This window comes from Shewanella sp. (genome assembly GCF_047975355.1).
GTDB lineage: Bacteria > Pseudomonadota > Gammaproteobacteria > Enterobacterales > Shewanellaceae > Shewanella.
Genome location: NZ_JBKEDJ010000004.1, coordinates 57,672 through 115,342, shown reverse-complemented (window position 1 = coordinate 115,342; position 57,671 = coordinate 57,672). Strand labels below are relative to the sequence as shown.

Annotated in this window: 54 protein-coding genes and 3 tRNA genes (2 of these 57 cut by a window edge); 30 read left to right on the top strand and 27 right to left on the bottom strand. The window is 46.9% G+C overall.

Annotation, left to right across the window (positions count from 1 at the left end; translation table 11 throughout):
• Positions 1-253, top strand: the 3' portion of a protein-coding gene (locus ACK5NH_RS01765; RefSeq protein ID WP_416917540.1) for a DUF3369 domain-containing protein. The gene continues 1,325 nt to the left of window position 1, outside the view; only the last 253 of its 1,578 coding nucleotides appear in the window; the start codon falls outside the window, past its left edge; it ends in the stop codon at positions 251-253.
• A gap of 108 nt (positions 254-361) precedes the next feature.
• On the opposite strand, the gene ACK5NH_RS01760 is transcribed toward ACK5NH_RS01765, so the two are convergent.
• On the bottom strand, positions 362-847 hold the full coding sequence (locus tag ACK5NH_RS01760) for a hypothetical protein (RefSeq protein ID WP_416917539.1): 486 nt from the start codon (positions 845-847) through the stop codon (positions 362-364).
• A 223-nt stretch (positions 848-1,070) separates the two neighbouring features.
• On the opposite strand from ACK5NH_RS01760, the gene ccoN reads away from it, so the two are divergent.
• The 11 genes from ccoN to ttcA all read left to right on the top strand — a co-directional run bounded on the left by ccoN (position 1,071) and on the right by ttcA (position 11,164).
• Positions 1,071-2,507 (top strand): cytochrome-c oxidase, cbb3-type subunit I, encoded by a 1,437-nt coding sequence (ccoN, locus tag ACK5NH_RS01755; protein WP_416917538.1) that lies wholly within the window; start codon positions 1,071-1,073, stop codon positions 2,505-2,507.
• Positions 2,508-2,519: 12 nt separating this feature from the next.
• Positions 2,520-3,146: a cytochrome-c oxidase, cbb3-type subunit II gene (gene ccoO, locus ACK5NH_RS01750; RefSeq protein ID WP_037430478.1), complete on the top strand. Its 627-nt coding sequence runs from the start codon at positions 2,520-2,522 to the stop codon at positions 3,144-3,146.
• 11 nt (positions 3,147-3,157) lie between these two features.
• Entirely contained in the window at positions 3,158-3,334 is a 177-nt protein-coding gene (locus ACK5NH_RS01745; RefSeq protein ID WP_416917537.1) for a cbb3-type cytochrome oxidase subunit 3, read from the top strand.
• Complete coding sequence (gene ccoP, locus ACK5NH_RS01740; RefSeq protein WP_416917536.1) at positions 3,334-4,302, top strand: cytochrome-c oxidase, cbb3-type subunit III; 969 nt, start codon at positions 3,334-3,336, stop codon at positions 4,300-4,302. The genes ACK5NH_RS01745 and ccoP overlap by 1 nt, the downstream gene beginning before the upstream one ends.
• Before the next feature lie 110 nt (positions 4,303-4,412).
• The gene (locus ACK5NH_RS01735) at positions 4,413-4,892 is read left to right on the top strand and encodes a FixH family protein (protein WP_416917535.1); all 480 of its coding nucleotides are present in this window, start codon (positions 4,413-4,415) and stop codon (positions 4,890-4,892) included.
• A gap of 22 nt (positions 4,893-4,914) precedes the next feature.
• Positions 4,915-7,314 carry a heavy metal translocating P-type ATPase gene (locus ACK5NH_RS01730; protein ID WP_416917534.1) on the top strand — a complete coding sequence of 800 codons (2,400 nt, stop codon included), beginning with the start codon at positions 4,915-4,917 and terminating at the stop codon, positions 7,312-7,314.
• Between the two features lie 20 nt (positions 7,315-7,334).
• The gene (gene ccoS, locus ACK5NH_RS01725) at positions 7,335-7,535 is read left to right on the top strand and encodes a cbb3-type cytochrome oxidase assembly protein CcoS (RefSeq protein WP_416917533.1); all 201 of its coding nucleotides are present in this window, start codon (positions 7,335-7,337) and stop codon (positions 7,533-7,535) included.
• Positions 7,536-7,543: 8 nt separating this feature from the next.
• Positions 7,544-8,236, top strand: coding sequence for a sulfite exporter TauE/SafE family protein (locus ACK5NH_RS01720; protein WP_416917647.1), 693 nt, complete (start codon positions 7,544-7,546; stop codon positions 8,234-8,236).
• 55 nt (positions 8,237-8,291) lie between these two features.
• Positions 8,292-9,044 carry an electron transport transcriptional regulator EtrA gene (gene etrA / locus ACK5NH_RS01715; protein ID WP_416917532.1) on the top strand — a complete coding sequence of 251 codons (753 nt, stop codon included), beginning with the start codon at positions 8,292-8,294 and terminating at the stop codon, positions 9,042-9,044.
• Between the two features lie 142 nt (positions 9,045-9,186).
• Positions 9,187-10,119 carry a universal stress protein UspE gene (uspE, locus tag ACK5NH_RS01710; RefSeq protein ID WP_416917531.1) on the top strand — a complete coding sequence of 311 codons (933 nt, stop codon included), beginning with the start codon at positions 9,187-9,189 and terminating at the stop codon, positions 10,117-10,119.
• A gap of 76 nt (positions 10,120-10,195) precedes the next feature.
• Positions 10,196-11,164 carry a tRNA 2-thiocytidine(32) synthetase TtcA gene (gene ttcA / locus ACK5NH_RS01705; RefSeq protein WP_416917530.1) on the top strand — a complete coding sequence of 323 codons (969 nt, stop codon included), beginning with the start codon at positions 10,196-10,198 and terminating at the stop codon, positions 11,162-11,164.
• 58 nt (positions 11,165-11,222) lie between these two features.
• On the opposite strand, the gene ACK5NH_RS01700 is transcribed toward ttcA, so the two are convergent.
• Entirely contained in the window at positions 11,223-11,846 is a 624-nt protein-coding gene (locus ACK5NH_RS01700; protein WP_416917529.1) for a DUF2987 domain-containing protein, read from the bottom strand.
• A complete protein-coding gene (locus ACK5NH_RS01695) occupies positions 11,839-12,651 on the bottom strand; it encodes a glucosaminidase domain-containing protein (protein ID WP_416917528.1) in 813 nt (270 codons plus the stop codon). The genes ACK5NH_RS01700 and ACK5NH_RS01695 overlap by 8 nt, the downstream gene beginning before the upstream one ends.
• A 309-nt stretch (positions 12,652-12,960) precedes the next feature.
• On the opposite strand from ACK5NH_RS01695, the gene ACK5NH_RS01690 reads away from it, so the two are divergent.
• Positions 12,961-13,884, top strand: coding sequence for a YvcK family protein (locus ACK5NH_RS01690; protein WP_416917527.1), 924 nt, complete (start codon positions 12,961-12,963; stop codon positions 13,882-13,884).
• Between the two features lie 120 nt (positions 13,885-14,004).
• On the opposite strand, the gene ACK5NH_RS01685 is transcribed toward ACK5NH_RS01690, so the two are convergent.
• From ACK5NH_RS01685 to ACK5NH_RS01665, 5 genes are all read right to left on the bottom strand, one after another.
• On the bottom strand, positions 14,005-15,198 hold the full coding sequence (locus ACK5NH_RS01685) for an amino acid aminotransferase (protein WP_416917526.1): 1,194 nt from the start codon (positions 15,196-15,198) through the stop codon (positions 14,005-14,007).
• A gap of 293 nt (positions 15,199-15,491) precedes the next feature.
• Positions 15,492-15,578, bottom strand: a tRNA-Leu gene (locus tag ACK5NH_RS01680).
• A gap of 49 nt (positions 15,579-15,627) precedes the next feature.
• A tRNA-Cys gene (locus tag ACK5NH_RS01675) sits at positions 15,628-15,701 on the bottom strand.
• 23 nt (positions 15,702-15,724) lie between these two features.
• A tRNA-Gly gene (locus ACK5NH_RS01670) sits at positions 15,725-15,800 on the bottom strand.
• 314 nt (positions 15,801-16,114) lie between these two features.
• A complete protein-coding gene (locus ACK5NH_RS01665; protein WP_416917525.1) occupies positions 16,115-17,548 on the bottom strand; it encodes a glyceraldehyde-3-phosphate dehydrogenase in 1,434 nt (477 codons plus the stop codon).
• A 205-nt stretch (positions 17,549-17,753) separates the two neighbouring features.
• Between ACK5NH_RS01665 and ACK5NH_RS01660 the strand changes: the two genes are divergently transcribed.
• Both ACK5NH_RS01660 and gap read left to right on the top strand, forming a co-directional pair.
• Positions 17,754-18,641 (top strand): DUF2989 domain-containing protein, encoded by an 888-nt coding sequence (locus ACK5NH_RS01660; protein ID WP_416917524.1) that lies wholly within the window; start codon positions 17,754-17,756, stop codon positions 18,639-18,641.
• 214 nt (positions 18,642-18,855) lie between these two features.
• A complete protein-coding gene (gene gap, locus ACK5NH_RS01655) occupies positions 18,856-19,866 on the top strand; it encodes a type I glyceraldehyde-3-phosphate dehydrogenase (RefSeq protein WP_416917523.1) in 1,011 nt (336 codons plus the stop codon).
• A 124-nt stretch (positions 19,867-19,990) separates the two neighbouring features.
• On the opposite strand, the gene sodC is transcribed toward gap, so the two are convergent.
• The 6 genes from sodC to astE form a co-directional block, all read right to left on the bottom strand.
• Complete coding sequence (gene sodC / locus ACK5NH_RS01650; protein ID WP_416917522.1) at positions 19,991-20,503, bottom strand: superoxide dismutase [Cu-Zn] SodC; 513 nt, start codon at positions 20,501-20,503, stop codon at positions 19,991-19,993.
• Between the two features lie 290 nt (positions 20,504-20,793).
• On the bottom strand, positions 20,794-21,867 hold the full coding sequence (gene nadA / locus ACK5NH_RS01645) for a quinolinate synthase NadA (protein WP_416917521.1): 1,074 nt from the start codon (positions 21,865-21,867) through the stop codon (positions 20,794-20,796).
• Positions 21,868-22,011: 144 nt separating this feature from the next.
• Positions 22,012-23,607, bottom strand: a complete 1,596-nt coding sequence (locus ACK5NH_RS01640; protein WP_416917520.1) for a dihydrolipoyllysine-residue acetyltransferase — start codon at positions 23,605-23,607, stop codon at positions 22,012-22,014.
• A gap of 9 nt (positions 23,608-23,616) precedes the next feature.
• The gene (locus ACK5NH_RS01635; RefSeq protein WP_011622791.1) at positions 23,617-24,594 is read right to left on the bottom strand and encodes an alpha-ketoacid dehydrogenase subunit beta; all 978 of its coding nucleotides are present in this window, start codon (positions 24,592-24,594) and stop codon (positions 23,617-23,619) included.
• A gap of 3 nt (positions 24,595-24,597) precedes the next feature.
• A complete protein-coding gene (locus tag ACK5NH_RS01630; RefSeq protein ID WP_023265282.1) occupies positions 24,598-25,776 on the bottom strand; it encodes a thiamine pyrophosphate-dependent dehydrogenase E1 component subunit alpha in 1,179 nt (392 codons plus the stop codon).
• A gap of 162 nt (positions 25,777-25,938) precedes the next feature.
• Positions 25,939-26,973 (bottom strand): succinylglutamate desuccinylase, encoded by a 1,035-nt coding sequence (gene astE, locus ACK5NH_RS01625; RefSeq protein ID WP_416917519.1) that lies wholly within the window; start codon positions 26,971-26,973, stop codon positions 25,939-25,941.
• A 278-nt stretch (positions 26,974-27,251) separates the two neighbouring features.
• Between astE and msrA the strand changes: the two genes are divergently transcribed.
• Entirely contained in the window at positions 27,252-27,731 is a 480-nt protein-coding gene (msrA, locus tag ACK5NH_RS01620) for a peptide-methionine (S)-S-oxide reductase MsrA (protein WP_416917518.1), read from the top strand.
• A gap of 119 nt (positions 27,732-27,850) precedes the next feature.
• Here msrA and pgm read toward each other — a convergent pair whose 3' ends face one another.
• Positions 27,851-29,503: a phosphoglucomutase (alpha-D-glucose-1,6-bisphosphate-dependent) gene (pgm, locus tag ACK5NH_RS01615; protein WP_416917517.1), complete on the bottom strand. Its 1,653-nt coding sequence runs from the start codon at positions 29,501-29,503 to the stop codon at positions 27,851-27,853.
• Between the two features lie 60 nt (positions 29,504-29,563).
• Complete coding sequence (seqA, locus tag ACK5NH_RS01610) at positions 29,564-30,115, bottom strand: replication initiation negative regulator SeqA (protein WP_416917516.1); 552 nt, start codon at positions 30,113-30,115, stop codon at positions 29,564-29,566.
• 295 nt (positions 30,116-30,410) lie between these two features.
• Between seqA and ACK5NH_RS01605 the strand changes: the two genes are divergently transcribed.
• The 6 genes from ACK5NH_RS01605 to efp all read left to right on the top strand — a co-directional run bounded on the left by ACK5NH_RS01605 (position 30,411) and on the right by efp (position 34,262).
• The gene (locus ACK5NH_RS01605; RefSeq protein WP_416917515.1) at positions 30,411-31,187 is read left to right on the top strand and encodes an alpha/beta fold hydrolase; all 777 of its coding nucleotides are present in this window, start codon (positions 30,411-30,413) and stop codon (positions 31,185-31,187) included.
• Between the two features lie 101 nt (positions 31,188-31,288).
• A complete protein-coding gene (locus ACK5NH_RS01600; RefSeq protein ID WP_007648263.1) occupies positions 31,289-31,510 on the top strand; it encodes a DUF2788 domain-containing protein in 222 nt (73 codons plus the stop codon).
• A gap of 11 nt (positions 31,511-31,521) precedes the next feature.
• Positions 31,522-31,794: a LexA regulated protein gene (ybfE, locus tag ACK5NH_RS01595; protein ID WP_011622798.1), complete on the top strand. Its 273-nt coding sequence runs from the start codon at positions 31,522-31,524 to the stop codon at positions 31,792-31,794.
• 58 nt (positions 31,795-31,852) lie between these two features.
• Positions 31,853-32,380, top strand: coding sequence for a flavodoxin FldA (gene fldA, locus ACK5NH_RS01590; RefSeq protein ID WP_023265275.1), 528 nt, complete (start codon positions 31,853-31,855; stop codon positions 32,378-32,380).
• Between the two features lie 92 nt (positions 32,381-32,472).
• Positions 32,473-33,657 (top strand): elongation factor P maturation arginine rhamnosyltransferase EarP, encoded by a 1,185-nt coding sequence (gene earP, locus ACK5NH_RS01585; RefSeq protein WP_416917514.1) that lies wholly within the window; start codon positions 32,473-32,475, stop codon positions 33,655-33,657.
• A gap of 44 nt (positions 33,658-33,701) precedes the next feature.
• Positions 33,702-34,262, top strand: a complete 561-nt coding sequence (gene efp, locus ACK5NH_RS01580) for an elongation factor P (protein ID WP_011622801.1) — start codon at positions 33,702-33,704, stop codon at positions 34,260-34,262.
• A gap of 265 nt (positions 34,263-34,527) precedes the next feature.
• Here efp and ACK5NH_RS01575 read toward each other — a convergent pair whose 3' ends face one another.
• Positions 34,528-35,910 carry a Na+/H+ antiporter NhaC family protein gene (locus ACK5NH_RS01575; protein WP_416917513.1) on the bottom strand — a complete coding sequence of 461 codons (1,383 nt, stop codon included), beginning with the start codon at positions 35,908-35,910 and terminating at the stop codon, positions 34,528-34,530.
• A 738-nt stretch (positions 35,911-36,648) separates the two neighbouring features.
• On the opposite strand from ACK5NH_RS01575, the gene ACK5NH_RS01570 reads away from it, so the two are divergent.
• The 3 genes from ACK5NH_RS01570 (at position 36,649) to ACK5NH_RS01560 (ending at position 40,042) form a co-directional block, all read left to right on the top strand.
• On the top strand, positions 36,649-37,863 hold the full coding sequence (locus tag ACK5NH_RS01570; protein WP_416917512.1) for a pyridoxal phosphate-dependent aminotransferase: 1,215 nt from the start codon (positions 36,649-36,651) through the stop codon (positions 37,861-37,863).
• A gap of 225 nt (positions 37,864-38,088) precedes the next feature.
• Positions 38,089-38,676, top strand: a complete 588-nt coding sequence (gene yfbR / locus ACK5NH_RS01565) for a 5'-deoxynucleotidase (protein WP_208662477.1) — start codon at positions 38,089-38,091, stop codon at positions 38,674-38,676.
• Between the two features lie 25 nt (positions 38,677-38,701).
• Positions 38,702-40,042 (top strand): anti-phage deoxyguanosine triphosphatase, encoded by a 1,341-nt coding sequence (locus tag ACK5NH_RS01560; RefSeq protein ID WP_416917511.1) that lies wholly within the window; start codon positions 38,702-38,704, stop codon positions 40,040-40,042.
• Positions 40,043-40,112: 70 nt separating this feature from the next.
• On the opposite strand, the gene ACK5NH_RS01555 is transcribed toward ACK5NH_RS01560, so the two are convergent.
• Genes ACK5NH_RS01555 through zwf form a run of 4 tightly spaced genes read right to left on the bottom strand, consistent with a single transcriptional unit; the run spans position 40,113 to position 44,794 of the window.
• Positions 40,113-40,754, bottom strand: a complete 642-nt coding sequence (locus tag ACK5NH_RS01555) for a bifunctional 4-hydroxy-2-oxoglutarate aldolase/2-dehydro-3-deoxy-phosphogluconate aldolase (protein WP_011622806.1) — start codon at positions 40,752-40,754, stop codon at positions 40,113-40,115.
• A gap of 20 nt (positions 40,755-40,774) precedes the next feature.
• Entirely contained in the window at positions 40,775-42,601 is a 1,827-nt protein-coding gene (gene edd, locus ACK5NH_RS01550; protein WP_416917510.1) for a phosphogluconate dehydratase, read from the bottom strand.
• Positions 42,602-42,613: 12 nt separating this feature from the next.
• Entirely contained in the window at positions 42,614-43,312 is a 699-nt protein-coding gene (gene pgl, locus ACK5NH_RS01545) for a 6-phosphogluconolactonase (RefSeq protein ID WP_011622808.1), read from the bottom strand.
• A 9-nt stretch (positions 43,313-43,321) separates the two neighbouring features.
• A complete protein-coding gene (zwf, locus tag ACK5NH_RS01540; RefSeq protein WP_416917509.1) occupies positions 43,322-44,794 on the bottom strand; it encodes a glucose-6-phosphate dehydrogenase in 1,473 nt (490 codons plus the stop codon).
• Between the two features lie 312 nt (positions 44,795-45,106).
• On the opposite strand from zwf, the gene ACK5NH_RS01535 reads away from it, so the two are divergent.
• Both ACK5NH_RS01535 and pyk read left to right on the top strand, forming a co-directional pair.
• Positions 45,107-45,961 (top strand): MurR/RpiR family transcriptional regulator, encoded by an 855-nt coding sequence (locus ACK5NH_RS01535; RefSeq protein ID WP_011622810.1) that lies wholly within the window; start codon positions 45,107-45,109, stop codon positions 45,959-45,961.
• Between the two features lie 184 nt (positions 45,962-46,145).
• A complete protein-coding gene (pyk, locus tag ACK5NH_RS01530; protein WP_416917508.1) occupies positions 46,146-47,585 on the top strand; it encodes a pyruvate kinase in 1,440 nt (479 codons plus the stop codon).
• Between the two features lie 142 nt (positions 47,586-47,727).
• Here the strand turns inward: pyk and ACK5NH_RS01525 are convergent, their stop codons facing one another.
• Complete coding sequence (locus ACK5NH_RS01525; protein ID WP_416917507.1) at positions 47,728-50,007, bottom strand: acyl-CoA dehydrogenase; 2,280 nt, start codon at positions 50,005-50,007, stop codon at positions 47,728-47,730.
• Between the two features lie 15 nt (positions 50,008-50,022).
• Positions 50,023-50,661, bottom strand: a complete 639-nt coding sequence (locus ACK5NH_RS01520) for a TetR/AcrR family transcriptional regulator (protein WP_011622813.1) — start codon at positions 50,659-50,661, stop codon at positions 50,023-50,025.
• Between the two features lie 218 nt (positions 50,662-50,879).
• Here ACK5NH_RS01520 and ACK5NH_RS01515 point away from each other — a divergent pair, with 218 nt between their 5' ends.
• Positions 50,880-52,742, top strand: coding sequence for a M2 family metallopeptidase (locus ACK5NH_RS01515; RefSeq protein WP_416917506.1), 1,863 nt, complete (start codon positions 50,880-50,882; stop codon positions 52,740-52,742).
• A gap of 167 nt (positions 52,743-52,909) precedes the next feature.
• On the opposite strand, the gene smrA is transcribed toward ACK5NH_RS01515, so the two are convergent.
• Entirely contained in the window at positions 52,910-53,500 is a 591-nt protein-coding gene (gene smrA, locus ACK5NH_RS01510; protein WP_416917505.1) for a DNA endonuclease SmrA, read from the bottom strand.
• 132 nt (positions 53,501-53,632) lie between these two features.
• Here smrA and ACK5NH_RS01505 point away from each other — a divergent pair, with 132 nt between their 5' ends.
• Together ACK5NH_RS01505 and ACK5NH_RS01500 are read left to right on the top strand one after the other, a co-directional pair.
• Complete coding sequence (locus ACK5NH_RS01505; protein ID WP_416917504.1) at positions 53,633-54,214, top strand: YybH family protein; 582 nt, start codon at positions 53,633-53,635, stop codon at positions 54,212-54,214.
• 23 nt (positions 54,215-54,237) lie between these two features.
• A complete protein-coding gene (locus ACK5NH_RS01500; protein ID WP_416917503.1) occupies positions 54,238-54,732 on the top strand; it encodes a YchJ family protein in 495 nt (164 codons plus the stop codon).
• Positions 54,733-54,814: 82 nt separating this feature from the next.
• On the opposite strand, the gene ACK5NH_RS01495 is transcribed toward ACK5NH_RS01500, so the two are convergent.
• The 3 genes from ACK5NH_RS01495 to ACK5NH_RS01485 all read right to left on the bottom strand — a co-directional run.
• Complete coding sequence (locus tag ACK5NH_RS01495; RefSeq protein ID WP_416917502.1) at positions 54,815-56,998, bottom strand: putative bifunctional diguanylate cyclase/phosphodiesterase; 2,184 nt, start codon at positions 56,996-56,998, stop codon at positions 54,815-54,817.
• A gap of 194 nt (positions 56,999-57,192) precedes the next feature.
• Positions 57,193-57,480, bottom strand: coding sequence for a DUF406 family protein (locus ACK5NH_RS01490; protein ID WP_416917501.1), 288 nt, complete (start codon positions 57,478-57,480; stop codon positions 57,193-57,195).
• Between the two features lie 184 nt (positions 57,481-57,664).
• Positions 57,665-57,671: the 3' portion of a VC2046/SO_2500 family protein gene (locus tag ACK5NH_RS01485; RefSeq protein ID WP_416917500.1), read on the bottom strand. 482 nt of this gene lie beyond the right edge of the window; 7 of the gene's 489 nt are visible here — the last part of the coding sequence; the start codon falls outside the window, past its right edge; it ends in the stop codon at positions 57,665-57,667.

The window sequence follows — 57,671 nt, the reverse complement described above, 5'->3', positions numbered from 1 at the left end:
CGGCTCTGGCTATCCAGGAAATTTAAAACAAGATCAAATTCACATTTTTGCCCGCATCGTAGCCATTGCGGATGTGTTCGATGCCCTCTCCCATGCTCGATGTTACAAAGCCGCATGGCCATTGGATGACGTTATCGATGAAATGCGTAAAGGTGCGGGTAAACATTTTGACCCTGATTTGCTCGCACTCTTTATTAATAACATCGATATCTTTGTTCAAGTCAAAGATAACTGGAAGGATCATGACGAATAGTTTAAATAATCTTAAAAATCAGAGCTAAGTGAATGATTAATGACCGTACACGCCGATTCTGCAACAATAATCAGCGAACCTCAGTTTTATTTAACTCAAGCGTATCTTTCAACTAGGATTATCGGCGAGAAAATCAAAAACAACGACTTGTTCAACTCCGTTTCGACTAAAACGGACAAATCCTCGCCATACCATGTATCCACTACTACAAGATCCGTAAATCATTTGGCCTTCATAGGTAGTTTTGTTTATTTCGCGAAGATTAACAGGAATAACCCCCATAAACATATCTCTACCTTCTAAACGAACCTGAAGGTTATCGATAGCCTCAGAAGATAATATCTTCAATGTTAATGGTTTTTCGCTCGGCGCATGTGCTGGTGTTAGACTAATATGAAGCTCTATATCGCCAATGCGTTTAATACAATCCCCCTGTGTAAAGGCACAAAGAGTAGGATCTGTTGCCGTTGTTTTTATCTGTTGCGTGCTCTTTTCATTGCAAGCAATGAGATTCAACATAACTAGCATGAGGGAGAACGGGATAAATTTGCGAATAAGCACAAAAATTAACCTTGTGATGCAAGATGTTAACATTCTATGGCGTAGGTTGATCTAGATCAACTTTCCACCCCCCTTCTTTGGTATCTTTTTTGACATGGCTCAAGTATCATTGCGAAACCTCATATTTGAGCACAAATGTGTAGGTTAACGCATTGACATGGCTTCACAACCCTAATAGGGAAGCGAGCTTTGTGTCATATATAACAGGTAAAGCTTGTCTTTACTAAAAGTAAAAGTAATAAGCAGTGGAAGCATTATGATGAACCATTCCCAGCCAACAGGCGCTGATTACAATTACACCATTGTCCGCCAATTTGCCTTAACCACAGTTTTGTGGGGTATTGTTGGTATGTCAGTCGGTGTATTAATTGCGGCTCAGTTAATCTGGCCACATCTGAACTTTGATACTGCTTGGTTTACGTATAGTCGCTTGCGACCATTACATACCAATGCGGTAATCTTCGCGTTCGGAACATCAGCCCTCTTTGCAACATCCTATTATGTCGTACAACGCACCTGTCAAACCCGACTATTTGCACCTAAATTAGCTGCATTTACGTTTTGGGGATGGCAAGCCATCATTCTGTCAGCAGCAATCACTTTGCCAATGGGTTACACCAGCGGTAAAGAATATGCTGAATTAGAATGGCCAATCGATATCGCTATCACCATCGTTTGGGTCTCCTATGCAATAGTGTTCTTCGGCACTATTATCAAACGAACAACATCGCATATTTACGTAGCGAACTGGTTCTTTGGTGCATTTATCATTACGGTTGCAGTGCTTCACATCGTGAACTCATTGGCCGTTCCTGTTAGCTTGTTCAAGTCATACTCTATGTACAGTGGCGCGGTCGATGCCATGGTGCAATGGTGGTATGGTCACAACGCGGTAGGCTTCCTGTTAACCGCAGGCTTCTTAGGTATGATGTACTACTTCGTTCCTAAGCAAGCGGGTCGTCCTGTTTACTCATACCGTCTGTCGATTGTGCACTTCTGGGCACTAATTGCACTGTACATTTGGGCAGGTCCTCACCACTTACACTACACTGCCCTGCCTGACTGGACTCAGTCTTTGGGTATGGTGATGTCACTGATCCTGTTCGCACCATCTTGGGGTGGTATGATCAACGGTATCATGACCTTATCTGGCGCATGGCACAAACTGCGTACTGACCCAGTACTGCGTTTCTTAGTGGTTTCTCTGTCTTTCTACGGTATGTCGACCTTCGAAGGTCCGATGATGGCCATCAAGACAGTTAACGCTTTATCTCACTACACAGACTGGACTGTAGGTCACGTTCACTCAGGCGCGCTAGGCTGGGTTGCAATGGTGTCTATCGGTTCTCTGTATCACTTGATCCCAGTACTGTTCGGCCATGGCCGTATGTACAGCATCAAGTTAGTTAACGTGCATTTCTGGTTAGCGACTATTGGTACTGTTCTTTACATCGTGTCTATGTGGATTTCGGGTGTAATGCAGGGGCTGATGTGGCGTGCAGTTAACGCTGACGGTACTTTGACTTATAGCTTTGTTGAAAGTCTGGAAGCTTCTTATCCTTTCTACTTCGTGCGTTTCCTCGGCGGTTGTTTCTTCTTAACCGGTATGCTGATCATGGCATACAACGTGATCCGTACTGTGAAAGCCTCTAAAGATTCATTGCCAGCACTGGCTGAAGCAAAAGCGGCTTAAGGAGCAAACTCGATGAAATTTAATCATGAGATAGTTGAAAAAAACATCGGTTTGTTAGCGATCTTCACTGTTATCGCTATCAGCTTCGGTAGCTTGGTAGAAATCACGCCGCTGATTTTCCAAAAAGATACCACTGAGCCTGTTGAAGGTTTGAAACCCTACACTGCCCTGCAACTGGAAGGTCGTGATATCTATGTGCGTGAAGGTTGCTACAACTGTCACAGCCAGATGATCCGTCCTTTACGTGCAGAGACTGAACGTTACGGTCACTACTCTGTTGCCGGTGAGTCTGTTTGGGATCACCCATTCCAATGGGGTTCTAAGCGTACTGGTCCTGATTTGGCTCGTGTTGGCGGTCGCTACAGCGATAAATGGCATGAAGTTCACTTAATCGATCCTCGTGCTGTGGTCCCTCAATCGAATATGCCAGCCTTCCCATGGCTTGCCGAAAACAAGTTAGACGGCAAGTTAACCGGCGACAAGATGACTATTCTGCGTAACATGCATAAAGGCGGTTACAAAGGTAACGATCTTTACACCGATGAAGAAATCGCAGGCGCGCAGAAAGCTGTTGAAGGTAAGACAGAGCTGGAAGCCTTGATTGCATATCTTCAGTCTTTGGGTCACGCACTCAAATAAGGAGGCAATATATGGATTACGGCACATTACAAGGTATTTTAACCATCATTGTGATGCTGACCTTCGTCGGTATATTTGCTTGGGCATATAGCTCGCGTCGTCAAAAATCCTTTGATGAAGCAGCGAATCTTGTGTTTTCCGATGAGGAAATCAGCAAGAAATCGAAGGACTCAGGAGAGAATAAGTGATGAGTAGCTTCTGGAGTATTTGGATTAGCGTACTCTCGTTAATTGTGATCGCAGGATGTTTTCTATTGCTGCGTGTGTGTTCTAAGAACACCACGGATGTGAAAGAAGGCGAATCTATGGGTCACAGTTTCGATGGTATCGAAGAACTCAATAACCCACTGCCAAAATGGTGGAGTTATATGTTCTATATCACTATCGTGTTTGGCCTGGTTTACTTAGCCCTATTCCCTGGTTTAGGTAACTACAAAGGTCTACTGAACTGGACCAGCTCTAACCAAAGCATTGGTACAGAGAAAGGTATTAAAGCCGATTCTGCAGCCGCGATTGAGCTGGCAGCAAAAGAAGGCATGTATGTTCAGTACGACCAAGAAGTTAAACACGCTAACGAAAAATATGGCCCAATCTTCGCGGCTTACTTGGCTACACCACTCGAAGAGTTAGTGAAAAACCAAGAAGCGTTGAAAGTGGGCGGCCGTTTGTTCCTACAAAACTGCGCACAGTGCCATGGCTCTGACGCACGTGGTAGCAAAGGCTTCCCTAACCTGACTGATAGTGATTGGTTATACGGTGGCGACTTAGCCACTATCAAGACCACTATCATGAACGGTCGTCATGGTATGATGCCACCAAAAGGTGGTTTGCCAATCGACGATAGCGAAATTGCAGGTCTAGCCGAGTACGTGATTAAGTTATCTGGCCGTGAGCACGACGAGAAACTCGCCGCTCAAGGTCAAGGTTCATTCATGAAAGGTTGTTTTGCGTGTCACGGTATGGACGCAAAAGGCAACAAACTCATGGGCGCGCCTAACTTAACTGACGATGTTTGGTTATATGGCGGTAGCCGCGGCATGGTCGAAGAAACGATCAAGCACGGCCGTGCAGGCGTAATGCCAGCATGGAAAGACGTTCTCGGTGAAGAGAAAGTCCACGTGATCGCAGCTTATGTTTATAGCTTGTCAAACAAGTAATTAGATGTGAGTAACGCTAAGGCCTCGATAACGTCGAGGCCTTTTTTTTAAAGTGCTAAAGCCACCTTTTAACGGTAAAATGGCGCAAATTTTTATTATGGGTATTTAACATGAGCGAACAACAACCCTGGTATAAGCAGTTTTGGCCTTGGTTTTTAATTATTCTTCCTTTGTGTGCCGTCGTCGCAAGTTTTACCACGCTAAAAATTGCCCTCTCAAATTCTGACTCTCTCGTTGCCGAGGATTATTACAAAGAAGGCAAAGCCATCAACATGGACCTAAGCAAGGTCAAGTATGCCAAGCAGCTTGGTATGCAATGGCAACTCGAACAAAATCACCACGAAGTGCTATTCACCCAACACGGCGGCCCAGCCTATCAAGCCGCATTAAAAGTCGAATTTTATCACCCAACGATTGCCGAAAAAGATATCAAGATGACGGTAACGGCCGATGCCAACCATGTGTATCGCATTACTCTGCCCGATGTGTTAACGGGTGCATGGGAAGTACGTCTAGAAGGATTTGATGCTAAATGGCGTATCCATCAACGTGTTGAATTAAAAGACAACGTCCAATTGTGGTTAAATTGATTGCGGTTGAATGAATATTGCTATGACACATCCAAGTTGTTTTCACTGTAATGAGCCCGTGCTCACTGGGACTCAGTTTGTCACACGTATTAATGATCGCGATGAACTCATGTGTTGCCCAGGCTGCCAAGCGGTATCCCAAGCCATTGTGGATGCTGGCTTATTAAGCTATTACAAGTTTCGAACCGAGCCCGGCAGTAAACAGACGGCACTTGTACCTGATGAATTAAATCAGTTTAGTGCCTACGATTTACCCGAAGTACAGCAGGACTTTGTTCACTCTGAGGAAAATAGTGACTCAGTGTCGCTGTCCATTGACGGCATCACCTGCGCCGCCTGTGCTTGGTTAATCGAACATAAAGTGAAACAACTGCCTGGCGTAAGCCAAGTGATGGTCAACTCCACTACCCAAAGGGCGCTGATCAGCTGGGATAAACAGCAAGTTAAACTCAGTGATATTCTTGGGCAAATTAGCCGTATCGGTTATCAAGCCGCGCCCTATCAAGTGGATGAACAAGAACTAACCGCCAAGCAAAATAGCCGCAAATTCTTACTGCGCTTAGGTTTGGCTGGCTTTGCTACCATGCAAGTGATGATGTTCGCCCTCGCCCTCTATACCGGTTACTTTACCGATTTAGATGAGCAATACCGGGATTACTTCCGCTGGGTGAGCATGATTTTTGCCACGCCTGTAGTGCTTTACTCGGCGCAGCCCTTCTATTTCAGCGCCATTCGCACCTTGCTCAGTGGCAAACTCAATATGGATGTGTCGGTCTCCATCGCCATTGGCGGCGCCTATATCGCCAGTTGTTTTGCGACCGTTAACGGTACAGGCGAGGTCTATTTTGAATCGGTTTCCATGTTTACCTTCTTCCTGCTGTTGGGGCGTTATTTCGAGCAGAAGGCTCGACAAAAAGCGTCCGTCAACTCCAGCAATCTACACAAGTTAGTGCCATTGACGGCGCATTTGGTCACGGCGCAAGGCCAAGAAGAGATCCCCGCTAAAAAATTGCGCCTCGGGGATATCATTCTTATTAAACCCGGCGAAATGGTCGCCGCCGACGGGATAGTGGTTGAAGGCCACACCAGCATCAATGAAGCCATGCTTACCGGTGAGCAAATGCCGATAGAAAAGCCTGTCGATAGCCAAGTGTTTGCTGGCACCATTAACCTTGACCAGCCTATCAAGGTTAAAGTCACTGCCCTTGGGCAAGACCAATTAGTTGCCGAAATTATCCGCCTGCAGGAATTAGCCTCAAACACTAAACCTGCCGTGGCTATGTTGGCCGATAAACTGTCGCGTTATTTCTCAGGCACCATCTTAACCATTGCGACCATCACCTATCTGGTCTGGCTGCAAATCTCCCCAGAAGATGCCTTTTGGGTGACCTTGTCGGTATTAGTGGCCACCTGTCCTTGTGCCCTTGCGCTGGCAACCCCAACCGCAGTGACCTGCGCGACCGCTATTTTTACCCGCCTTGGGATAATTACCCGCAAGGCTGGCGTCTTTGAAAAACTGCCACAGATCAAACAAGTGGTATTTGATAAAACGGGCACCCTCACCTGTGGCACTTTATCGATTGCCAAGGTTGAATACCATAAAGATTTCACCAAAGAACGAGTTCTGGCGATTGCAGCGGCACTAGAATCTGGCTCTCGCCACCCCATCGCCGCCGCCTTTGCCAGCTTTGTCCAAGTCGACATGGCTGCCGAACAGGTGCATCATGAAGTGGGCTTTGGGGTAAAGGGCCTAATTAATGGCGTTGAATATCGCATTGGAAATGCTCACTTTACTGGCGCGACAGTCAATCTTGAATTTATCAATCAACAGATTTGGCTTACCCGCAACAATAATGGACAGCTTGAAGTTATTGCCAGTATTGAGATCCAAGATAATATTCGCGTCGATAGCAAAGAAACCGTCGATATTTTGAAGCAGCAAGGTTGCCAAGTCAGTATCGCCAGTGGCGATAGCTCAGGGCATGTGCATCAATTGGCGAAAGAACTCGGCATTAACGATGTCCACAGTGGACTGACTCCAGCAGATAAACTGACACTAGTGACAAAACTACAACAGACAACACCTGTTGCCATGTTCGGCGATGGCATCAATGATGCGCCAGTCCTGGCAGGCGCCGATTTATCAGTAGCCATGGGCAGTGGCAGTGCGATTGCCAAAAACAGTGCCGATCTTATTCTGCTTGGCGATCACTTATCCCGCTTCACCCAAGCGGTCAAGGTTGCTAAACTGACCACACAAATTATTCGTCAAAATCTTGCCTGGGCCTTAGGTTATAACGCACTGATTTTACCTCTGGCGGTAACTGGCCATGTTGCGCCTTATATTGCCGCCATTGGCATGTCGGCAAGCTCGTTGATTGTTGTCGGTAATAGTTTGAGATTATTACGAATTAAATTATAAAAATGAAATAGGCTTGGCTAATGAGCATCATTTATGTACTAATCCCTATCGCGATGATCTTTGTGTTGATCGCCGTTGCCGTGTTCTTTTGGGCGGTAAAATCCGAACAGTTCGATGATTTAGACCGCCAAAGCGTGTCCATCCTCTTTGATGAAGAAGCCGATAAACCAAGTCAACCCAAAACACTGCCGCAGGCGCAAGATAAAGGCATGCCTCAGTGATTGGCTCCGTGGTTGAATATAACGTCACGGGAGCATTTCTCGTGGGGTTAATGGGCGCAGCCCACTGCTTTGGCATGTGTGGCGGCCTCGTCGGCGCCTTTTCCTCCCAACTCCCAAATCCCAAACAGGGCAATCATCTAGCCCATCAACTTACCTACTTATTGAGTTATAACCTTGGCCGGATTGTCAGCTATACCCTTGCTGGCGCCTTAGTCGGCGGCTCATCGGCCATGCTTGGGCACTTATTTGAGCTCGACACTTACCTGTTAATCTTGAGGATAATTGCCGGTGTTATGATGATTGCAACAGGGCTTTACATTGCCAAAATCTGGGTGGGGATAGTGCAGATTGAGCGCCTAGGCCAAGTATTGTGGCGTTACTTAAAACCCTTAGCCCAACGTCTCGTGCCAATTACCACGCCAATGCAGGCCATCAGCGCCGGGCTCATTTGGGGCTGGCTGCCCTGCGGCTTAGTGTATAGCACCTTAACCTGGTCAGTGGCGGCAGGCTCTGCCAGCCAAGGCGCCTTCATTATGTTCGCCTTTGGATTAGGGACGCTCCCCGCGCTACTAAGCGCCGGTGTCGCGGCCAAACGCTTAGCCAATTGGGTGCAACAAAAAACCGTTAGATTATTGAGCGGCTTACTATTAATGGCCTTTGGCGTACAAACTTTATATATCGCCCTGTCGCAGCTAAACTAGCCCAAGTGAGTGAATTGGTTTAACATGGCTGCAGTGGATTAACTTGAGAACCGACATGACAATAGAGCAGAATAAAAACCGTCGTCCCGCCGCGAGTGGGTGCACAATTCATTGTCACGATTGCAGTATGGGTACCCTTTGTATTCCGTTTACCCTCAATGCCAATGAGCTCGATCAACTCGACGATATTATTGAGCGTAAAAAGCCGATTCAAAAAGGTGAGCAGATTTTTAAATCAGGCGATCCGTTAAAATCTTTGTTTGCCATCCGCTCTGGCACGGTCAAAAGTTACACTATTACCGAACAAGGCGATGAGCAGATCACAGGCTTTCACTTAGCTGGCGATGTGATTGGTTTTGATGGCATTCACGCTCAATCCCATCAAAGTTTTGCCCAAGCCTTAGAAACCTCTATGGTGTGTGAAATCCCCTTTAATATTCTCGATGAACTCTCAGGCACAATGCCCAAGTTACGTCAGCAAATCATGCGCTTAATGAGTAATGAAATCATGAGCGACCAAGAGATGATTTTGCTACTCAGTAAGAAAAACGCCGAAGAGCGCCTAGCCGCCTTTATCAGTAATCTTGCCAATCGTTTTGGCAGCCGGGGGTTCTCACCTAAGGAATTCCGTTTAACCATGACCCGCGGCGATATTGGTAACTATCTTGGTTTGACCGTTGAAACCATCAGTCGCTTGTTAGGCCGTTTCCAAAAGTCTGGATTGATTGAAGTAAAAGGCAAATACATCACCATCCTTGACCACCACGAACTGAATCTCTTGGCGGGAAATGCCAGGATCGCCAGATAAGACACGCCCTCCCACATTTGTGCTTTAGTAATTGTAATTAATGCGCTAGGCACTGGTTTTGAAAAGAGTTTTGATCTAGAACAATACAGATAATTGCCAAAGGCTCATGATGAACATGAGCCTATGACTAAAGGAACATGTTATGAAGGATTATCAAAAAATACTGGTAGTAGTCGATCCTACGACAGAACATCAAGTTGCACTCGCCCGAGCTGTTACCTTGGCCAGTAAAAGTAACGCCCATGTGACTGTGTTTCTGTCTATTTTTGACTTCTCCTATGAAATGACATCGATTCTATCGAGCCAGGAGCGCGAAGCCATGCGCCAAGGTGTGATTGACCAGCGTCTAGCGTGGATCCAAGATCTGCTGACCGCCTACAATCACCTGCAACTCGATATTGATACTCAAGTTATTTGGCACAACCGCCCATTTGAAAGCATCATCAACCATGCGATTGCAGGTAAGTACGATCTTATCGTGAAAGGCACCCATGCCCACGACAAGCTAAAAGCCGTGATTTTTACGCCAACCGATTGGCATTTGATGCGTAAGGCCCCAGTGCCAGTGCTAATGGTTAAAGATCATGATTGGCCTGAAGCGGGCAAAATCCTCTGCGCCGTCAACGTGGCAACCGAAGATACTGATCATCAAATGCTCAACGGCAAAATTATCGAACACGCCAAGGATTTAGCCGCAAAATTTGCCGCCGAAGTCCACTTAGTCAATGGTTATCCCGGCACGCCGGTAAACCTTGCCATTGAACTACCCGATTTCGATGCGCAAACCTATAACGACACCATTCGCATGCAACACGAGCAACGGGTGCATTATCTCGCTAATGCTTATGGTATCGATACCCTGCACTGCCATGTGAAGGAAGGTCTGCCAGAGGATGTGATCCCTGAGCTTGCCGAGCAGCTCGATGCTGAGCTGGTGATCTTAGGCACTGTTGGCCGGACCGGATTCTCGGCTGCGCTTATCGGCAACACCGCTGAGCATGTGATTGATAGCATTAACTGTGATCTGTTAGCCATCAAACCCGATGGCTATAAATCGCCGCTTGAAGAAGCATAACGCACGCCGCTCTTTACCCCGCCGTCGATAGCTGGAATAATACGCGCCCTGAAACTGAGTTACTGGGCGCTTTTTTATGTTGGAAGCTATGTCTGAAGTTACGGCGAGTCAAATGCCTGAAGAATTATCAAAAAAACAAATTACCCGTCTGAATAAATTACAGAAGCGTCTGCGCCGTGAAGTGGGTAGTGCCATTGCCGATTACAACATGATTGAAGATGGCGATCGAGTCATGTGCTGTCTAAGTGGCGGTAAAGACAGTTACGCCATGCTGGATATTCTGCTTAATCTACAGCAGCGCGCGCCCGTACAGTTCGAAATTATTGCCGTTAACTTAGATCAAAAGCAACCTGGCTTCCCTGAGGACGTGCTGCCCGCCTATTTAGACAGCTTGAATATTCCCTATCACATCCTCGAGAAAGACACTTACTCGATTGTGAAAGAGAAAATTCCTGAAGGCAAAACCACTTGCTCTCTGTGCTCTCGCCTGCGTCGTGGAACCCTCTATGGCTTTGCCCAGCGCATTGGCGCAACCAAAATCGCCCTAGGCCACCACAGAGACGATATTATTGAGACGCTGTTCCTCAACATGTTCTACGGCGGCAAGATGAAGGCCATGCCACCCAAGTTGCTTTCAGACGATGGCGCAAACGTGGTTATTCGTCCGCTCGCCTACTGCCGTGAAAAGGATTTAGAAGAATATGCGGAATTGAAAAAGTTCCCCATCATTCCATGCAACCTCTGCGGCTCGCAGGAAAACCTCAAGCGTCAAGCCGTGAAAGACATGCTCAATCAGTGGGATCGACTCTATCCGGGCCGTATTGAAACTATCTTCACCGCCATGCAAAACACCGCGCCTTCACAGGGTGTTGACCGTGAGCAGTTTGATTTTGTGTCCTTGAAACGCGATCCCAACGCGCCGATGAAAGGTGATGTAGCTGAGGCTGATTTACCCGCTTTTGATTTTTTAGATATCGCCAACAGTGGTCATATCGATTTAGATGCAGCAAAACGCATCAATATCGTCAACGTTTACGAAGCGTAAACACGGCGCGCATAAAAAAGCCCACAGATGTGGGCTTTTTTATGGATTGAATTTTTCGTTACTTAACCCAAGGGCTCAATATGGTAGGCGCTTGGCTAAATTGTAGCGATGTCAAACTCTTAAGCTGTTCGGCACTCAGCTTAAAGCTGGTGTTCACCTGCTGCTCGCGTCCATCGAGCGTAACAGTAACGGTTTGATCTTCAACAAATTCAAAGTTTAGCCCTGCAATTGGCTCCTTAAAGTAACGCATCGGGAAGCCCTGCATTGCTCCGAGTAAGGTATCCATTTCGCTGGCGATTTGCTGTAATCGTGCTTTATCGTACTCCGCTAATGTTTGTTTAGCGCGCACTTGCATCGAAATGCCACAGCCCTCAGCCTTACCCTCAAACTCCAGATTCACTAAAGCGCGTTGGTCTTTTAGGGCATCATCGAAGGGAATAAATAGACGCTGAGCAGATGTATAAGTCAGTGGCGTTGAATTTAATTCACTCGAAATAGTGCCACTTTTAATATGGCAGTTAGGCAACATAGGCACACTAAATGCCACTTCGACTAACTGATAACTCCCCTTATTGACTTGCTTTAATCTGTCGTAGAAGCCTTTATATTCAAGGGAAATCGTTTCTGCTTGCAGGCTCGATGCACACAAGCAAAGTCCCGCTAACCACCATTTTTTATACATCCGCCTTCACCAAATATTTTTCATTATGACGTAACATATCGAGTAATTCGTCGATATAAGCTTCTTGTCTTTCAGAATAATTCACTAATCCATAAATCAGTTGATCGGCACTTAACTCCGCTTCCTGAGAGCGTAAATCGGCACGTATTGAACGAAATAGCGTATATGCCGTATTCGAGTTCAAATTGCGCATGTAGGAAGACACAGAAGCGTCCACCGATGGAAACACTTTCACCTCATGGATTTTGCCCGAACCTCGAGAGGATGGCACTATGCCGCAGCCGTTACTGAAACACCATTCGCCGAAAAAGTTAAAGCCTTCACGGGCAAAACGCGAACTTCCCCAACCTGATTCATTGGCCGCCTGAATAAGCACCATAGATTCAGGAATGATATCGACTCGTTTGAGTAAACTGTTAAGTGATTTTGCATCCACATTACGGGCAGCATATTGATATTTATCAAATAACTGGTTGAGCTGCGCTAACTGTTTATCCGACAGAGTGCTGTCGTTTTCCACTAAGGCTAACATTTCTGTGATAAAGTCACGTTCGGTTGCAATAATGGCATTCTGTTGTTGAATGATCGGCCTTAGAAAATCAAAAAAGACACGTTTTTTTTCCGCGACATCATTGATGGCAGAAAAGTCAGGAACTTGAGTAACGGGCTCAACGGAGTTTTCCAGTTGGTTAACGATAGATTCAGGCTCATCGATAGTGGGAATGAGCCAAACTCTCAGCGAAAAAATCGCTAAGATCACTAGGGCTAACGCGAGTGTAAACGAACCAATTCTACCTGTTTTCAATAAGTCACCTTTGATATTGAGTCACGAGTGGCAAAATAAGCGCCAGATTATATGTCATATCTTGAAATTCACGAAATATGGATGCAAAACCGCATCTCAAGCGGTGGCATGCTGTGATTACGCTGAAAAATGCGATCCCGCGCTTAACTCATACACTTTGGAACATTTGGGGCGTGAATATTTAGTGCATGCTTTTGACTGAGCTTTTATACTAAGGTTCCGTTAACTGTGCTATGGCAAACGAAGCAAAGCTTAGCAACACAAGTTAACAACAGGACAGGATTTTTGGGTATTCAGGAAGGAACCCTCATGCAGCATCAAATCTTAAATCAATACAGACATGTGGTCGCCATTGGTGGTGGTCACGGATTAGGCCGCGTACTTTCATCGCTGGATTTTCTCGGGAATCGTCTTACTGGCATTGTTGCTACCACGGATAATGGCGGCTCTACAGGCCGATTACGGGCCGAGCAGGATTGTATTGCTTGGGGCGATTTACGTAATTGTCTTTCACAACTCGCCCATCGTCCTTCAGTTAGCTCTCAACTATTTGAGTATCGCTTTCAAGGCGAAACTGAATTAAGCGGCCATAATCTGGGCAATTTGATGTTGCTTGCCCTCGACAAGCTTTGTGTCAGACCCCTCGAAGCCGTCAATCTCATTCGGCATATGCTTAAGATTGAGACCAATATTATCCCTATGTCAGAACAACCAACCCATTTAGTGGCGTTACAAGCCTCTGGTTGCAAGGTTTTTGGTGAGGTTAATGTTGATAAGATGAATGAGGCGCCCATTGCCTTATGTCTTGAGCCACAGGTCGATGCTACCGCCGAAGCCTGTGAAGCCATCAGTCGAGCAGATCTGATTATCTTAGGTCCAGGGAGCTTCCTGACCAGTATTATGCCACCGCTATTACTGCCCTGCTTTGCTAAGGCATTAGCGATGACAAAGGCGCCCGTGGTATTTATCGATAATCTAAATGAAGAAACCTCGCCTGCAGGTCAGTTTAGTATTGAGCAACGTATCTCTTGGTGTCATCAGGTGATTGGTAAGCCTGTTATCACTAAAGTGCTGCGCCACTCTGAGCAAGTACGCATAGGCACTTTGATGAATTACTTCCCGTTAAGGAATCGCCATAATCCACAATTACACGATCAATCTGGCCTGCGTGATGCCTTAAGTGCCGTGCTGAGGATAAAGTCAGATTTACCGCTAGAGACCTTGGCCTCATAAAGCTAATACAAAGCCATTAATCTCAAATGCGCCAAATTTCATAAAGTCAAAAGGACAGCCTAAGCTGTCCTTTTTAGTAAGCCCTCTTCTTATATTAGAGAACTAAATTAGAGTCCTAAATTAAAGAACCTTAGCAATCGCTTTACAGATCAGAGGCATATTGTTTTTGGTCATACCCGCCACACTAATGCGGCCAGAGCCGACGATATAAATACCAAACTCGTCTTTCAAGCGTGCAACCTGTGCCTTATTTAAGCCTGAGAAGCTAAACATACCGTTTTGACGGGAAATAAAGCTAAAGTCCTGAGTGACGCCTTCATCCTTTAAGCTTTGAACGAACAGCGTACGCATCTCGGCGATACGTTCACGCATCTCGGTCAACTCTTGCACCCAAAGCGCTTTTAACGCTGCATCACTTAAAATGGTGCTAACTATTAATGCACCGTGTGCTGGTGGATTTGAGTAATTGGCACGAATAGTACGCTTCACTTGGCTAAAGGCACGCACCGCTTCATCGGCATTTTGTGCAACCACAGTTACAGCGCCGATACGCTCGTTATATAAACCAAAGTTTTTAGAGAAAGAGTTTGCCACTAACAATTCTGGCACTTTTGAAGCGACTAAACGTAAACCCGCGGCATCTTCTTCAATCCCAGCACCAAAACCTTGGTAAGCAAAGTCAAATAATGGCACTAACTGTTTTTCTGCACACAGATTGGCGACTAGCTCCCATTGGGCTAAGGTCAAATCAATACCCGTTGGGTTATGACAGCATCCGTGAAGCAGAACAATATCACCCGCCTGAGCATTGGCGAGATCTGTCATCATGCCGTCGAAATCGATATCGTGGGCAGCGGCGTTGTAATAGCCGTATTCTTTAACCGTTAAACCCGCAGTTTCAAAAATATTCTGATGGTTCGCCCAAGTTGGGTTACTTACCCATACAGTGCGCGATGGCGTGTTACGCAGTAAAAACTCGGCAGCAATACGCAGTGCGCCTGTACCACCCGGTGCCTGGGCCGTTGCAGCGCGGCCTGAAGTCACTAGCTCACTGCCCTCGCCAAATAATAGCTCCTGTACCACGCGGTTATAGGTTTGCACCCCTTCAATACCTAAATAGTTTTTGGTCTTCTCTTGCTCAAGCAATAGGGCTTCTGCTTTCTTCACTGACTGTAATACTGGAGTCTGCCCTGCTTCATCCTTATAAATGCCAACACCGAGGTTCACTTTATCTTGGCGTGGATCGGCCTTGAAGGTATCGGTTAAACCAAGGATGGGATCAGCGGGTGCGAGTACTACCTGAGAGAAAATCATGACTACTTATCCTAAATGTTCACGTGTAGGGGAAATTCGGCTTATTTATACCACTGTCTTAAGAGGGGGAATAGCGCCTATTACCGCATCTTAAGGAAATAGTTTGCATATTATGGATTGATTAAAATAAATAACAACTAAATGAGAGATCAATTGTCTTGAAGCTGAGATTTTTGATAATTGTAATTTTTAAGAGGCTGATCACTCTTTGTTTAAGGATTAATTTGTAGGAGTTAGAACGGGATTTGCGGCAATAAAAAAGGCCTAACATCTGTTAGGCCTTCTCTATGTTATGGTACCCGAGGCCAGACTTGAACTGGCACGCTGTTACCAGCGAGGGATTTTAAATCCCTTGTGTCTACCGATTCCACCACTCGGGCAAACTCTTTATATTAACGACGGGAATCTATTCATTAATACCTTAATCTATGGAGGCGCGACCCGGAGTCGAACCGAGATCGACGGATTTGCAATCCGCAGCATAGCCATTCTGCCATCGCGCCAGATTTCCTAACTCGTAAAGAGTTGGAGCGACATATCGGGTTCGAACCGATGACCTATACCTTGGCAAGGTATCGCTCTACCAACTGAGCTAATGTCGCATCGATGTCACAGCTTAATCATTTATTAAGCTTAGGAGTTACGTTACTACGCTTTCCCCTGACTGCGGATTGGCATTCTACCGATTTAACCTTCAGAGTCAATCAACAAATTTGAAATATTGCGCTTAGCCGCACTGTTTGCCCAATATTCAGCCACAGAGATAAAAACTTGCCGATGGAATAAACAATTTGATGATTTTCTTTGCAACGCCAAGGGCTGAAGTGGTTTTATCCAGTCGTCACAAACTGCCTCATAGCATAAAAAAAGCGCCCTCGTTGGGCGCTTTTTATTAGAAGTTATTTATCGATGACGCTTATGCAGGCAGAGACAGTGTGGTCAAACCTAACATTGTCTGCATTACACCAACCACTTGGCAGCTGTAACCAAATTCGTTGTCATACCACACGTAAAGAATAGCGCGTTTACCTTCGGCAATGGTCGCTTGAGAATCAACCACACCCGCATAACGAGAGCCGACTAAATCGCTAGATACGATTTCAGTTGAGTCTGTGTAGTCGATTTGGTTTTGCAATGGTGATTGCAGCGCCGTGTCTTTCAGGTACTCGTTCAATTCGTCTTTATTAGTCTCAGCATTTAAGTTCATGCTGATGATCGCCATAGACACGTTTGGTGTTGGCACGCGAATCGCGTTGCCGGTCAGTTTACCCGCTAATACTGGCAGTGCCTTAGCAACCGCTTTAGCTGCACCCGTTTCAGTGATCACCATGTTTAATGGTGCACTGCGACCGCGACGGTCGGCACTGTGGTAGTTGTCGATCAGGTTTTGATCGTTGGTGTATGAGTGTATAGTCTCAACGTGACCATTCTCAATACCGTACTTATCATTAACCGCTTTCAGCACTGGCGTAATCGCGTTAGTGGTACAACTTGCCGCAGACACAATAATGTCTTCTGGGGTGATGTCGCCTTCGTTCACGCCGTAAACGATGTTCTTGATGGCGCCTTTTGCAGGTGCTGTCAGTAATACTTTGCTCGCACCAGGGCTCTTTAAGTGTAAGCCTAAGCCAGCTTCGTCTTTCCAAATACCTGTATTATCTACAACTAAGGCATCTGTGATGCCGTATTTGGTGTAATCCACTTCATCTGGTGAGTTTGCGTAAATAACTTGGATATAAGTGCCGTTAGCGATGATAGCGTTGTTCTCTTCATCCACTTCAACAGAACCGTTGAATGGACCATGGACAGAGTCACGACGCAGTAAGCTAGCACGTTTTTCTAAATCGCCCTTCTTACCACCACGTAATACGATAGCACGCAGTCTTAACTTGTTGCTGCGCCCCGTACGCTCGATGAGTAAGCGCGCTAATAAGCGGCCAATACGACCAAAACCATATAACACCACATCACGCGGAGCGATATCATCAGCATGATCAATCGCTTCAGCTAATTCGCGTGCCATATAGCTTTCAATTTCGTTGGTATCGGTATGTTCAGCCCAGTATTTAACAGCAAGCTTACCAATATCCACTTTGCATTGTTTAACCGCGAGTTTGCTTAAGGCTTGAACAAACGGGAGACTCTCGCGTAAACGTAATTTCTCGCCGACATGACGACGAACTAAACGGTGCGCTTTAATAATCTCAATAGTAGAAGCATTGAGTAATGGCTTACCATAAACCACAACTTCGACGCCTTGGTTACGGTACAACTTGCCCAGCAAAGGTTGCATTGCCTCTGCCATTTCAAAACGTTCTTGCCAACTTTGTAGGTGTTTATCAGCGCTCATTTACAGATCCTTTATCTCACTTTTCAATAAAATATATCGAAAGGTTTGAGTAACATGACGAAAAGACCAATAATCTTATGTAGGTTTTGAGGAAACCCCGTGTTTTGGTCGGCGCCATTGTAATGAAAACTGTCCCAGCTTGCCAGTAAGATATTTTCTGTAAATCTGTAATTTTATTAGAGAAAATTGCATTTTGGAGCGTATTTTGAGACGAAATCTAGTAATAATTACATCATTTGCCCTCACAACAAGCCTTTTAGGTTGTGATAATGGCCGAAACATCGAGACGATTTGTAAAAATAATCCTGAAATTTGTGCCGATTTGAATAAGGATGGTTGGTGTCTGACCGAGAAAACACTGCTGATCCAGAGCCGATTCGACCTATTAGACAACAAAAAACCAACGGGTAAGCAACTTTACCAACAGTTATCTTATCTTGAGGATTACAGTCGCTGTATTGAATTGGCCTCAGGGGTACAACATATCATCCACACCAATCGTACAGCTGACAGAGCCAGAGCCTTTCGCTTAAGCACACAAAACCTCAGTCGCTTACAGGATGAAACCCGCGAACATCAAGACCCTTTTATGTCCTACTATCAATGGACACGTTTTGGCGACACCAATGCGTTAAACCGATTATTGGCACAAGAAAATGTGGGTGAAGTCACTGAACCTTTTCTCTTGGCACAGATAGCCACCTACTACAGCAATCGTAATGCTATCAAAGCGCAACGACTCTACCTTAAAGTGTTTGCAGAGATTCAATACGCAGATTTTGATCCTAACTGGCTGCTTGGGCTCGCTTCTTCCTATCGTCAAACCCAAGAGCTTGAAAAAACTTACATGCTGACAAAGGCCAATTTACTACTTACGCAGCAGAAGTATTCCGAAGATAAGATGCTAGCCTTAATCAGTGGCAACAAAACGCTGGCGACGAAATTAGATGGATACGCCCAGAACTTGATCGATGCGTTAGAAGATGGATTCTATTCGACTAGCCCTGTCGCACTCTGGCTCGCGCCTCAACCCACTGAAGCGCTACCATCTGCGGCAGCAACAAACGACGCAGAGAAGCCAAAGTCGCCATAACGATTGCGCATGAGCGAACGTCGGCAAAATGTTTGCCATCTTGTAATTTTTTACCCAAATGCCGAGCTAAAAATGGAGTTTTCGCGACCGATGTAAAAAAAACACCTAATTTGTTAACCGAATACCGGCAAAATTGCCGAATTCACTTGACGATAGCTGTCAGTTTGGTAATTTTACTACCAGTTGAATTTTATAATCACCAGAGGGATATGAGATGACTATCCGTGTAGCAATAAATGGTTATGGCCGTATCGGTAGAAACGTATTACGCGCCCTGTATGAAAGCGAAAAAGCTTACCCAATCAAAATTGTTGCCATCAACGATTTAGGCGACGCTTCAATCAACGCTCACCTGACTAAATACGATTCTGTACATGGTCGCTTCAATGCCAAAGTTGAGCATGATGCGGAAGCCATTTATGTCAACGGCGACAAGATCCTCACCTTCCAAGAGCGCGATCCAGGTAAATTACCTTGGGGCGACTTACAAGTTGACGTCGTGTTCGAATGTACTGGTATCTTCACTTCTAAAGAATCTGTACAGCCACTTTTAGCTGCTGGCGCGAAGAAAGTCATTATCTCTGCACCAGGCAAAAACGTTGATGCAACCGTCGTTTACGGTGTGAACAACAATGTGTTGACCGCGGATATGACAGTTATCTCTAACGCATCATGTACCACTAACTGTTTAGCGCCTTTCGCTAAGCCATTAAACGATGAGATTGGTATCGAATCAGGTCTGATGACCACTATCCACGCGTACACCAACGATCAACGTTTATCTGACGTATACCACACAGATTTACGCCGTGCGCGCGCTGCTGCACTGTCTATGATCCCAACTAAAACGGGCGCGGCCGCGGCAGTAGGTTTAGTGGTGCCTGAATTACAAGGTAAATTCGATGGTTTAGCGGTACGTGTACCGACTGTTAACGTGTCTTTAGTGGATTTATCTTTCATTGCAGCACGTGATACCACTGTAGAAGAAGTTAACGCCATCATCGAGCGTGCAGCAGCTGTTGCACCACTGAGCGAAGTGTTAGCTGTCAATAAAGAGCCATTGGTTTCTATCGACTTTAACCACAATGCGTTTTCATCAAACTTCGATGCGACGCAAACCCGCGTTAACGGCCGTTTAGTTAAAGTAATGGCTTGGTACGACAACGAATGGGGCTTTAGTAACCGTATGTTAGATAACGCGGTTGCCTTGATGAACGCGAAGTAATCATCCTCCTTATGTAAAAAGCCCCGCTCTTGCGGGGCTTTTTTATGCCGATTTAACGGCTTATCAATTCACTGTCATTTGCAATTCTTGCATTTCACCACTAACAGCTTACTTTGACGATATATTAATTGATAATTCCGCAGGCCACACGCGCACCACCGCCACCTAAAGGCGCAGGATGATCGGAATGGTTATCGCCACCTGCATGGATCATGATCGCATGGCCTTTAAGGTCACTCATTTTTAAACGCGGTGCAAGCACTGCCTGGCTAGCAGCACCGTCAGCATCGACAAACAATGGCGGCAGATCGCCTAAGTGCCCTTCTCCCCATGGTGTGCTGTGGGTTTTCGAGGCTGCAGGATCATAGTGACCACCTGCTGCACCAGCAGGTACAATTTTTCCGTCCTTTTCCTTTGGATCACAGGTTCCGTTCTCGTGTATATGGAAACCATGTAATCCCGGCATTAAGCCTTTGAGCAATGGCGTAAATACCACTCCATATTGAGATTCTGAAACAGTCACTTGACCAACACTTTCACCAACGCCCTTTTCGTTGACAAGATTCATTGGCACACTAACGTCTGCAAATGCGCTGACAGCAGACATTGATGCAAGAAATAACACAATGTTTTTCATACCCTTCTCCATGGTTATCTTATACAAAATTGCATGAACACAGCGCAAAGAATGAACTCTCCTACGCTTTGCTATATCAAATTTAGGTCAACAACACGGATTCGGTAAATAACAGAGTGTGTATTTCTTTAAATTGAAGCATCTATGTATCGATAAATAACGGTTTCTAAGGCTGGAACACCTGATTAAGCACAAACTTAGCAGCTTAGTGCTTATCATTTTGAGCAGATAGCTAAAAAATCCCCGCCAAGTGGCAGGGATTCATTTTCGTGAGGTTTATGGACGCTTGATTAAGCGTTGCCTTTCACTTTCATATTCAGTGTCTTAGCGAAATCGAGCATACGCGTCAGCGGGATTAATGCTTTTACGCGTAAATCTTCATCGACAAAGATCTCATGGGTGGTTTTGTCGCTGTCACTTAATGACGCTTCAATCGCCTTTAAGCCGTTCATCGCCATCCAAGGACAGTGGGCACAGCTCTTACAGGTGGCACCGTTACCACCGGTAGGCGCTTCAATCAGTGTTTTACCCGGCGCCGCTTGTTGCATTTTGTAGAAAATACCGCGATCGGTCGCCACAATAAAACGCTCATTAGCCATGGTTTGCGCAGCTTTAATCAACTGGCTGGTGGAGCCGACAGCATCCGCCATCGCCACCACACTCGCGGGTGACTCTGGGTGCACTAAAATCGCCGCATCGGGGTAAACACACTTTAAATCACGTAGCGCATTAGCCTTAAATTCATCGTGAACAATACAGTCGCCCTGCCACATCAACATCTCGGCGCCCGTTTGTTTGGCAATATAACTGCCTAAATGACGGTCTGGGCCCCAAATGATTTTTTTACCTTCGCTGTCTAAGTGTTCAACGATTTCAAGGGCAATACTCGAGGTCACTACCCAATCGGCGCGGGCTTTTACCGCCGCTGAGGTATTAGCATAAACCACCACGGTATGATCTGGGTGCGCATCGCAAAAAGCACTGAATTTGTCGATGGGGCAACCTAAGTCCAATGAACAAGTCGCCTCTAGAGTCGGCATCAGAATGGTTTTTTCTGGGCTTAAAATCTTGGCGGTTTCGCCCATAAACTTCACCCCGGCGACGATTAACGTCTTGGCCGGATGATCGCGGCCAAAACGCGCCATTTCGAGTGAGTCAGAAACACAACCACCGGTTTCTTCGGCCAGAGATTGAATTTCAGGGTCGGTATAATAATGGGCAACCAATACCGCATCTTTTTCAATCAGCAGCTGCTTGATACGTGCCTTGTAGTCCGCCTTTTCGGCATCGGACAGAGGAATTGGCTTAGGCGGAAACGGATAATCAATAGTTTCGATTGTTGGGGCAAATGGGCTGGGGCTCATAACAAATCCATCAGGATAACAACGTTCGCGAATTATACGTAATTGGGATCAAAAGATTAACCCATTTATGGCCTGCGAATAAAAAAGGACGCTAAATTGCGTCCTTTTTTGCTGGATTGACTGTAAGTATTGGCTGACAGCCGATTAGCGCATGGCTAACAGCATATCCTGCGGTTGCTCAAGGTATTGTTTCCACAGGTTACAGAAACGTGCAATAGTGCCACCATCGATAACGCGGTGATCCCCAGACCAACTCACTTGCATGATCTGACGCGCTTCCACTTCACCTTTCGCATTAAAGCGAGGCAAGGTTTGTAACTTACCTAATGCGACAATCGCGACTTCCGGTTTATTGATAATAGGCGTTGCGACTGTGCCACCTAAAGCGCCGATATTTGAAATCGAAATCGTGCCTTCTTTAAGATCCGCCGGCGCCACACGGCCGCTGCGCGCAGCATTGGTTAAGCGAGTGATTTCGGCCGCGACCTCAAGGATGCTCTTATCTTGCACATCCTTGACGTTTGGTACCAGTAATCCCACCTTAGAGTCGACCGCCATACCTATGTTATGACGCGCCTTGTAGGTGATTTCCGTACAATCGGCATTCACTTGGCTGTTGAGCACAGGGAACTGCGTTAAGGCTAACGACATTGCCTTCATAAAGAATGGCATCATGGTCAGCTTAACCTCGTCGGAGGAGTATTTGGCCTTCATGCTTTCACGCAGAGCGACTAAGTCTGTCAAATCAAACTCTTCGCAATAAGTGAAGTGAGGAATGGTCGATACCGATTCCACCATCATTTTCGCCATCACGGCTTTAACACCACGGATAGGCTCAACAATGTCACCCCGTGCAGCGCTTGTCACTGCGGTAGAGACGGTTGATTGAGCAACAGTTGGCACTACAGCCACTGGCGCAACGGCAGGCACAGCGCCACCCTGTGCTTGGAAGCGAGTAATGTCTTCCTTATACACTCGGCCATGTTTACCACTGCCAGGAACGCGGCTTAAATCGATGTCTAAGGCTCGAGCCATACGGCGAACGGCCGGGCTAGCTAGGGCTTTACCTTGGCGAGCAGGCTCTTGAGACACGCTCGCACAAGCTGCAGGCGTGGCTGTATGAGCAACGGCGGCGCTGGTGTCATGTCCATGGGAAACAGATGCACTGACGGCACCTTCGACCTCAATCGCAAATAATGGCGCATGTACCTTAGCTAACTGGCCCTTACGGTAGTGCAATTTGACGATTTTACCCGCTTTGATAGCAGGGATTTGCACTAGGGCTTTATCAGTCATCACATCGGCGATGGGTTGGTCTTCAACCACAGTATCGCCTTCTTGGACTAACCATTCGACCAGTTCGCACTCAACAATCCCTTCGCCAATATCGGGCAGCAGGAATTCTTCCACGCTAGTACCAGCCACGTTGGCTTGGCTTGCGGGTGTTTGAGTCGCTGTGTGTGCTTCAGGTTGAGAAGCAGCAACGGGCGCGGCTTCGTCAGCCTCAATCTGCACAGCATAAAGCGGCGCATGCACCTTAGCGATATCGCCTTTGGCGTAATACAGCTTGGTCACGACTCCCGCAAAAGGCGCTGGAATTTGCACTAAGGCTTTGTCAGTCATCACATCGGCGATGGGCTGATCTTCAGCAATCGTATCGCCCTCTTGCACCAACCACTCGACGAGTTCACACTCGACAACGCCTTCACCAATGTCCGGCAAAATAAAATCTTTAATCATACCGGACTCCTAGAAGTTCACCGATGCCTTAATGGCTTCAAAGGTTTTGAGCGCATCGGGCATATATTCTTTTTCGTGGACCAGTGGATATGGGGTATCTAGACCACATACACGGCTGATAGGTGATTCTAAATACAAGAAACATTCCTGCTGAATCGTCGCGGCGATTTCACCGGCAAAACCACCCGTCAATGGCGCTTCGTGGTTGATCAGTAAACGGCCTGTCTTCTTCACAGAATCAGCAACTGTATCTACATCCCAAGGTGCGAGTGTGCGTAGGTCGATAATTTCGCAGGAAATCCCCTCTTTTGCCGCCATGTCGGCCGCTTTTTCGATGATTTCCATCTGTGCGCCCCAGGCCACTAAGGTGATGTCTTTCCCTTCACGCACCACTTCGGCTTTACCCAGCTCGATTTCATAATCGCCTGCGGGCACTTCACCCACAGAGGCACGGTATAAACGTTTCGGCTCGAAGAACACCACAGGGTTTTTATCGCGAATAGAGGCTAATAATAAGCCCTTGGCCTGCTCTGGATTACGTGGCACAACCACTTTTAAGCCTGGCGTTTGGGTAAAATAAGCTTCTGGCGATTGTGAATGGTAATGGCCGCCCGCAATACCGCCACCATAGGGCGTGCGGAACACTAAGCTTCCCACATTAAATTCATTACCACTGCGGTAACGGAATTTGGCAGACTCATTCACTATCTGATCGAAAGCCGGAAAGATATAATCGGCAAACTGGATTTCCGCCACGGCTGTCATGCCGTTAGAGGCTAAACCGTTTGCAAAGCCCGCAATGCCTTGCTCAGTCAGCGGCGTATTAAAGCAGCGGCTGCGACCAAATTTTTCCTGTAAACCTGATGTTGCGCGAAACACACCACCAAAGTGGCCAACGTCTTCACCAAATACCACCATGCGCTCATCAGATTGCATGGCGATAGACAAGGCCTCATTGACGGCCTGTAACATATTCATTTCTGCCACGGCTTATAGCCTCCCTGCACTTTTGGGATAGGATTGCGGATATTTCTTGATGTGCTCTTTAAGCTCACTCAGCTGCTTTTTCAGCGCTGGTGTTGGCTTGTCGTACACATCTTCAATGATCTCATCCAGCATAGGGATAGGTAATTTTTCAGCGACTTTAACGGCGGCTAAGACTTCTTCACGGTACTTCTCGTAACGCTGGGCATCATCGGCCTCGGCCAACCAGCCTTTGTTGATTAACCACAACTTGAAGCGTTTGACCGGATCATGTTGTTGCCATTTCGCCTCTTCTTCTTTGGAGCGATAACCAGAAGGATCGTCAGAAGATGAGTGAGCGCCCAAACGATAAGTCATGGCCTCAATCAACACGGGGGCATTGTGCTCAATCGCATAGGCTCGCGCCTGCTGCGTTGCCGCTAATACCGCCAGCATATCGTTACCGTCGACACGAATGGTGTGCATACCGTAACCCACACCGCGGCTAGCAATACCGTTACCGGCAAATTGCTCTTCGGTTGGAGTGGAAATCGCATAACCATTGTTACGGCAGAAGAAAATCACTGGGCATTTTAACACCGCCGCCATATTCAAGCCGGCGTGGAAGTCACCTTCAGATGCGGCGCCTTCACCGAAATAACAGACGGCAACATTACGTTTGCCCTGCATTTTCAGGCTATAACCGACACCTGTCGCTTGCGGAATTTGCGTGGCCAGTGGTGATGAAATGGTTTGGTAGTTTAACGCCGCACAGCCGTAGTGGATTGGCATTTGGCGACCTTTACCTAAGTCCTTTTCATTGCTGAACATCTGGTTCATAAACTGTTCAGTGGTAAAACCACGATAACGCAGCGCCGCATGTTCGCGATATTGCGCGAGGATCACGTCCTCAGCGTCCAGCGCCGCGACACTGCCGACGATCGCCGCTTCTTCACCCGTACAGGTCATATAGAAGCTGATCCGTCCCTGACGCTGCGCGCCTAACATACGTTCGTCGAGTACCCGCGTGAACACGCAAGTATCGTAAATTTTGGTGGCTAAGGCTTCATCTATTACAGGCAAAACCGCGGTTTCATAGGTAGTGCCGTCTGCTTGTAGAATTCGAAGGATAGGAATGTGAAGCGATGCCTTATCCAAGAAGCCGACACGGTGCACTGTATCAGTGTTGAGTGTTGCTTTGCTCATATTGTGCTCTTGTTATCTCGTTACGCCATGGAAAATCCACAACGCCTAATTTATACGAATATGCCGGATGAACATTACGTTAACGTAAACTACCTATCAACCGTTGGCACAGTTCAAACGACAACTAATCCCCTGTTGGCATGTATATAATGCTTTACAAAACTAGCGAACATTCGGTACGACAGCTGGGATCAGGCAAATCACAGTGCGATTGCCAATGGGCACTTTGGCATTGGGGAAGACAATCGCTTCGAACTCCTGCTCGACTTTAATTTCCTGCCCTCCCTCACGGGCCAATACAAAACCTTTAGGGAAAGATCGGAAGTTTTCGACATCGGTGGCGAATGTAAATTCAAAATCATCGAAGTGTTTGTTAATCACCCGGCACACTTGATACAGATTCACCTTATCCGCTGAGAATGGCTCAAGCGCTAAGGGTTTGTCTGTGATAAGGCGCATAAACATCTCTTGGGCGGCAATAAAACGCGTCATATCGTTTTGCCCCATGGGATACACCTTACCTAACTCAATGGTAAAGGCATCGGCGCCATACTGCTCGGAGGAAAAATAACTAAAGGTGGTCGTTGGCTCATGATGAAATAACACTGTATCTACGCCACTGGCTGCCAAAAACATAATCTGCTCGGCGCAGTAAGCACGGCCGGGACGATAGGGATAAATTGCAAACTTTTCATGTTTTGACGCCCGCATCGCCGTGTGTAAATCATAGTGAATACGCTGACGTCCTGCGGCTACACCCTTAAAGAAGCGGTCGACATAGGCTTCTAATTTTTTCGCCCGTACCCGCTCAGGATTCACTAATCCCGGTGGATTTGAATGCTCGCCACTAAACAGACGATTCATGTTCTCGTCGATAATGCGAGTCCCGTTATTAATCGCTAAAGGGTTACCAATAAGAAAGAGCGTGCGTTGTTTGGCGATGATTTTTTGTTGGAGAAGCTGTTTGATTAAGGTATTGCAGAGTTCGATGGGGGCGGTTTCATTACCGTGGACACCGCAGGAGAGAATGACATCCTTACCTTGGGCTTGTGCTGGCTCAAAGACGATGACGCCAGTGTCCCACACTTCGACTCGAGTATGTTCCCCTAAGGTGAAACTAAACTCATCCCCGAGGGTTTCAGGATTGGCGAGGGTCAGCGCGAGAAAATCCTTCGAATCTAACAGAGCTTGTAACACAGAATTCTCCTTATAATAGCGTGTTAAAGACGGGAGTGATGGCAATAACTGCCTGTTTCATGCCACTTATAGCTACCCGCCTTAAAAAGCGCATCCATACTAACACAAGTTTTTAGGCCGTTACTCTGTCATTCTGGTCAAACAAGCGCATTTCGCGGCAAAACAACAGCATCTTAGCCGCATTTGGTCGACATAGAATTAATTTTGTCGACACACTTGCTTTTAGGGATGAGTTTTATCACAATCTTTAGCCATCTAGACTTCTATCAGGATTTATCATGGCGTTAGCAACTTTCGGTGCCGGCTGTTTTTGGGGCGTGGAGTATTTCTTTAGACAAGTCAACGGCGTGACCAACGCGACCTGCGGCTATATGGGTGGCAATAACGAAGCGACCACCTATGAGGAAGTCAAAAAAGGTAAGACTGGCCATGCCGAAGTCGTGCAAGTGGAATTTGAGCCCGCGATTGTCAGCTACGACGAGTTACTGGATGTGTTTTGGAAGAACCACAACCCGACCACACTCAATATGCAGGGTGGCGATATTGGCACTCAGTACCGCAGTACCATTTTCTTCCACGATCGTGAGCAAAAAGCCGCGGCAGAAGCCTCAAAACTAGCCTTTGCCCGTTCAGGTCGTTGGGGATTGCGTCATATCGTTACTGAGATTGTGCCGTTACAGCAATTCCATGTGGCTGAGGAATATCATCAAAACTATATCGATAAGAATAACTTACCAAGTTGCCATATCGAGTACTAGGCTTAACGATTCAGCTCAAACCTGAATAATATGACCTTACAATCGCTGCAAATAAAAACGCACTCATAGGATTTCATGAGTGCGTTTTTTATCTGTAAAAAGAATGCTTAAACGCCAAATTAGGCGTTAAGAGCCTTATCAATTAACGCTTGTGCGTCCTTAATGATATCGGCAAGATGTTGCTCACTGATAAAGCTCTCACCATAAATCTTGAATAACGCCTCGGTGCCCGATGGCCGCGCAGCAAACCAACCATTGGCCGTGGTCACTTTAATGCCACCAATTGAAGCATTATTGCCAGGTGCATGGGTCAATACGGCCTCAATGTTCTCACCCGCCAGCATAGTGGCGTTTAAGGTTTCGGCATTAAGCTTGGCAAATTTGGCTTTGTTCTCGAGGCTAATCGGGCTGTCGATACGCTTGTAGAAGCTTTGACCGAATTGCGCCACTAATTCTTGATGGCGTTGCCTCGGCGTCTTGCCAGTAACCGCGAGCATTTCGGCCGCAAGCAGTACCAGAATAAAACCGTCTTTGTCGGTACACCAAGTCGTGCCATCACGGCGCAAGAACGCAGCGCCCGCACTCTCCTCACCACCAAAGGCAATGGTTGCCTCGGCTAACCCATCGACGAACCACTTAAAGCCAACGGGGACTTCAAGTAATTTTTTGCCGTGAAAGGCACAGATTTTATCGATAAGCGCGCTCGATACCAGCGTCTTGCCGATAGCTAACTGCTCGCTCCATTCAGGTCTGTGGGTCAGCAGATAATCAATCGCAACCGCTAAATAGTGGTTGGGATCCATCAGCCCAGTGCCCGGACACACGATACCGTGTCTGTCGTAGTCAGGGTCGTTACCGACACATAAATCGAAGGATTCTTTGTGGGCCAGTAGACCTGCCATTGCATAGGGAGAAGAGCAATCCATGCGGATCTTGCCGTCCTTATCCAATGACATAAAGCTGAAGCTTGGGTCGACCTTATCGTTAACTAAGGTGATATCGATGCCATAGTGCTTGGCAATCGGCGCCCAATAATGAATACCCGAACCGCCTAATGGATCGACACCCAGCTTAAGTTTAGCCTTAGCAATGGCATGCATATCGACGACATTGTCTAAATCCGTCACATAGGGCGTGATTAAATCAATGGCATGCACATAACCCGAAGCCAATGCATCTGCATAAGCGAGCTTATTAACGCCCTTGAGCGCTGCGCGCAGGTAATCATTAGCGCGGGACTCAATCCACGCAGTGATATTACCTTCAGCAGGGCCACCATGGGGTGGATTGTATTTTATCCCACCATCCTGCGGCGGATTATGGGACGGCGTAATAATAAGGCCATCACTTAAGGCAGCACCACTCAGTGCCGCCTCGCGATTTGCACAAATAATCGCATGTGACACCACAGGCGTTGGCGTAAAACCATCATGTTGCTGGATATGAACTGTCACCTTGTTGGCTGCTAACACTTGAATCGCTGACACATAAGCAGCGTATGATAAGGCGTGGGTGTCGATACCTAAGAACAGCGGACCGTCGATATTCACCGATTGGCGATAATCGACAACGGCTTGGGTAATCGCCCAAATATGGTCTTGGTTAAAGCTCCCCTGAAACGCAGTTCCGCGATGGCCTGAGGTCCCGAATGTCACACGCTGCTCGGCAGCATCCACATTGGGTTTGATGCTGTAATAATGGCTCATCAGCTTTGGAATATTCACCAGATCCGTCTGACTCGCGGTTTGTCCTGCCCGTTGATGTATTGCCACCTGATCCTCTCCTACTGGAAAATCGGTTAATTAAATGGAAACGCGGCGTCGATAAAGGCGTTATACGCGTTCGGCAATGCCGTTGGCGATTTCGGCATCGCAGCCAAATTGCACTAAGGCTTCGACTAAAATTGCCCGTTTTTTGGCGGTGTTATTGTTGGTCGTGACCCAAAATCCGGTATTACCGATTTCCTTCGGGTTGGCGGTAGCACTCGCCTTGAGTAACTCTTCCCGTGAGCGCGCAAAATAGAGTCGATCGCGCCCGTGGATCTGTAAAATTTGCGAGAATTGCGCTTGGCTCTGTTGATATAAACTCTCGAGCAAGAATAAGAAGCGACCCACGGCGCCTTTTTGCTGCGCTAACTTATGCTCATCCACCAATTGATTGAAATCGGTCGCAGAGACTAAGGTTTCGACCTGAGGCGCAACCTGTGGCTCAGGCGTCGCCGCCTCTAAACTCGGTTGGCTAATCGCCTGTGGCTGTGCCTGTTCAACCGCATCGACGGACAGGCCGAGTAATCGACGGAGAATGTCAGAGGCGCTCTCACCAATACGTTCCGTTTTGCTGGCAATATGACGATAGAGCTCTTCATCCACTTCGATGTATTTCATAACCTTTTTATCCTTTGTTATTCGATAGGCTTAACCGAAAAAGTGCACCACAGGCGATCCTCGCAAAGGATCTGTGCGATCGTTGCCCCAGTGTATCTATCTCTATCAATCTGATAAAGCATCATTAATCTAAAAATGCGTGAAATCGCACATCAAATTAGCACAAGCGCGTTAATCGCTGAAAAAGCCAGCAAGTTCGGCGCACTATGCCCCAAAATCACCTCCAGACTTGTCAAACTTAACCCATTAGGGGCACAATCCGCAGCACTTTATGTACCACAGCACAGGCTATTCCATGAATTTTGCATCCACAGGTCAAGGAGAAGCGGTTCTCCTTATCCACGGACTCTTTGGCAATTTAGATAATCTTAAGGGGCTAGGACAGGTCCTCGAAGCAAATCATCAGGTTATTCGCGTCGATGTGCCCAATCACGGTTTGAGTGAACATTGGCAAACGATGGATTACCCAAGTTTAGCCAAGGCAATGGTGGCATTGTTAGATGAACTTGCGCTTGAGCGCGTGCACATTGTTGGTCATTCCATGGGCGGCAAAATCGCCATGGCAACCGCCCTTTCCTATCCCGAGCGGATGATCAGCATGGTGGCCGCCGATATTGCGCCTGTGGCCTATCAACCGCGCCATGACGTTGTATTTGCAGCCCTAGAGAGCCTGCCGCTTGAAGGTCACACCGACCGCCGTTTCGCACTGTCGCATCTATTGGCGAGTGGTATCGATGAGCCAACGGCGCAGTTTTTACTTAAAAACTTGCAGCGCACCGACACAGGCTTTCGTTGGAAAATGAATCTCAGTGGCTTAAAAAGTTGCTATTCCAACATCATTGGTTGGCATAACCAAAGCCACGAATTACAGCAAGTATTTACCGGACCAAGCCTTTTTATCCGTGGTGGCGATTCCAATTATGTGACTGCCGAACACCGTGATGAGATCATGCGTCAATTCCCGGCGGCGCAGGCCAAAACCTTAGAAGGTTGTGGCCATTGGTTACATGCACAAAAGCCGGCCATCTTTAATCGTATTGTGTCTGAATTTATTGACAAACACTCAGTGTAAATGACAATGATTCTCGACCTAAATCATATAGCCGACACCCTGTTGATATGATATATTCGCGCCTCTTTTAGCCTTAGAAGACTCTAGAGGACTAAGAAAGTATGTTATCTCAGTACATGGAACAAATTGAAACCATTGGCCTGAACCTGTTTTTTGCCGCGATATTTTTCTTTATCGGCATGGCCATCCACGATGTGCTAAAACAAGGTAATGTGCCGAAATTTGGTCGATTTATTGTGTGGTTAGTGTTATTTCTCGGCTGCGCCGGGTTTATTGCAAAAGGTATTATCCAGATGTCCTGGGAAGGTTCAGGCATCGGTTAAACAATAAGAACATGGCAAAAGAAGCAACAGATAGAACTACCATTGACCTTTTTGCCAATGAAAAGCGCCGGGGCCGCCCACGTAGCAATCCTTTGTCCCGAAGCCAGCAACTTAAGGTCAATAAGCGCAACCAGATCCAGCGGGATAAAGCCAAAGGATTAAAGCGAATAGAGTTAAAGGTGTCACAAGATTTATATGACGCCTTGAATGAGCAGGCATTGGCCAGTAACATCAGCCGAAGCCAGTTAATCGAATTAATTCTTCAGCAAAAAATAGAATGCTGAGCAATCAATAATAGCAGCAAGATTAACGTATAAGTGAACTAGACATAAAGGATAGACAATGGCAACTGTAGGTCTTTTTTTCGGTAGCGACACAGGCAACACCGAAGCTGTCGCCAAGATGATCCAGAAAAAACTGGGTAAGAAAATGGTTGAGGTGAAAGATATCGCCAAGAGCACCAAAGAACAGATCGCAGAATACGACCTGCTGCTGTTCGGCATCCCAACCTGGTATTATGGTGAAGCACAGTGCGACTGGGATGACTTTTTCCCTGAGTTAGAACAGATTGATTTTACAGACAAACTGGTTGCTATCTTCGGTTGTGGTGACCAAGAAGACTACGCAGAATATTTCCTCGATGCCATGGGCATGATCGGTGATATCGTCCAAGCCCGTGGTGGTATCATCATTGGTCACTGGCCAACGGCTGGTTATAACTTCGAAGCTTCAAAAGGCTTAGTGGATGATGACCACTTTATCGGCTTAGGGATTGACGAAGACCGTCAACCAGAGCTGACTGAAGAACGTGTCGACGCTTGGGTTAAGCAAATCTACGAAGAAATGTGCTTAGCAGAACTTGAAGACTAAACCCAGTTCCATTGATCGAGCTTCGTAAAAAAGCGGCCTAAACGCCGCTTTTTTTATGTTTGCTCTCCATGTTAATGAAAGCGATATCACCAATGACAAACACCCCAACTCCCCACTGGGACATCTTCTGCACTGTCGTCGATAACTACGGTGATATCGGCGTGACTTGGCGCTTAGCTAAACAGTTGGTCAATGAATATCAAATCCCTATCAAGCTCTGGGTCGATGACTTAAAGAGTTTTTCACATATTTTACCGACCCTTGACCCTAAGCTCGTTAGCCAAGTCTTTAACGGCGTGACCATCCATCATTGGACAACGCCCCTACCCGTGCCATTTGAGCCTGGTGCAGTCTTGATTGAAGCCTTTGCCTGCGAACCGCCTGACGAGGTCAAGCAACAACTTATTACACTGCACAGCACAACACCGCAAGCGGTGCCCGTGTGGCTTAATTTGGAATATTTAAGCGCAGAAGACTGGGTCGATGGCTGCCATGGTTTACCATCGATGCAGGCAAGCGGCATTAAAAAGTATTTCTTTTTCCCGGGTTTTACTCCCAAAACTGGCGGCCTGATTTGTGAGCGTGATCTGTTTGCCGAGCGTGATGCATGGCAACAAGACAGTGCCAATAAACTGCAATTATTCGAACGTCTTGGCCTTAAAGATATTGAAGCACAAGACACTGTCTACAGTGTTTTTAGCTATGAGACAGAATCGCTGCCAACCTTGTGTGAACTCTGGCAAGACAGTGCGAAAAGCGATGCTAAAATCCATGTGCTTATCCCCAAGGGACGCAGCTTAAACAGTTTACAACACTTATTAACTTGCCCGATTGAGGCGCTGAGCCCTGGGCAGCAAATCCAGCTTGGTGATTTGACGCTGCATATCTTGCCGATGACAGATCAACAGGGATTTGACCGCCTGCTGTGGAGCTGCGACTTTAACATAGTCCGCGGTGAGGACAGCTTTCTTCGGGCCCAATGGGCCGCGAAACCCTTTATTTGGCATATTTATCCGCAAGAAGATGATTACCATCTCATAAAATTAGAAGCTTTTATCCAACTTTACTGCGATAATCTGCCCCCTGATATTGCTGGTACTTGGACTAAATTGAATGTTGCATTTAACCAAGGCGAGCAATCTGCCGTGAGGACTCACTGGCAAAACCTAAATCCTGTCAGTTTGCCACTCTTGCAACATGCTAAAGAATGGCCAATTGACGCAATAAATGCTGCAGATCTTGCAACTCGGCTAGTCCAATTCGTGAAAAAAAGCTAAGATGCTGCGCTGAAATAGAAAATCGACATATAGGAAATTGTGTAATGAAAACTGCTCATGAAGTCCGTCCAGGTAACGTGATCATGTTTGAAGGCAGCCCATGGGTTGTACAGAAAACAGAAACAACTCGCTCTGGCCGTAACGCTGCTATCGTTAAGTTAAAGCTGAAAAACTTACTGCTTAACTCTGGCACCGAAACCACTTTCAAAGGTGAAGATAAGATTGACGATATTATCCTAGATCGTCTGGATTGTACTTATTCTTACTTTGCTGATCCTATGTATGTGTTCATGGATGCAGAATACAACCAATACGACGTAGAAGCTGAAAACTTAGGTGATGCAGCGGCTTACATCGTTGACGGTATGGAAGAAACTTGCCAAGTGACTTTCTACGAAGGCAAAGCAATTTCTGTTGAAATGCCAACCACTATCGTACGTGAAGTGATCTACACTGAGCCATCAGCTCGTGGCGATACTTCAGGTAAAGTGATGAAGCCAGCCACTATCACTGGCGGCGGTACAATCAGCGTGGCTGACTTCGTTAAAGTTGGCGACAAGATTGAGATCGACACTCGTACTGGCGAATTCAAGAAGCGCGTATAATCGCCCTTCTCAGTCCCAGATAAAAAAGCCAGTGCCTGCACTGGCTTTTTTATTGCCTCGAATTTGATGCTTCTAAGGACTTGCAGCGGATAGTTATCATGGGAATTGGATATCGAGGTTAAGCAGCGAAAGCGTTCGTTTTAGCGTCGTGCAAAACAGCTCGACAATCAGCGCGAGCAACAAGTGCAATATTTAAAGTAAGCAATATACGCGAGCCATAAAAAAACCAGCCGTAGCTGGTTTTTTATATTTACTGCATCGCAGCTTAGGCAATCAAGATAAAGCCAAAGAATGCAATCACAGCGGCAATTAACGCATAGGGTAACTGAGTCACCGCATGGCTCACTAAGTTACAACCAGAGCCTTGGGCGGCCAATACGGTTGAATCTGAGTAGAAACACGCTTGGCTACCAAATGAGGATGCCGATAACAGCGCACCAATCACGAGTGGGATATCCGCACCAACCGATTGCGCCAGTGGCATCACGATCGGGATTGTCACCGCAAAAATGCCCCAGCTTGAACCCGTCGCAAAGGCCAGGATCGCCATAGAGAGGAATACCACCGCTGGCAACATCTTAGACGTCATAAATGGGCTCAATGACTCAATTACATATTGTGGCAGCAACAGCGCATCACACACATCCTTAAACACAAATGCAGCGATCACGGTACCAATGGCGGGCAACATGCTCTTAAAACCATCGATCATCTGATCCATCATCTCTGACAGTGGCATTAAACGTTGCACCGCATAGTAAGGCAACGTAATGACCAATGTCGCTAACAAGCCTTTCCACACGTCGATATCAAAATAAACGGTAAAGGCAACCAGTAGTAGGATCGGCACTAAGAAGTTGTGCAGTTTGCCCTGATTGTCAGCATGCTTAAACTCTTCTTCAATCGCGGCAATCGCATATTCGTCAGAGGTTTGCACTTGGTCTAAATCAACTTGCTCCTGCGCAGGTTCCCCCTGCGCCGCGCGCAGCTGGGCCTTTTTCATCGGACCAATGGCAGGCACAACGCCTAACACCACCAATAACACCATGGCCACGGCTAACCAGGCGTAAAGCATGTAGGGAATTGCCTGCATATACACGCTAATGCCCTGACCTTCTGCCGCCACACCGTTATCAACCAACAAACCACCAAAGAATACCGCCCAAGTAGATAATGGCACGAGCACGCACACAGGTGCTGCGGTGGAGTCAACCACATAGGCCAGCATTTCACGGGACACTTTAAACTTATCGGTCACGCGCTTCATGGTTTCACCCACGGTTAACGCATTCAGATAGTCATCGATAAAAATTACGATCCCGAGGATAAAGGTCATAAACAGGGAAGATTTAGGTCCTTTGGCAAATTTCAGCGCATTTCGACCAAACGCCAGTGCACCACCGGTGCGGACTAACAGGGCGATCAAAGCACCAAAACAACCACAGACTAAAATCAACCAACCGATAGTTTCATCGGCCATCACTTTTAATGAAGTACTTGCGAAATTATTTAAGACTTGCGTCGGATCGAGTAACAGAAATCCAGCTACCGCACCAATGATCAAAGATAAGATGGGGCGGCGTAACCAAACGGCCAACACCAATACCACCAAAGGTGGAATAAGACTTAACGCTGTCGGTTCAGACATGCACTTAGGTCCTCTAAATAAGTCGCCTAAAAGGCAAAAGTTTTTAGAACAGCGCCTGAAATCACCTCGATTACGGACGCCAATATTGCTGCTTCATGATGACTAACTCCGCTGATAAAACCTGCTAAAAGCTTGTTATCTTAGGTGCCTTGCCGAAAACATCGCGCAGAAAATAAAGCGCATCGAATATCGAGTCAACTATAAATTTATGCTAACCATAAATAATTTTCGAGACTGAAATAAAAAACGAGATATAACATTGATTCTAAATGATTTAAAACCGAATAGACGAAATCTTTATTTGACCTTAAATGCTTAATAAGCATTCAGTTAATCTGCCTAAATATCAAAAATTTATTGAATGCCAGATAATGAGGTATTAACTTGGATCAGCTTATGTAAATCAGCGGTTAAGCAAACACTGATTAACAATTTCGTTAACATTTTAAGCCAAGGATATGTTACCCGCACTAAAAAGTGAGCTTGGACTTAGGTCGAGCGCTTGATAGTGGCAAAGCCTAGCTCTTCCCAAAGCCGCAGCTTAATATGGCTATTAATTACAAAATATCAGAATATAAAACTTGTTTTAAATTATTTAAAGCTTGGTTAAAGCATATTTAACTAGCAAATTTACTAAAAAAACTTGTCATTTGTGCTCACGCCCCCTTCCTTAAGCCAGATATTTTCGTTATGGTGCACAAACTTAAGCCCAAATTAACTGCATGTTTCGAGGTGTAAATGCGCCCTATCATCAAGTCCAACAAGTTGGATACTGTTTGCTACGACATCCGCGGCCCAGTGCACAAGGAAGCCAGACGTTTAGAAGACGAGGGACACCGAATCCTCAAACTCAACATTGGTAACCCTGCCCCCTTCGGTTTTGAAGCACCGGAAGAAATTGTGCGCGATGTGATCCTCAATCTTCCCAGTGCTCAAGGCTACTGCGAGTCAAAAGGATTATTCTCTGCCCGTAAGGCGATCGTACAGCATTATCAAGCCCAGGGGATTTTTGGTGTCGATATCGAAGATATCTATATAGGCAACGGCGTCTCTGAACTCATTATGATGGCGATGCAAGGTCTGCTTAACACGGATGATGAGATGTTAATCCCCTCGCCTGACTATCCATTGTGGACAGCTGCGGCCAATCTCGCCGGTGGCAAAGCCGTGCATTATCGTTGTGATGAAGAAGCGGATTGGTTCCCGGATCTTGATGATATTAAGAGCAAAATTTCATCCCGCACCCGCGGTATTGTATTGATCAACCCCAACAATCCTACGGGTGCGGTTTACAGCAAAGAATTACTGCTGCAAGTTGTCGAACTTTGCCGTGAACACAACCTGATTTTATTTGCCGATGAAATTTATGACAAAATTTTATACGACGAAGCCAAGCATGTTCCTGCGGCTAGTCTGTCGGACGATATTTTAACTGTTACCTTCAATGGTCTATCAAAGGCCTATCGCGCAGCGGGTTTTCGTGTCGGTTGGATGATGTTGTCAGGCAATCTTAAGGCGGCGAAGAGTTATATCGAAGGTTTAGAGATGCTCTCCTCGATGCGCCTGTGTGCCAACGTGCCTAATCAACATGCGATTCAAACGGCGCTCGGTGGCTATCAAAGTATTAACGAACTAATTATACCCAACGGTCGGTTAACTGTGCAGCGAGATGCCTGCTACGAGCTGTTGAATCAAATCCCGGGCGTGAGCGTGAAAAAGCCTAAGGGCGCACTCTATGCATTCCCTAAACTGGATATGAAGAAATTCAACCTTAGGGATGATGAACGCTTAGTGCTCGATTTGCTCAGGGATAAAAAAATCCTCCTCGTGCACGGTAGCGCCTTTAACTGGCCAGAGCCGGATCACTTAAGAGTGGTGTTTTTACCCTATAAGGAAGATTTGACTAAAGCATTGACAGAGTTTGGCAATTTCCTCGAGACATACAGGCAATAATGCTGTGGCCTCATCGCCAAGAAGACCATTAGGTTAATCTCGACTAAAGCGATCCTCTGGGTCGCTTTATTTTTTGCAGTGCGTAAAAACTCTGCATCATTCCACTCACTTATCCCCTTGCCTGTGTTAGGCTAAAGCTTCATCGCCGTACTTTTTAAGCCTCACTTCTCGCCGATTTATCTCGAGTTACTGTAGTGCGGTCCGGCATTCATATAAAGGAGCATTATGAGTCATTTATTTGCCCACCTAGCCCGAATGAAACTTATCCAGCGCTGGCCCTTAATGTACAACGTGCGCACCGAAAATGTTCAAGAGCATTCACTGCAAGTTGCCATGGTGGCCCATGCCCTCGTTATTATCAGTAACAAGAAATTTGGCACCTCGCTCGATGCCCATCAGGCGACGAGTTTAGCGATTTTCCACGATGCCAGTGAGATCTTAACCGGCGACTTACCGACCCCGGTAAAGTACTTCAATAAAGAAATCGAAGCTGAGTATAAGAAGATTGAAGCCATTGCCGAGCAACGCATGCTCGATATGGTGCCCGATGAATTTAAAGAGGATTATCGCAGCCTGTTTATTAGCGATTATGCCGACCCCATTTACAAAGCCATAGTCAAATCCGCTGATACCCTGTGCGCTTACCTTAAATGTCTAGAGGAAAACCGCGCCGGCAACACCGAATTTAATACCGCGCGCAAACGCCTCGAAGCCATGCTGGCGGCCAATCCCGATCCGGCGGTCAAATATTTTATGGATTGCTTTGTGCCCAGTTTCACCTTGAATTTAGACGAAATTAACAAGATGTTGTGATGTACCACTCCCGCTAGGAATGCATATGAGCCCAAGTGTTTGGCAAGAACGTCGCCATGGCGAAGATAAACAAAGACGTAATGATCATCGTAGCCCTTTTCAAAGGGATAGAGCCCGGATCCTCCATTCCGCCGCCTTTCGCCGCCTGCAGGCCAAAACCCAAGTCCTAGGCGTGGGCATGAATGATTTTTATCGCACTCGCTTAACCCATTCACTCGAAGTGTCACAAATCGGCACAGGTATCGCAGCGCAGCTGAGCCGTAAATATCCTGAGCATAAGCCGTTATTAGGCTCGATGAGTCTGCTCGAATCCCTCTGTCTAGCCCATGATATTGGCCATCCTCCCTTTGGTCACGGTGGTGAAGTCGCACTCAATTATATGATGCGCCACCACGGCGGCTTTGAAGGTAATGGCCAAACCTTTCGTATCCTCTCGAAACTCGAGCCTTACACCGAGGCCTTTGGGATGAATCTGTGCCGCCGCACTATGCTCGGTATTTTAAAATATCCCGCGCCGCAATCGACACTGTTTGTGCCAGGAATACATCCTGAAATCACCAATCACAGACAACTTAAACCGTCACAATGGCCGCCAGTTAAGGGCATATTCGACGATGATAACGACATTTTCGATTGGGTACTTGAGCCACTGTCAGTCGCCGATAGAGTGCGCTTTACCTCTGTTCAGCCGAGCCTGCAGCCAAACTACCCGCATCTACGCACTCAGTTTAAATCCTTCGATTGCTCGATTATGGAGCTTGCGGACGACATCGCCTACGCCGTGCACGACCTTGAAGATGCCATTGTCATGGGCATAGTCACCGCATCCCAGTGGCAACAGGATGTAGCGCCGACACTTAAGCACAGTGGCGATCCTTGGATCCGCCAAGAGCTCGCCGATATCGGCGCTAAACTCTTCTCCCATGAACATCATCTGCGAAAAGATGCTATCGGCACCTTAGTGAACGGTTTTGTCACCGCCATTATCATCAACGACGATCCCGCTTTTGAGGAACCACTGCTACGTTTTAATGCAAGCCTCGAACCTGAATTTGCCCATGCGCTCAATGTGCTAAAGCAGTTGGTTTTTAAATACGTTATCCGTAAACCCGAGATCCAAATGCTGGAATATAAGGGCCAACAGATAGTGATGGGACTCTTTGAAGCCTTCGCCTCGGATCCTGAGCGCTTATTGCCACTCAATACCCAAGAACGCTGGCGCACCAGCGAGCAGCAAGGCCAAAACAGCCACAGGGTGTTGGCGGATTATATTTCTGGCATGACAGACGAGTTTGCCGGACGACTTTACCAGCAGTTATTTAGCCCCAAAGCCGGCTCTAACGTAGAGCTCAGCAAAGAAATGTAGCGCTGATCATGCAATAAAAAACCACCGCAAGGTGGTTTTTTATTATCTGTACGTTCTGCGTTTAAACGGCTTAGAGTCCGCCAATCGCATCTTTACACAGTTGAGTGATGCGCGCCCAATCGCCCTGCTCCATCGCATCGGTTGGGGCAATCCAGCTGCCGCCGATACAATCTACATTCTTCAGCGCTAAGTAATCTTTATAGCTGCTTGGCGTAATACCACCCGTTGGGCAGAAACGGATATCCGCTAATGGGCCTGAGAATGCTTTTAGCGCGTCCACACCGCCCGAGGCTTCCGCTGGGAAGAATTTAAAGTGAGTGTAACCGAGCGCCATGCCAGTCATCACTTCGGAGATGCTGGCAACGCCCGGGATCAAAGGCACAGGGCCTTGCATACCGGCTTTAAGCAGTTCGACCGTCGCACCTGGGGTGATAATAAATTGCGCACCGGCAGCAATCGCTTGATCGAGCTGGGCTTCATTTAAAATGGTGCCCGCACCAACAAGCGCCTCAGGCACTTCTTGGGCGATCTTAGTGATAGCTTCAAGGGCGCATGGAGTACGTAATGTCACTTCCAAAACGCTGATCCCGCCAGCGACTAAGGCTTTAGCCAACGGCACCGCATGTTCAATCTTGTTAATGACCATAACAGGAACAATAGGGCTGCGTTTAAAAATATCTTGTGGTTGTAATGACCAGTTATTCTCAAGCATTGCGGTATTCTTCCTTTGTATTAATAAAGTTCGTCAATGGCGCTGGTACTGCGCGCACCGGTTTCTGGACTGCTTAAGTTTGAACGCAGTGCCCCAAACAACTCACGGCCCATTCCATAGCGTGAGTAGCGTAAATCGATTTCTGCAGCGGTTCTCGCGGCAAGTTCGGCATCCGAGACCAATAAGCTCAGCTCACCCGTTAGCGCGTCGACACGGATCAGATCGCCATCTTGCACTTTGGCAATCAGCCCGCCATCGATAGCCTCTGGCGTTAAGTGAATCGCCGCAGGAACTTTGCCCGATGCACCCGACATACGACCGTCGGTCATCAGTGCCACTTTAAAGCCTTTGTCCTGCAAAGAACCTAACAGCGGCGTTAACTTGTGTAGCTCTGGCATACCGTTGGCTTTTGGCCCTTGTCCTTTTACTACCACCACACAATCTCGGTCTAACGCGCCGGATTTAAACAGCGCATCGAGTTTGTTTTGATCGTCAATCACCACGGCAGGCGCTTCAACTACACGATGTTTTTCTTGCACGGCTGACACTTTAATCACAGCGCGGCCCAAATTGCCCTTAAGCAGTTTTAAGCCACCGTTGTTTTGGAAAGGCGTAGCGACTGACGTTAACACTTCAGTATCTAAACTGACAGTTGGACCATCGACCCAACGCAGCTCGCCATCGAGTAATTTTGGCTCTTGGGTGTAACGACGTAGACCAAAACCAGCAACTGTATTGACATCCTCGTGCAGTAAGCCCGCATCGAGTAATTCCTTGATAAGGAAAGCCATACCGCCCGCTGCGTGGAAGTGGTTAATGTCCGCATGACCGTTTGGATAAACACGTGCCAGTAACGGAACCGCATCAGATAATTCAGAAAAATCATCCCAGTTCACGATAATGCCGGCAGCACGCGCCGCCGCCACGATGTGCATGGTCAAGTTAGTTGAGCCACCAGTTGCCAGCAACGCCACTATACCGTTCACCACAGATTTTTCGTTAACGACTTCACCGATTGGGCTGTATTGAGTGCCCAGTTCGGTTAAGCGACACACCTGCTTGGCCGCCATTTTATTCAAGGCTTCGCGCAGTGGGTCGTCAGGATTCACGAAGGATGAACCCGGTAATTGTAGCCCCATGACTTCGAGCATTAGCTGGTTCGAGTTCGCCGTACCATAGAAGGTACAAGTGCCAGCGCTGTGGTAAGACTGCGCCTCGGCCTCAAGCAGCTGCGCTCTATCGACTTTGCCTTGGGCAAATTGCTGGCGGATGCGGGCCTTTTCCTTGTTAGGAATCCCCGACTTCATCGGCCCTGCAGGCACAAACAGCATGGGCAAATGACCAAAACTTAAGGCGCCAATTAATAGCCCCGGCACGATTTTGTCGCAAATACCTAGTAGTAAGGCGCCATCGAACATGTTGTGGGATAAGCCCACCGCCGTCGCCATGGCAATCACTTCACGGCTCAGTAAGCTCAATTCCATCCCGGGTTGACCTTGAGTCACACCGTCACACATTGCAGGTACACCACCGGCGACCTGTGCAACGCTGCCCACTTCCTGACAGGCTTTTTTCAGCAGTTCAGGATAGGTTTCGTAGGGTTGGTGCGCAGACAACATGTCGTTGAATGCGGTAATAATCCCGATGTTGGCTTTAGTCAGTTGACGCAATGAATTTTTGTCATCTGGATTACAAGCAGCAAAACCGTGGGCTAAGTTACCGCAGCTTAACGAGCTACGGTGTACGCCATGGTTACGAGCATCATTTAACGCGGCTAAATACGCTTCACGAGATGCTTTGCTACGGGCAATAATTCTGTCGGTAACAGATTGAACGACTGAGTGCATGAGAGTGACTCCTTAAGCGCTCCAGAACACGTCAACGGGCGTTTTACGCTGCGCTAACACGGCTCTGATGGGCATAGCATTAACATCATCATTTTCTAAGGCTTGACGATATACGGATAATTTCTGTTCCCCGACCAAATGCAGATAAATCTGTCTGCTATTGAGGATCGCATTCTTAGATAATGTGATCCGACCATGGGGCGCCGTGGTGGGATTGGTTGCCACACACAGGGCTTGAGTGCTTAAGGCATCATTTAGTTCTGCGCTGCAAGGGAACCATGAGCAAGTGTGACCATCATTACCCATACCGAGCACCACCACATCGAAGGGACGCGGGAAATTAGAAAGCGACTCGGCGGTCATATCGGCGCCCGCTTCGGCGGTGGAAAACATATTTTTCAATCCGCGGAACTTGGCATTGGCCGCGCGGTTTTGCAGTAAATGTTCACGCACTAAACGTTCATTCGATGCACTGTCTTCCACATCTACCCAGCGCTCATCGGCGAGCGTGACATAAACATCACTCCAATCGATGGATTTCATGCTGAGGAGCTCAAACAGTTTCAGCGGTGTAGAGCCGCCGGAGACGACTAAGCTTGCCTTACCACGGGCATCCACAGCCTCTTGTAACTGGCTGGCGATCTTATTCGCCAACTGTTGCTCGAGCGCTGCGGGTGTATCAAAGGATTTAAATACGGTTTCTTTAATCATCGAAGCCCCCTATTCATCCCACGAACGGCCGTCTTTGGTGATCAGCGCAACCGACGCTACAGGTCCCCAGGTGCCCGCAGGATAAGGTTTCGGTTTCTCGTTGCTTTGTTCCCATGATTGGATGATACCATCCACCCAAGTCCAGGCTTGTTCCACTTCGTCACGGCGAACGAACAGCGCTTGGTTACCGAGCATGGCTTCGAGCAACAGACGCTCGTAAGCATCGGCGATACGCTCGTTTTTAAAGGTATCCGAGAAACTCAAGTCGAGTTTGGTGGTTTGTAAACGTTGTTTCTGCTCTAGCCCAGGCACCTTGTTCATCATCTGGATCTCAACCCCTTCGTGTGGTTGCAGACGGATGGTTAACTTGTTAGGTGGCAAGTTACGGTAGCTTGAGCGATACAAGTTGTGTGGTGGGTTTTTAAAATACACCACAATTTCAGAACTCTTGAACGGCATGCGTTTACCGCTACGCAGATAAAATGGCACGCCAGCCCAGCGCCAGTTGTCGATATCGACACGCAGCGCCACAAAGGTTTCGGTGTGGGACTGAAGGTTTGCGCCATCTTCCTCTAAATAGCCTGGCACTGGACTGCCCTTGAGGAAGCCCGCACTGTACTGACCACGGACGGTGTTTTCGTACACATTGTCAGCATTGATTGGGCGTAGCGACTTCAGTACTTTTACTTTTTCATCGCGAATACTGTCGGCATCTAAGTTGACCGGAGGGTCCATCGCAACCAGCGTCAACACTTGCAGTAAATGGTTTTGGATCATATCGCGCATTTGACCCGCTTTATCGAAGTAACCCCAACGGCCTTCGATACCGACTTCTTCAGCAACGGTGATCTGCACATGGTCAATGGTCCGGTTGTCCCACTTAGACGCGAATAACGAGTTAGCGAAACGCAGCGCAATCAGGTTTTGTACCGTCTCTTTACCTAAGTAGTGGTCGATACGATAAACTTGGTTTTCTTTGAAGTAGGCAGAAACTTGATCGTTAATCACGCGGGAAGAAGCGAGATCGGAGCCAATTGGCTTTTCGAGTACCACGCGAGAATCGCTATGGATAAGATTTTGTTCGTGTAAACAGCGGCAGATATCGCCAAAAATCGCAGGTGGAGTGGCAAAGTAACTGACCATGACGCGCTCTTCTGGTTTGAGCAATTCATGGAAGGCGCTGTAGCCTGCTGATTCGGTGAAATTCGTGCCGACATAATGGCAGCGGGACAAGAAGCGTTGGACAGTCTCTTCGCAGAGGGCTTCTTTTACGAAGGTTTTTAACGCAAGGATGACGAGTTCTCTAAATTCATCCTGACTGAACTCATCTTTGGCAACCCCAATGACTTTGGTGTTTTTATCCAGAAGTTCAGCTTTATCTAGTTGGTATAAAGAAGGTAACAACTTGCGTCGTGCCAAGTCGCCTTTAGTACCAAAGAGTACGAAGTCACAAGCTTTGGCGCCTGATGTTGTTTTGCCCATTGCGTTACGCTCTCCTTTGTATGTCGTGTCCCTTCATGCCAATGAAGAAATCCACACTTTTGTTGTAATATAACAACAGAATTTGTTAAATGCATCTATTTTTATCAATATTAACATTCTTGCTAACTAGGCACCTAGGGCATAAATCTGATATGCTTTTTGTGCTTAAATTACTGATGATAGTAAATTCTTATTTCAAAAATGTACTTAAAACTTACTTAAGCAGTGTCGATTAGTGAGATCCTGAAACAGATCAGCAGCACTAAACAAAAATAAATAAAATTACATTCTCAATTTAGCGGACGTACGCGTATGAATACCCTAGAAAAGGTTCAAAAAAGCCTCACCCATTTTAGTAAGTCAGAACGCAAGGTTGCAGAGGTGATCTTAGCCTCTCCGCAAACAGCCATTCATTCCAGTATCGCCACGCTAGCTAAAATGGCAGATGTGAGTGAACCTACTGTGAACCGTTTCTGTCGCCGCTTAGATACTAAAGGCTTTCCTGATTTTAAGTTACATCTGGCGCAAAGTCTCGCAAACGGTACGCCTTATGTGAGCCGCCATGTGGAAGAAGATGATTCGCCAGAGTCTTATACGACAAAAATTTTCGAATCTTCAATGGCTTCCTTAGATACCGCACGTCAAAGCTTAGACGTCACTGCCATCAATAAAGCCGTGGATATTCTGACTCAAGCCAAAACCATCTCCTTCTTTGGTTTAGGCGCGTCGGCCTCCGTTGCCCATGACGCACAAAATAAATTTTTTCGTTTTAATGTGCCTGTCATCTGTTTTGACGATGTTTTAATGCAGCGCATGAGCTGCATTAACAGCAATGAAGGCGATGTTGTGGTGCTGATTTCCCATACAGGTCGCACTAAGTCATTGATTGAAATTGCGCGTTTAGCGAGAGAAAACGGCGCAGCAGTGATTGGTATTACGGCTCGTAACTCACCGTTATCCATGGAATGTACACTGCCCGTTACTATGGAAGTACCAGAAGATACCGATATGTATTTGCCTATGGCCTCGCGTTTAGCGCAATTGGTGACTATAGATGTATTGGCGACCGGTTTTACCCTACGCCGCGGCCCGCGTTTCCGTGACAATTTAAAACGTGTGAAAGAAGTGTTGAAAGAGTCTCGTATCAATAAAGATCCGATACTGTAATTCACTTCCTATCTTAAAAAAGGCTAGTGCAAATCGTTCGTCTAGCCTTTTTTAAAGCAAATTTCAGCGTTACCTCACAAATTTGAAACATAACTTTAGATCAATTTGATTGTAACTTTACTACATAATTTGGAATTGCATGGTAATATAGTCCCAAGATTTTTTAACTTTAACGGAGTATCTTATGTTCCGCAGAACCAAAATTGTCACCACTCTGGGCCCCGCCACTGATCGTGACGATAACTTACGCCGCATCATCGCGGCAGGTGCAAACGTTGTTCGTCTTAACTTCTCCCACGGCTCTCCCGAAGATCATCTCAAACGCGCTACTCAAGCTCGCGAAATTGCAAAAGAATTAGGTGTCCATGTTGCTATTTTAGGTGACTTACAAGGTCCTAAGATCCGTGTATCAACCTTTAAAGACAACAAAAAAGTTCAATTGAACTTAGGTCAAGCCTATATTCTCGATGCTGAGTTAGGTAAAGGAGAAGGTGATGAGAATCAAGTCGGTATCGACTACAAGCAATTACCAGACGATGTAAACGTTGGCGATATCCTGATGCTCGACGACGGCCGTGTTCAACTGCGTGTTGAACGCGTTGAAGGTCGTAAAGTACACACTACTGTTACCGTCGCGGGTCCTCTTTCAAACAATAAAGGGATCAACAAGCAAGGTGGTGGCTTATCGGCTGCGGCACTGACAGAGAAAGACAAGGCAGACATACTAACAGCGGCGATGATCCAAGTGGATTACTTAGCTGTGTCTTTCCCACGTAGCGGCGCCGATCTTGATTACGCGCGTTCTTTAGCACAGCAAGCAGGCAGCAATGCGCTGATCGTGGCTAAGGTCGAACGTGCCGAAGCCGTTGCTAGCGAAGAAGCGATGGATGATGTGATCTTAGCCTCTGACGTAGTTATGGTTGCCCGTGGTGACTTAGGGGTTGAGATTGGTGATGCGGCGCTCGTAGCTGTTCAGAAGAAGCTTATCGCTCGCTCTCGTCAACTGAATAAAATCGTGATCACTGCGACTCAAATGATGGAGTCAATGATCTCAAGCCCAATGCCAACCCGCGCGGAAGTCATGGACGTGGCCAACGCCGTGCTTGATGGTACTGACGCCGTAATGCTTTCAGCCGAAACCGCTGCAGGTGACTTCCCAGAAGAAACCGTTAAGGCAATGGCAAATGTGTGTATCGGTGCTGAATCTCACCCAAGCGTGAAAGTGTCTAAGCACAGATTAGATGCACGTTTCACTTCTGTGGAAGAAACGATTGCACTATCAACTATGTATGCCGCTAACCACTTGGAAGGCGTTAAAGCGATTATTGCCTTAACTGAGTCTGGCGCTACACCTAAGCTGATGTCACGTATCAGTTCATCTTTACCTATCCTTGGCTTATCACGCCATGAGACGACTTTGGCTAAGATGGCACTGTACCGTGGTGTGTTACCGATTTACTTCGACTCAACTATTTATCCTGCCGATGAATTAGCGCAAAAGGCGCTGGAATCATTAACGACTGCGGGTTACTTGCAGAGCGGTGACTTGGTATTAATGACCAAGGGCGATGCGATGGAAACTATCGGCGGCACTAACACTTGTAAAGTGCTGATCGTTGCTTAATCTTCGTTAATTGGCTTTGGCTAGATGTAAAGAATTTGGCTAATAGTCATCAAGCTTAAAAACAAAAACCACCTCAATTGAGGTGGTTTTTTTATTGCTTTTCATGGCTAGAAACTGAGTTAACTCATTCTAACTAATAAGATTATAAAGCTTCAAAATCATTCACATTGATAGCTGCTAAACGTAGCTTATCCGCATGTAACAGTTTTTCATGCTCATCGTGCGTGATAGTGCCTTGCTCCAGCGCCTTAGTAAATAACACTAAGTTAGGCACTTTAGCAGGTAACTCACCAGCACGTTGTGCTTTCTTGAGCTTTTTATAGATATCTTTACAGGCATATTGTGCCACGAAGGCCTGTTCAACTTCTGCAATACCCCCGACATCGCCTTCAAACTCAGGGCATAGGAAAGTAATGCGTTCACGGGCAGGGCTTGGTTTTAGCATGCCAGAGACCAATTCGGTGGCCATTTTATCGCTCGGGGCGTTGAAATGGTTGCCGATTGGGAAAATCAGCGCACGTAGCAGCCATGCAAATGGACGGTTCGGGAAGTTACGGATCACCTCTTCAAGCGCTTTAGCCGCTAAGTGCAAGCGATTAGCCATCACATAGCGCACAGCAGGTAAATCGTCCTGTTGACGGCCATTGTCTTCAAACAGTTTTAAGGTAGCAGAGCCTAAGTACAGCTGGCTTAACACATCCCCCATGCGCGCCGACAACATTTCCTTACGCTTCAAATCGCCGCCCATGATCAGCATCGAAATATCCGTCATTAAGGCTAATGCCGATGAAATGCGCGACATATCTTTATAGTATTGCTTGGTTTCGCCGCTCACTGGCGCACTACCGAAACGACTGGCAGTCAAGGCGTTGAATAAGGCGCTGAATGCGTTACGAGTGGCGTAACCCATATGGCCCATTAACAGCGAGTCGAAACGCTCGAGCGCATCGTGCTCGTTTTCCATCGCCGCGGCTTCCATTTCGGCCAACACATAAGGATGGCAACGGGTCGCACCTTGACCAAAGATCATCAAGGAACGAGTCAAAATGTTCGCCCCTTCAACGGTAATCGAAATAGGATTCGACATATAAGGGTGACCTAAGTAGTTTTTAGGTCCTAATTGGATGCCCTTACCCGACTGAATATCCATTGCATCGTTCATCACCGCACGGCCAAGTTCAGTCATGTGGAATTTGGCAATCGCCGTCACTACTGAAGGTTTAACTTTAAGATCGATACCCGTCGTAGTTAAACGGCGCGCCGCTTCCAATTGATAGGTATTGGCGATAATGCGCGCCAGCGCTTCCTGCACACCTTCAAAATTACCAATCGCCATGCCAAATTGGTGACGCACATAGCTGTAAGCCGTGGTGGTTTTGGTCGCCATATGACCAGAAGCCGTAGCCAATGCTGGCAGAGAAATACCACGCCCCGCCGATAAACATTCAACCAGCATGCGCCAACCTCTACCTGCGAACTCAGGGCCGCCAATGATCCAATCCAGCGGAATAAAGACTTCTTCGCCCTTAGTGGTCCCGTTCATAAACGCCATATTGAGTGGATTATGACGACGGCCAATCACCACACCAGGGTGATCGGTTGGGATCAAGGCGCAGGTAATGCCTAAATTCTTTTTATCGCCCAGCAGACCATCAGGGTCGCGCATCTGGAAGGCTAAACCTAATACGGTTGCCACAGGAGCGAGCGTGATATAGCGCTTGTCCCAGGTTAGTTTAAGGCCTAAAACTTCTTCGCCGTTAAACTCACCACGGCAAACAATACCCACATCGGGGATAGCGCCCGCATCACTGCCCGCTTCTGGGCCAGTTAACGCAAAACATGGGATCTCATCACCCTTAGCTAATGCAGGTAACCAGCGCTCCTTTTGCTCTTTAGTGCCATAGTGAGTCAAAAGCTCGCCAGGGCCTAATGAGTTTGGCACCATCACAGTGACCGCGGCACTCACGCTGCGGCTGGCTAATTTACTCACAATCGTTGAGTTAGCGTAGGCAGAAAATGCACGACCACCAAACTTTTTCGGGATGATAAGCGCAAAGAAGCCTTCTTTCTTAAAGTAGTCCCACAGCTCTGGTGGCAAATCCTTACGGTTATGTACTATGTCGAAATCATCGATCATTTTCAGGGCTGTCATCACCTGATTATCGATAAAGTCTTTCTCTTCAGCCGTGAGAGTGGGCTTACCATAGCTGTGGAGGGTATTCCAGTTCGGGTTACCGCGGAATAACTCCCCTTCCCACCACACATCGCCCGCTTCCATCGCTTCGCGCTCGGTATCGGATAATGGCGGTAAGACTTTTTTGAAAAAATGGAATACTGGCTGGGTGATAAATTGCATCCGAAGGCTCTTTACTGCAAACAGCGCAATAATCGCAATCAGGGCAATAATTATAATCGTCAACATAATCAAGACCTTTTATTAAGAGGCAACGGGAACTGATACGCCCGCGGCCATGTAGGGGATCACTTTTCGGATCACCGCTTCGATGTCGTTATGCTCACCAAATTCGGCGGCTGCAATGTCATTCAGCGCATCGGCGGAAGCCATAGTGAAAACAATCGTGCCTAGGGTAAAGTGTAAGCGCCAAAACATTTCAGCGGGAGGAATATGCGGTGCACTGGCTGAAACGGCTTTAACAAAGGTGTCTAAATGCTGCCCATAATGGGTGGTGATAAACCAACGCAGGTGCCCTTGGCTTTCAATGTAACCCCGCCCCAGCAATTGCAGGAAAATCGTTGTGCCTTCGGTGCGCAGCTCATTCAAATCCAATAATGGATCCACTAACGCAGAGAAAATCTCCTCTAACGATGCCTGTGTTGGCGCGGTATGTAAACGCTTTATGGCCGTCGATGCGGCGGGCATAAACACATCTAAATATCGAGCTAACACGGCGCGGATTAACTCTTTCTTAGAGCCAAAGTGATAATTCACCGAGGCTAAGTTAACCTCCGCCTTGCTGGTGATTAGTCGCAATGACGTCTCTGAAAAGCCCCTTTCGGCAAATAGCTTTTCTGCGGCATCAAGTATTCTGGTTTTTGTATCGGATCGACTTGCCATTCCGTGACCTTGAATTAATTTAAAACACTCGTTTAAATTAAACATTGGTATGGGAGTTGTCAAACGAAAAATGGCCAAATAAGCTGCGCAATACTTGCAGTGATTAACAGCCCACTCACATCCGTTGCAAAAAACCATCTAAAGTCATCAAGTCCTATGCAAAAAATACTGTGCTTAGGTAGAATGCTTAACACAAAAACAACAAAGGACTGCAATACATGGCTATTCTATTGAATCGTCCCACCACACTCGCGCTCACCATAGCGCTAACATTAGGCTTAACAGCCTGTAATGACGCACAAAGCAAGGCAGAGATAACCGCCGCAACACCTACTGTTAATAAGAACGCACCCGATAAAGCTCAGGCCATAGCATTTATTCAAGATGCTGAAGCCCAAATGGCACAGCTCTCTATCGAAGCTAACCGCGCCGAATGGATTTACAGCAACTTTATCACCGAAGATACCGCGGCATTATCGGCCGCCGTGGGTGAAAAAGTCAGTGCGGCTTCCGTCAGATTCGCTACCGAAGCGGCAAAGTACGCCAATGTAGAACTCGATCCGGCCAATGCGCGCAAACTGAATATTCTGCGCAGCGCACTCGTGTTACCTGCGCCGCTTGATCCCGCCAAAAATGCTGAGCTGGCGCAAATCAGCTCCGAGCTCAATGGACTCTATGGTAAAGGCAAATATTGTTTCGCCGATGGCAAGTGTATGACCCAGCCAGAGCTGTCGAGCCTGATGGCGGAATCGCGTGACCCAGCCAAACTGCTTGAGGCATGGAAAGGCTGGCGTGACATTGCAAAACCGATGCGCCCACTATTTCAACGTGAAGTCGAACTCGCCAACGAAGGTGCAAAAGACTTAGGTTACGCTAACCTCTCTGAGTTATGGCGCAGCCAATACGATATGAAACCCGATGAGTTTTCACAGGAATTAGACCGTTTATGGGGTCAAGTTAAACCCCTTTACGAATCCCTGCATTGTTATGTGCGCGGCGAGCTGAATAACGAATACGGCGATGTCATCGCGCCTAAGACTGGCCCAATTCCCGCACACTTACTGGGAAATATGTGGGCGCAGCAATGGGGTAATGTGTACGATCTCGTCGCCCCCGATGATGCCGATCCTGGCTATGATGTGACCGAACTGCTCGAGCAAAAAGGCTATGATGAGCACAAGATGGTGAAACAAGCTGAAAGCTTTTTCACTTCTTTAGGCTTTGCGCCGCTGCCAGATAGCTTCTGGAATCGCTCTTTATTCTTACAGCCCAAGGACCGTGATGTAGTGTGCCACGCCTCTGCCTGGGATCTGGATAACCTCGATGATATTCGCATCAAGATGTGTATCCAAAAGACCGCGGAAGACTTCACCGTCATTCACCATGAACTTGGGCACAACTTCTATCAACGTGCCTATAAACAGCAGCCTTTCCTGTTTAAAAACAGTGCTAATGATGGTTTCCATGAGGCCATTGGCGACACGATCGCGCTATCTATCACCCCAAGCTATCTAAAACAGATTGGTTTGCTCGAAGACGTACCCGATGCTTCCAAGGATATAGGCTTATTGCTAAAACAAGCTCTGGATAAAATCGCCTTCCTGCCCTTTGGTTTGATGATTGACCAGTGGCGTTGGAAGGTCTTTAGCGGTGAAATTACCCCTGCGCAATATAACCAAGCCTGGTGGGACTTAAGGGAAAAATACCAAGGCGTTAAAGCGCCCACGGATCGCAGCGAAGCCGATTTTGACCCAGGTGCCAAGTACCATGTGCCAGGTAACGTGCCTTATACCCGCTATTTCCTCGCGCATATTTTGCAATTCCAGTTCCATAAGGCGCTGTGTGATACCGCAGGCGATAAAGGCCCTGTGCACAGATGTAGTATTTATGGCAACCAAGCCGCTGGGGAAAAACTCAATAAAATGTTAGAGCTTGGCTCAAGCCAACCTTGGCCTGTTGCCTTAAAAGAAGTGACAGGAACCGAGGCGATGGATGCCAAAGCTGTGCTAGATTATTTTGCTCCACTTAAAATCTGGCTCGATGAGCAAAACACGGCGGCGAATCGTCAATGTGGTTGGTAATTAAGCCCTGACGAAATAAAGCTCAGACCTTAGTACCTCCTACGCTCTTAGGCGTTAATATGTAACCGATAAAAATGCCCAACAATGTTGGGCATTTTCATTTTAAGCATCTGTATTAACACGAATGCTAGTAACCATCAGATAAAATCAATGCGTCCGCAAAGCCATTAACGCCACCCCATTCCTTTACGGTTCGCTTCTTTATTTTCAATCTTGAGCTGCTCTGATTTAGTCAACATCACATACAAGGCTCCCGTCCCGCCCTGCTCGGTTTTCGCCGAATGATAGGCAAGCACCATATCAAGCTGAGATAACCAATGGCATACGGCGGATTTCAGCAGTCCTGCCACAGGCTTACTGTTATGACCTTTACCATGAATGAGCATCACGCAGCGTTCACCATAGGCCTGCGCCGCTAACAGGTAATTGAGTAACGCATCACGAGCCTGACTCAAACGGTAGGTGTGCACATCCAGCTTCATCTTAATACTGTATTGCCCCAGCCTTAGGCGCTTAAATACCGCGTTCTGCACCCCTTCACGCTTAAAACTGGCGATATCGTCGGGCGCAATGATCGGGATCAAGCTTAAAACCAAGGGCATACAGGCCAAATAGGCCTCACGTTGTAACGCATCACGGCGCTGAATTTGCTCATCCGTTAATGCCTTAGGTTGTAAATTCACAGCCTTGATATCGCCCTTAAGTGGCACAACTCCCGCCATTTCTTCAAAAAACAATGCCGATTCATCATCCAACATGGCCAGTTCCTCCACTCTTCACGCTTAGTGTGCACTTTTAGAACAGAAACACACTTTGTAAACATTCAACTCTTTAGTTCAGCGGGCACCTCCATTATAGTGGCGCCATGAATGCTTGATTAGAATAATGTAATGAGATTTTTGCTGCTAGCCCTGATATGCCTATTGTCGCTTCCAAGCTTTGCTACTCCCACAAAAGCCAAAACTACCACGACTACCGATCAGCTGATCAATGCCAATTATCCGCTGTTCACTAAAGCATTTACCGAGCTTGACCCCGAAGTTACCGCAGAAATCTATGCGAAAGATGCAAGCTATCTCTCTGAAAGTCAAAGTAAAGAAATCTATTATGGCCGCGAGAGTATCGTTGCTATTTACCAGCGATTTTTCGATAAAATCCGCAATAAAAAGGCCCGAATCGATATCGATTTTCGGGTGCTTAACCGTAAGTTATCTGGCAATAGCGCGTTCGATACTGGCTATTATCTAGTGCGCTTTTATCCCGCAGAAGAGACCGGTGAACCTGTGAGTGAATTTGCAGGTAAATTTGTGATTGGCACTCAAAAAGACTCTCAACACCGCTGGAACGTTACGCTGGATATGAACAACCGTGCAGAGCCAAGTTTCTATTTGAATGCCAAACCTGTACCCAATCTTTACTATGGCCGTCAGTTCCCTCCGTTACCTGATAGCCAAAAGAAAAGCAGTAATTGATTATATTTTAAAGCATTATGAATATGACACCCGATAAAATCTGTCCCTGTGGCAGCCAAAAAACCTATCAAGATTGTTGTCAAACACTGCATCTAGGGCTCGATTCCGGCGAGCAATTAGCGAAAAGTCCTGAACAATTGATGCGCTCTCGCTACTGTGCATTTGTGTTGAAAAATTTTGATTACGTTATCAAAACCCACCATGCAGACTTTCTCAATGACTTGACCCTTGAGCAACTTCAACAAGGTCCGCATCCCCAATGGTTAGGGCTCGATGTGTTATCCGCCGATGAAACCATACATCCCGATAACAGCAAGCATGGCACAGTGACCTTCAAAGCCTGGTATAAACTGAGCAGCGATATTGATGCGATTTATGAGCGCTCCGAGTTTATCTTCGAGCAAGGCCGCTGGTATTACACTGAGGGCCATCAAATGCATGCCAAACTGCCGGGGCGAAATGATCCTTGTGTCTGCCATAGCGGTAAGAAGTTTAAACAGTGCTGTTTAAAGCGTTAGCAATACACCTGCATATAAAAACAAAAGGCAATCGTTTGATTGCCTTTTGCTTTTATATCATCTGAAACGCTAATCTGAATATTTAGTGCGTCACAAGATTAGGTTCTTTTGCTGCCAGGAGGAATTGAGCAAATTCAGGTTCCCGCAGTGCTGGACTGTATAAATATCCCTGTGCCTGATGGCAAAAACTCTTGGCCAAAAACGCTTCCTGCTCGGCGGTTTCAACCCCTTCTGCGGTCAAGGAAATATTGAGCGCGCTCGCCATCGCGATAATGGCCGACACAATTTCTTGGCTTTCACGACTGATGGTTAAATCGGAGATAAAGGAACGGTCGATTTTTAACTTACTGATCGGGAACTGTTTAAGATAACGCATTGAGCTGTAACCCGTTCCGAAATCATCGATGGCCAGCCCAACACCCAGCTCCGCCAATTCCTGACATAAAAGCGTTGCATGGCGGATATCGCCCATTAACTCCGTTTCAGTAATTTCGAGGATCAAGGTTTTTGGCTTTAAACGATAGCGAGTGAGCAATTGCCACACTTGCTCATACAGGTTGCCGCTAAAAAACTGCCGCGCCGACACATTAACATGCATGCTTAAATCGGCATTGTGGTGCTGCCAAATATTTAATTGTCGACATGCGGCTTCAAGCACCCAGCTGCCAATGGCATTGATCATTCCCGATTGCTCGGCGATATCGATAAAAGCGCCGGGATAAAGCACACCTTTTTTCGGGTGATGCCAGCGGATCAAGGCTTCGGCGCCAATATAGGTTTGCTGCTCCAGATCCCTTAAGGGCTGATAATACAGTTCAAACTGACGGCCGCGAATCGCGCTATGTAAATCGCGCTCAATTTGCGCATCTTCCTTAAAGGCACTAAGCAAAGTGCTGTTAAACACTTGAATGGCCGTGCCCTTTTTCTTCTTAGCATATTGCACTGCAATATCGGCGCAGGTCAGCGGCGCGAACAGATTCGCCACCGAGGCAATATCGACTACCGCCAGCGCGGGTTTAGGCTCAATTTGCTCACGACCAATTAAAATCGGCATGGCTAAATGCTGATAGAGACGGGTACTAAAATAATCGAGATCGTAAACCGCATTATCATCGGTGAGTAACACGGCAAATTCGTCACTGCCGACACGGGCGATTTCGGTCGCCTTATTGATTTCCGAAAAATGTTTTAAGCGCCTGCCAATTTCAATCAGCAAACTGTCGCCATTTTCATGGCCGTAGGTATCGTTAAATCGTTTAAAAGCGACTAAATCGACCAGCAGCAATAGTCCTTTGGTAGTTTTCTCTAATACTCGATTAAAGTGACTGCGATTATTCAGCCCAGTGAGACTGCAACGCCAAGCTAAACGCTCCAGTTCCGCCTTATAGTTGTGCTCATCCGTGCTTTCTTCGCCCGAGACAAGGGCATAATGATTGCCGCGATCGGTGATAAATTGGCTGACTACATATTTTAGCCAGTATCGACTGCCATCGGCTCGATTGAATTGCACTTCGCCTTTGGCCTGCTCACCTCTGAAGATCTGCGCGAGCGTTTGTTCGGCTAATTCATTGTGTTGCTTAAAAAAACTTAACTCGCGTAAATTGGCGCCTATGCTTTTTTCTCGCGCTAAGCCCGTTATTTCTGCGTGAGCTTGGTTGACGTATTCCACTTTTTCGGTGTGCAGGTTAATCAGCATGCTCATCTGACGCGATTGCTCGGTTGCACAGCGAAATAGGCTTAGGCGTTCTTCTTTATCATAGGTATGTTTGGTGGCTAGCGTTAAGGCCAGCTGATCAGCCATTTGGCAGGCAAGATGGATTTCGCTATCGTGCCAATGGTGGGTCAGTTGCCCACGTTCAAGGCAGAGTACACCTTCGAGATGGCCGTTAATGCGGATGCCAATCTCGAGGCTGGATAAAATCTGCCGTGGAATAAAGTAGTTATCGACTAACTCAGTCAAACGCGGATCGATTAGCGTGTTACCCGCATCAATGTGTCTATGGCTTTTGAGTTCATCTAAATAGTGCGGCAGAGCCTGTAACTGCGAAGGGCGATAGGTGTCTTGTAATGCCATGGCGCCAAATTGCGCTGCTAATGACTGGGTGGATTGATCGGTTGAAAAAATCCATACCGAGACCAGAGAAACGGCTAAATTTTGGTAAAGTAACTCAGTCGCTAACTCTGCCGTCTTAGTAAAATCCCCCTGCTGTTTAGCCGTGGAATGCACTAAAGACTCTACTAAATGCTGATGTTGACGTCGCTTCACTCTGATCCCTACAAAACTTCGTGTTGGGTAAAACGATACTGCTGCGACTAACACGCCAATGTGTCGGCGGGTTAATGGAGCCGATTTATCATTATTATTTTTGTTGATGCAGATTACACTATCTATATTTTAAACAGCAACATCGGCCACAATTTATTACAAATTAACTCTGACTTATCTCACATTTCATTGAGTTACAAGCCATTCTCTAATTGGAAAATCATTTTTTCGACACTCACATCGAAAACAAGCTTGAGAGTAGCGCCCGCTTCATCCTGAGCAATACTTCCTTGAGTGTGGTTAAAGCGCGCTTGGGCCCGTTTCATCATCTCGCTGGCTTCGGCTAGTGCCTGCGCACCAGCAAAAGAGAGTTCTAGCACAGTATCCTGTTCGTCAATCACAGCGCCTATGTCCACAAAACTGCCGCAATCGGTGCATGTGTCATTCACTGTAGTCGCTTGTCCTGCAATGATACCTTTCATCTCGTTTTCCTCTTTGATTGCCATATGACAGGATTTAAAGGTGATATGTCAGCTTAAACCTGCATCGTTAACTTCTTATTATAGGTAACTGTGGACGGAGAGACTCAGCTTTAGCTCACGCTTATTATGGTGTAGCGATTCAGTTGACGGCAATTTGGTCAACAACGTTTCATGGAAGATAGTATTAGGCG

Bases quoted from the DNA above. Each gene is read 5' to 3' on its own strand.
- ACK5NH_RS01560 (WP_416917511.1), top strand. From the start codon at position 38,702: ATGAGCCCAAGTGTTTGGCAAGAACGTCGCCATGGCGAAGATAAACAA.
- edd (WP_416917510.1), bottom strand. From the start codon at position 42,601: ATGCACTCAGTCGTTCAATCTGTTACCGACAGAATTATTGCCCGTAGC.
- seqA (WP_416917516.1), bottom strand. From the start codon at position 30,115: ATGAAATACATCGAAGTGGATGAAGAGCTCTATCGTCATATTGCCAGC.
- ACK5NH_RS01575 (WP_416917513.1), bottom strand. From the start codon at position 35,910: ATGTCTGAACCGACAGCGTTAAGTCTTATTCCACCTTTGGTGGTATTG.
- ACK5NH_RS01700 (WP_416917529.1), bottom strand. From the start codon at position 11,846: ATGTATAAAAAATGGTGGTTAGCGGGACTTTGCTTGTGTGCATCGAGC.
- uspE (WP_416917531.1), top strand. From the start codon at position 9,187: ATGAAGGATTATCAAAAAATACTGGTAGTAGTCGATCCTACGACAGAA.
- ccoS (WP_416917533.1), top strand. From the start codon at position 7,335: ATGAGCATCATTTATGTACTAATCCCTATCGCGATGATCTTTGTGTTG.
- ACK5NH_RS01515 (WP_416917506.1), top strand. From the start codon at position 50,880: ATGGCTATTCTATTGAATCGTCCCACCACACTCGCGCTCACCATAGCG.
- ACK5NH_RS01760 (WP_416917539.1), bottom strand. From the start codon at position 847: ATGTTAACATCTTGCATCACAAGGTTAATTTTTGTGCTTATTCGCAAA.
- ACK5NH_RS01570 (WP_416917512.1), top strand. From the start codon at position 36,649: ATGCGCCCTATCATCAAGTCCAACAAGTTGGATACTGTTTGCTACGAC.
- ACK5NH_RS01520 (WP_011622813.1), bottom strand. From the start codon at position 50,661: ATGGCAAGTCGATCCGATACAAAAACCAGAATACTTGATGCCGCAGAA.
- earP (WP_416917514.1), top strand. From the start codon at position 32,473: ATGACAAACACCCCAACTCCCCACTGGGACATCTTCTGCACTGTCGTC.
- ACK5NH_RS01605 (WP_416917515.1), top strand. From the start codon at position 30,411: ATGAATTTTGCATCCACAGGTCAAGGAGAAGCGGTTCTCCTTATCCAC.
- ACK5NH_RS01505 (WP_416917504.1), top strand. From the start codon at position 53,633: ATGAGATTTTTGCTGCTAGCCCTGATATGCCTATTGTCGCTTCCAAGC.
- ACK5NH_RS01730 (WP_416917534.1), top strand. From the start codon at position 4,915: ATGACACATCCAAGTTGTTTTCACTGTAATGAGCCCGTGCTCACTGGG.
- etrA (WP_416917532.1), top strand. From the start codon at position 8,292: ATGACAATAGAGCAGAATAAAAACCGTCGTCCCGCCGCGAGTGGGTGC.
- ACK5NH_RS01735 (WP_416917535.1), top strand. From the start codon at position 4,413: ATGAGCGAACAACAACCCTGGTATAAGCAGTTTTGGCCTTGGTTTTTA.
- efp (WP_011622801.1), top strand. From the start codon at position 33,702: ATGAAAACTGCTCATGAAGTCCGTCCAGGTAACGTGATCATGTTTGAA.
- ACK5NH_RS01690 (WP_416917527.1), top strand. From the start codon at position 12,961: ATGCAGCATCAAATCTTAAATCAATACAGACATGTGGTCGCCATTGGT.
- ACK5NH_RS01500 (WP_416917503.1), top strand. From the start codon at position 54,238: ATGACACCCGATAAAATCTGTCCCTGTGGCAGCCAAAAAACCTATCAA.
- ybfE (WP_011622798.1), top strand. From the start codon at position 31,522: ATGGCAAAAGAAGCAACAGATAGAACTACCATTGACCTTTTTGCCAAT.
- ccoO (WP_037430478.1), top strand. From the start codon at position 2,520: ATGAAATTTAATCATGAGATAGTTGAAAAAAACATCGGTTTGTTAGCG.
- pgl (WP_011622808.1), bottom strand. From the start codon at position 43,312: ATGATTAAAGAAACCGTATTTAAATCCTTTGATACACCCGCAGCGCTC.
- ACK5NH_RS01665 (WP_416917525.1), bottom strand. From the start codon at position 17,548: ATGAGCGCTGATAAACACCTACAAAGTTGGCAAGAACGTTTTGAAATG.
- ccoP (WP_416917536.1), top strand. From the start codon at position 3,334: ATGAGTAGCTTCTGGAGTATTTGGATTAGCGTACTCTCGTTAATTGTG.
- ACK5NH_RS01525 (WP_416917507.1), bottom strand. From the start codon at position 50,007: ATGTTGACGATTATAATTATTGCCCTGATTGCGATTATTGCGCTGTTT.
- zwf (WP_416917509.1), bottom strand. From the start codon at position 44,794: ATGGGCAAAACAACATCAGGCGCCAAAGCTTGTGACTTCGTACTCTTT.
- smrA (WP_416917505.1), bottom strand. From the start codon at position 53,500: ATGTTGGATGATGAATCGGCATTGTTTTTTGAAGAAATGGCGGGAGTT.
- ACK5NH_RS01630 (WP_023265282.1), bottom strand. From the start codon at position 25,776: ATGAGCAAAGCAACACTCAACACTGATACAGTGCACCGTGTCGGCTTC.
- fldA (WP_023265275.1), top strand. From the start codon at position 31,853: ATGGCAACTGTAGGTCTTTTTTTCGGTAGCGACACAGGCAACACCGAA.
- ACK5NH_RS01535 (WP_011622810.1), top strand. From the start codon at position 45,107: ATGAATACCCTAGAAAAGGTTCAAAAAAGCCTCACCCATTTTAGTAAG.
- msrA (WP_416917518.1), top strand. From the start codon at position 27,252: ATGGCGTTAGCAACTTTCGGTGCCGGCTGTTTTTGGGGCGTGGAGTAT.
- ACK5NH_RS01490 (WP_416917501.1), bottom strand. From the start codon at position 57,480: ATGAAAGGTATCATTGCAGGACAAGCGACTACAGTGAATGACACATGC.
- ACK5NH_RS01640 (WP_416917520.1), bottom strand. From the start codon at position 23,607: ATGATTAAAGATTTTATTTTGCCGGACATTGGTGAAGGCGTTGTCGAG.
- ACK5NH_RS01685 (WP_416917526.1), bottom strand. From the start codon at position 15,198: ATGATTTTCTCTCAGGTAGTACTCGCACCCGCTGATCCCATCCTTGGT.
- nadA (WP_416917521.1), bottom strand. From the start codon at position 21,867: ATGAGCCCCAGCCCATTTGCCCCAACAATCGAAACTATTGATTATCCG.
- yfbR (WP_208662477.1), top strand. From the start codon at position 38,089: ATGAGTCATTTATTTGCCCACCTAGCCCGAATGAAACTTATCCAGCGC.
- ACK5NH_RS01745 (WP_416917537.1), top strand. From the start codon at position 3,158: ATGGATTACGGCACATTACAAGGTATTTTAACCATCATTGTGATGCTG.
- ttcA (WP_416917530.1), top strand. From the start codon at position 10,196: ATGTTGGAAGCTATGTCTGAAGTTACGGCGAGTCAAATGCCTGAAGAA.
- sodC (WP_416917522.1), bottom strand. From the start codon at position 20,503: ATGAAAAACATTGTGTTATTTCTTGCATCAATGTCTGCTGTCAGCGCA.
- ACK5NH_RS01600 (WP_007648263.1), top strand. From the start codon at position 31,289: ATGTTATCTCAGTACATGGAACAAATTGAAACCATTGGCCTGAACCTG.
- ACK5NH_RS01555 (WP_011622806.1), bottom strand. From the start codon at position 40,754: ATGCTTGAGAATAACTGGTCATTACAACCACAAGATATTTTTAAACGC.
- pyk (WP_416917508.1), top strand. From the start codon at position 46,146: ATGTTCCGCAGAACCAAAATTGTCACCACTCTGGGCCCCGCCACTGAT.
- ccoN (WP_416917538.1), top strand. From the start codon at position 1,071: ATGATGAACCATTCCCAGCCAACAGGCGCTGATTACAATTACACCATT.
- gap (WP_416917523.1), top strand. From the start codon at position 18,856: ATGACTATCCGTGTAGCAATAAATGGTTATGGCCGTATCGGTAGAAAC.